The organism is Acidimicrobiales bacterium, from assembly GCA_035546775.1.
Classification (GTDB): domain Bacteria; phylum Actinomycetota; class Acidimicrobiia; order Acidimicrobiales; family JACCXE01; genus JACCXE01.
Genome location: DASZWD010000001.1, coordinates 1 through 56,542, shown reverse-complemented (window position 1 = coordinate 56,542; position 56,542 = coordinate 1). Strand labels below are relative to the sequence as shown.

Below are 56,542 nucleotides of genomic sequence, written 5' to 3'. Positions count from 1 at the left end.
GCTGCCCGAGTGCACGCCCCCCGACAGGCCGTAGGCGCTGTCGTTGGCGATCTTGATCGCCTCTTCCTCGGTGTCGTAGGCAATGGCGCACAGCACCGGGCCGAAGATCTCTTCCTGCGCGATCGTCATGTCGTTGGTGACGTCGGTGAACAGCGTCGGCTCGACGAAGAAGCCCTTGTCGAACTGCGCCGGCTTCTTGCCGCCGAGCGCCAGCGTGGCGCCTTCGTCGACGCCCTTCTGGATGTAGCCGAGCACGCGCTCCTGCTGCTTCTTGGAGATTTGCGGGCCCATGAGGTTGCTCATGTCCGACGGGTCGCCGTAGGGCATGCCGCTCATCGCCGCGATCAACAGCTCGACGGCCTCGTCGTAGCGGCTGCGGGGCAGCAGGATGCGCGTCTGGATGGCGCAGCCCTGACCCGCGTGCACGCACACCATGGCCGCGCCGGGAACGGTCGCCGCGATGTCGGCGTCGTCGAGCACGATCATCGCCGATTTGCCGCCGAGTTCGAGGAACACGCGTTTGAGCGTGGCCGCGCCCTTCTCCATGATGCGCTTGCCGACCGCCGTCGAGCCGGTGAAGGAGATCATGTCGACGAGCGGGCTGAGCGTGAGCTCTTCGCCGACGAGGTGATCGGCGCTTGTCACGACGTTGACGACGCCCGGCGGGATGTCGGTCTGCTCGGCGATAAGGCGGCCGATGCGGGTGGCGTTGAACGGGGTGTCGGGTGCGGGCTTGAGCACGCAGGTGTTGCCCGTCGCCAGGATCGGACCGAGCTTGTTCAGCGTGACCTCGATCGGGAAGTTCCACGGCACGATGGCGCCCACGACGCCCATCGCTTCCTTCCACACCTTGCGCTTCGAGGCGATGCCCATCATGTCGCCCGGCGGCAGGTCGCGCTCCCACTCGAACTTGTCGATCATCTCGGCGGGCCACAGCAGCGCGTCCTTGAGCGGCGCGTCGAGTTGCGGCGCGTACGTCAGCATGCGCGGCGCGCCCGCCTCGGCGATGACCTCCTCACGGAACAGCTCGCGCTCGGCTTCCATCGCGGCCTGCAACTGGAGCAGGCACTGCTTGCGGAACGCGTGGTTGGTGGACCAGTCCGTCTCGTCGAAGGCGCGGCGGGCGGCCTGGATCGCCTGCTGCATGTCGTCGGCCGAGGCGTCGGCCACCACACCGAGGACTTCCTCGGTCGCCGGGTTGATGTTTTCGAAGGTCTTGCCGGAACTGGCCTCGACGAGCTTGCCGTCGATCAGCATGCGGGAGTCAGACCCGAGATCTAACGCTGACGTCATTTTCGTAAGTTAAGCGGATGCCGCACACCAATGCCGCCCCCTACGCCGCGTTCGACGAACTGGCGATCGACCGCCCAGCCGACGGCGTCGTCCGGATCACGCTCGACGCCCCCGGCCTCAACGCCGTGAACGCCGCCGCCCATGGCCAGCTGGCCGACGTGTGGCCGGTGATCGACCGCGACGAGACGGCGCGCGTGGCCCTCATCCGGGGCGCGGGCAAGGGGTTCTCGGCCGGAGGCGACTTCACCATGCTCCAGGCGATCATCGACGACTACGACGTCCGCCTGCGCACGTTGCGCGAGGCGCGCGACCTGGTGCTCAACATCGTCGACTGCTCGAAGCCGATCGTGTCGGCCATCCACGGCCCGGCGGTGGGCGCCGGCCTCGTCGCCGCGGTGCTGGCCGACATCTCGATCGCGGCGCGCACCGCCAAGATCATCGACGGCCACACCCGTCTCGGCGTCGCCGCCGGCGACCACGCCGCGATCTGCTGGCCGTTGCTGTGCGGCATGGCGAAGGCGAAGTACTACCTGCTGACGTGTGACCCGCTGACGGGCGAAGAGGCCGAGCGCATCGGCCTGGTCTCACTGTGCGTCGACGACGATGGCGTGCAGGAGCGCGCCCTGGAAATCGCCACGCAGCTGGCGGCCGGCGCGCAGAACGCCATCCGCTTCACCAAGCACACGCTCAACCACTGGTATCGCGCCCAGGCCGCGGCCTTCGACGCGTCGGTCGCCTACGAGATGCTCGGCTTCGGCGGCCCCGACGCGCGCGAGGGACTCGCGAGCCATCTGGAGAAGCGTCCGCCGCGCTTCTAGAGCCCGGTCGGGAACGTCTCGGGCGCTTCGCCCTCATCCCAGCGGGCGCTGCGCTCCAGCGGTTCGACGGCGGTGGTGCGGTCGACGTGGATCACGGCGTCGAACTGCTGGCTCATCGACGCGTGGAACCAGTGGCTCGCCCGCTCCGTCTCGGGCCGGTAGATGACACCGATGGCACGCTCGAGCCGCCGCGCCCCGAGGACGTCGGCGACGCGTTCGGTGGGCACGAGAAACGCCGGTAGCCCGCAGGCGTGCAGCAGCGCCTCGTGACTGTCGGGCAACGCCGGCCGCACCCGCTTGCGCTCGGCGACGCCACCCCAGTCCGACGCCGCGGTGACCGTTCCGTGGTCAGTCGTGAACCCGACGTTGAAGCACTCGCCGGGCCACTGCGTGCGCGCCAGTTGGCCGACGTTCCACTCGCCCCACTGCCCCATCTCGGTGTGCCGAGCGTCGCCCACGTGCGAGTTGTGTTCCCACACGACGACGCGGGCGGCGCCGAGCTGGCCGTGCAGGTGGTCGACGAGGGCGGCAAGGGTGTCGGCCATGTGCCGGTCGCGCAGATTCCACGAACTGACCCGGCCGCGGTACATCTCGCGGTAGTACTCCTCGGCGTGGTGCACGAGGTGAGCGTTCTGTTCGGCGAAGAAGAACTCGTCCTCGGCCAGCCAGCCGTCACGCGACAGGATCGCGTGCGCCTGGCGACGCAGGTCGACGAGTTGGCTGATCACCTGCTGCTCGCACGGCACCGTGAGGTTGAGCGACACCGCGTGGCCGTACTCGGGGCCCTCACCCGAGACGTGATCGAAACAGCTGTAGCGCTCCCGCGCGCGCGCCGCGGCGGCGGGATCGACGCCGTCGAGGTAGCGCACGACCGCTTCCATCGAGGCGCGCAGGCTGTAGAGGTCGAGCCCGTAGAAGCGGGCGCGCGAACGCATGTCGCCGTGCGCCGCGTTGCGAGCGCGCAGCCACTCGACGAAGCGAACGACGTCGGCGTTGCGCCACATCCACGCCGGGAAGCGTTCGAAGTCGGCGAGCGACTCGGTAGCGCTGGTGTCGTCGGAGCGATGCGTCACGTACCGGTTCACGCGGTACGCGTCGGGCCAGTCGGCTTCGACGGCGACGGCGTTGAAGCCTTTCTCCTCGATCAGCCGCTGCGTGATGCGCGCCCGTTCCCGATAGAACTCGTGCGTCCCGTGCGACGCCTCCCCGAGCAGCACGACGCGGCGATCCCCGATGCGGCGCAGCAACTCGTCGTAGTCGTCGGACGCGCCGGTGATCGGAACGGCGGCGGCGCGTACGGCGTCGACGTCGGCGGCGAGGGCGGAGCGAGCCATCGCCTCACACCTGCTGGCCGAAACCCGCGCGGGCGTCTTCGAGCCAGCTGATGACTTCCTCGTCGGTCGTGGCGCCGAAGTCGTCGTACCAGAGACCCACCGCCGTGAACGGGTCGGGGGTGCGCAGCGCCACGACGTCGTCGGCCACGCCGCGCAGGCGCTCGGCGCCGTCGACGGAGGCGACGGGCACCGCCACGATCACGCGCGCGGCGTGCAGATGCCGCACGGTCTCGACCGCGGCCGCCATGGATGCGCCGGTCGCGAGCCCGTCGTCGACGATGATGACCACACGGGCGCGCACGTCGGGGAACGGCAAGCTGTCGCGATAGACGTGCTCGCGTCGTTGCAACTCGTCGCGCTCGCGTTCGATCGTCGGCGCCAGCGCCTCAGGGGCGAGGCCGAACTCGGCCAGCGTCTGCCAGTCGATCACCGTCACACCCGCGGGTCCGACGGCGCCCACGGCAAACTCCTCGTGCCCCGGAAACCCGACCTTGCGGACGATCAGGGCGTCGAGTGGCACGTGGAGGTCGCGGGCCACGACGCCGGCGACGGGCACGCCTCCCCGCGGCAGGCCGAGCACCAGCACGTCGCGGCGACCGCTGAATTCCTGCAGCGCCAACGCCAACTGGCGGCCGGCGTCCTCCCGGTCACGGAACCGAGCGTGGGGCTTCACGACGTCGCTACTTCCATCACTGCCACCAGCATCCGGTTCGCGAGCCAGCGGTGTAGGGCCGATCGGCTCTAGTCGGCGGAGCGGGACGCGCACACTTTTGAAGGTATGCCCGAAACCGCCATCGATCAGCACGTCGTCGTCCCGTCCGGCACGGCGCAACTCTCCGGGCATCTGGCCATTCCGGCCTCCGCCCGCGGCGTGGTCATCTTCGCCCACGGCAGCGGGAGCAGCCGCCTCAGCCCACGCAACCGGTACGTCGCCGAAATACTCAACGCCGCCAAGGTCGGCACCCTGCTGTTCGACCTGCTCACGCCGGACGAGGAAGTGCGGCGCAGCAACGTCTTCGACATCGAACTGCTGGCGTCGCGGTTGCTCGGCGCCACGACCTTCACCCGCCGAGCGTTGGCCGACACCCTGCCGCTCGGCTACTTCGGCGCGAGTACGGGCGCGGCGGCCGCGTTGTGGGCCGCAGCCGAACTCGGCCGTGCGATTACCGCGGTCGTGTCACGCGGTGGCCGCCCTGATCTGGCCGCGGGCCGACTCGCCGAGGTGACCGCGCCGACGTTGCTGATCGTGGGCGGCGAGGACCACGTCGTCCTCGAACTCAATCGCGACGCGCTCGCCCTGCTGCGGTGTCCGGCCAAGCTCGTCGAGATCGCCGGCGCGACCCACGTGTTTCGAGGAGCCCGGCACGCTGGAAGCCGCCGCCCGCAGCGCGCGCGACTGGTTCGTGGCGCACTTCTCGCCGGGTGAGGGCTGAAGGTCAGCGGGTGACAAGCCCGCCGTCGACGGCGATGGCCTGACCGGTCACGAAGCTCGACGAATCGGAGGCCAGCCACACGCACGCGTCAGCGATCTCTTCGGGACGGCCGAGGCGCCCGACGGGTTCCATGGCTTGCATTGCCGCCACCGCCGCGGGTTCGTCGTGGGTGAAGCGAGCCACCATCTCGGTGTCGATGACGCCCGGGCACACCGCATTCACGCGGATGCGACCGGCGTACTCGAGCGCCGCGGCCTTCGTCAGCCCCACGACACCGTGTTTCGACGCCACGTATGCGGGACTGGTGGCGAAGCCGACGAGTCCCGCCACCGACGACATGTTGACGATGGAACCCCCACCGGTCTCGAGCAGCGCTGGGATCTCGTGGCGCATGCAGTGAAAGACACCTGTCAGGTTGATGGCGAGCGTGGTGTGCCAGTTCTCCAGCGAGCACTCCGCGGTCGGCGCCGAGGCGCCTTCGATGCCCGCGTTGTTGACGGCGATGTCGAGCCGCGCGAAGCGCCGCAGCGTCGCGTCGACCATGGCGGCCACGGATTCGTCGTCGGCGACGTCGACCCGCACGAACAGCGAACGACCGCCCTTGGCTTGGATGTCGGCGGCGACCAACTCGCCGCGGACGGCGTCGAGATCGGCGACCACGACGTCGGCGCCTGCGACGGCGAGCGCCATGGCGGTGGCTTTGCCGATGCCGCTGCTGGCGCCCGTGACCAGGGCCACTTTGCCTTGGAGTTCACTCATGCTGGTTCTCGTTCTGTCATGGCCGCATGGCCGGTGAGATGAAGTGCGTCGCGGGCCCATCCCGGCTCGACGACGACGCGGACGCCGCGCTGCTGCAGGACTTCGGCGGCGTCGAGCAACGAATCGATCGTCGAGAGGTCGATGCCGCGGGCGTCGCGCAAGTCGAGCACGGCCTGCTCGACCTCGTTTCCGACCCCGAGCAGCGCCCGTTTCGCGAAGGCGAATTGGTCCCGGCCGACATAACCGGAAAAAGGCACAACAAGGTCCGTGAGCGTCCGAGCCATGGGTCGATGATCCGCGAGCGCACGTTTTCAGGACAGAGGCGAAGGTCCCGAATCAGAAATCGACGATTGGCCCCTGTCCGGGCGGCGCCCCCGGGAGCACCATGAGGGAGTCAAGGAGGTGCGTGTATGTCACGCCACTGCATCGTCGTCGGAACGGACGGCTCGGACGCGTCGGGGCGGGCGCTCGACTGGGCGATCGCCGAAGCCAAGGTCGTGGGCGCCGACCTCGAGGTCGTCCACGTGTGGTCAACCCCCGCGATCGCCCCCGAAGCGATTCCCGTGCCGGTCGATCGCGCCGAAATCGAAGCGCATGGAAAGTTCGTGCTCGAGGCGGCCCTCCACGATGCGCTCGACCGTGCGGGCGCCGCCCCGTCGCGCGTCGACAGCGTGCTCGTCGAAGGCGACGCCGCTCACGTGCTGTGTGAACGCGGACGTGAGGCCCGCCAGCTCGTCGTGGGCCGCCAGGGTCACGGATTCGTCGGTCGCGCCTTCCTCGGTTCGGTGGCGGATCAGTGCGTCCACCTCGGCGCCGGACCCGTCACCGTCGTCCCGTCGGAAGCGCCCGCCTACGGCGCACGCGTCGTGGTCGGAGTCGACGGCAGCGCCGACGCGCAGGCAGCCCTGACGTTCGCGATGGCGAGTGCCTCCGAGCGGCACCTTCCGCTCACGATCATGTTCGTGTACCCGGTGGGTTCCTCACTCCCAGGCGTCGCCGTGCCCGCCGAGATGGGCGACTACGGCCGCACGCTGATCGACGACATGATCGATCGCGCCCGAGCCGACCAGGCGCCACTACCGCCGGCCATTGAGCCGTTAGCCGTCGCCGGCAACGCAGCCGCGGCGCTGCTCGAAGCCGCGAATGGCGCTCACCAACTCATCGTCGGCGCCGGCCGCTCCGACGTCGTGCATTGGCTGTTGGGCTCGGTGAGCCGGCGTTGCGTACATCACGCACCCTGCGCCGTCACCGTCGTACGCGCCGAACTGCTGCGCTGAACTGTTAGGGCCGGGAGCGGTACCCGTAGCCCCAGCCGCCGAGAAGCAGCAGAAGCAACACTGCGATGATGAGAATGGTCAGCATGACCATGTCGTACCCCTCGTCGCGGTGGGACACACTCGCACGCGCCTGCGCCGCGCTCAGCGGTGTCATCGAAATCGCTCGGGGTGCCGCGGTCTTCGACCGCGAGTCGCTCGCTATCGGCGTGTTGCTGATCGGCTTTACCGCCATCACCTTCACGCGGCGGGAGCGCGTGGGCTGGATCGGTGTCGGCGCGCTGTTCGTGAACCAGGGCTTCTGGATGCTGACGGCGGTCGTCGACCTCACGCACGCCGCCCCGTCGGTGATCGGCGCGGCGGTCCCGGCGGTGTTGTCGGTCGCGGCCGTCCTCGGACTCGTCGCGGTGGTGCTGCGGGCGCGCCGGATACGCGAGGCCGCCGCGCTGCCGGTTGGGATTACCGGCGTCGTCATTGCCGCACTGCTCGTGGTGTGCGTACCCGCGCTCGGTCGCGACGCCGAACGCGCGCACCCCGGCGACCTGCGCATCAGTGCGCACAACGTCGAGTTCTCCACCGACCGCCTGACCGCGCCCAGCGGCGACATCGGCGTCGTCTTCCGCAACCAGGACCTGTTCTGGCACACGTTCACGATTCGCAAGCTGCACGTGAATTTGCGGGTCGCCACCAGCGGCCGCGGCCGGGTTGTCATCAAGAACGTCCCGGCCGGGACCTACCGATTCATCTGCGCCATCCCCGGCCACGAAGCGGCCGGCATGAAGGGCGAACTCGTCGTTACTTGACGATCACGGCGGTGACCATGCCGTACATCCCGTCGTCCTTTTCGACGTGCGGGAGAATGTGGCAGTGCCACACCCAGGTGCCGGCCTTGTCGAGGTGCACCAGCACGGTGTAGCGCTCGCCTGGGCCCACGCTGAGCGTGTCGACCTTGTACGGCGCCGGCACGGGGAATCCGTCCTTCGCGATCACGATCTGGTCGAACTGGTGCATGTGCATCGGGTGGTACTGCGAACCCTCGTTGAAGTAGTCGACGAGGATCCAATCACCCTTGTTGGCCACGACCGGCGCGGTGGCCGGGAAGCTCTTGCCGTTGAGGCTGTAGCCGATGACGCCCGAGTCGTTGAGCACCATCGGGAAGTGCTGCGCGATCTGCACGCCCTGGTATTCGGCCGGCAGCGGCATGTCGCCCTGGATGATCGTGCCGAACATGCCGTTGGGCATGCTGACCTGCGACATGAAGTGCGGGTGGTACATCGCCACTGCGGGCTCGTCCGCCGTCCAGACGTACTCGAAGCTGTCGCCGGGCTTGATGGGGTCCTGCGTAAAGGGCGATACCCCGTCGTACTTGTTGTCGACGTTGATGCCGTGCAAGTGCAGGTCGGTCGCCATCGGCGTCTTGTTGTGCAGGATCAGGTGCACTTTGTCGCCGACGTTGACGCGGATCTGGGGCCCTGGAACGGTCCCGTTGAAGGTCCAGGCGTCGACGATCTTGCCCGGTGACACTTCCCACTTCGTGATCGCGGCGGTGATGTCGAACCACTTCTCGTTGCCCTTGACCTTGGTCGGCGCGAGCGGCTGGTTGCCGAGGCCTTCGGTCTTGGCCGGGAACGCCGTCATGCTGTCGAGCATCGACTTGGTCATGGCGGCGTAGTCCATCGTGCCCGACGACGACGACATCGAGGACATCGATTCCGAGGACGACGAGCCGCCGCTGGTGATCGTCAGCTTCGCCTGCATACCGGCTTCACGGTGGCCCGGGATCGAGCAGAACATCGTGTAGGTGCCGGGCTTCAGTTTGGAAACGTCGAGCGTCTCGTTCTTGCCGGCGTCGAGGTTCGACGTGGCGAGGCCCTGGCCTTCGATGGTCAGGTTGTGGGTGACCGACCCGGCGTTCATGGCCATGATCGAGCCGCCCTCGGGAACGGTCGCGTCGTCGATCTTGAATTCCTTGAGGTTGACCATGGCCGGCGCGGACGTGTTCCCCGCCGCGACGCTGGTGCCCGTGCCCTTCGTCTGATCAATGGCCCGCCAGCCGAAGCCAACACCAACGGCCGCTACGACCAGCGACAGGGCGGCGACGAAAACGGTAACGACCAAGAGGTTGTCCCGGCGCGAACCCTCGGGCAGCGATGCAAGAGTCATGCATCAAGATTCGGATTTGTCCGTCTTTTGGCGTAGGGCCGAATGGCCCAGATGGACGGCCCTGATGGTCCCGATCTGTCAGAGAGATGGTTTGCCGCGGCGCTCCGACAAGCGCGCCGCGTATGCCGCGGCTTCGGCCCGCCGGCTCATCCCCAGCTTGCCCAGCATGTTGGACACGTAGTTCTTCACCGTCTTCTCGGCGAGGAACATGCGCTCGCCGATCTGGCGGTTCGTGAGGCCTTCGGCGATGAGCTCGAGGATCGTCTGTTCCTGCGTCGACAAGCTGGCGAGCTCGTCGTTGTCCTCGCGATGACGGATGCGGTCGAGGACGCGGGCGGTGACGGCCGGGTCGAGCAGCGACTCGCCGCGGGCCACGCGGCGCACGCCCTCGACCAGGTCGGTGCCCCGCACTTGCTTGAGCAAGTAGCCCGACGCACCGGCCATGATCGCCGCGTAGACCGCGTCGTCGTCGGAATACGACGTGAGCATGATGCAGGCGATCTCGGGATGCAGCGAGCGAATCTCGCGGCAAACTTCGACGCCGTCGCCGTCGGGCAGCCGCACGTCGAGGATGGCCACTTCCGGCGACGTGGTCGGAATGCGGCTCAACGCCTCGGCTGCGGTGGCGGCTTCGCCGACGATTTCCATGTCGGGCTCAGCGCCGAGCAGCTCGCGGACGCCACGGCGAACGACCTCATGATCGTCGAGCAAGAACACACGGGTAGCCACGGGACCATTGTGGCCCGATTCGCGTGTGCCGGGTAGCCACCGGGACTTGGGACCATCGGCACTGGTCGCTCGAGCGGCTGGAAGCCCATCCTGCGATCAGGATGGTGACGTCGAGTGGAAATTGATCGCAACGGACTGGAAGTACTGCCGCGGGAGGAGTGTCTTCGGCTGCTGGGCAAGGCCACCATCGGCCGCATCGGCCTGAGCATGGGCGCGTTGCCGACGGTGCTGCCGGTGAACTTCTTCCTCGACGACGCCTGGATCCTCGTGCGTACCAACGTCGGCGCCAAGCTCGACGCCGCGCTCGACAATGCGGTGGTTGCCTTCGAGGTCGACGACTTCGACCCGCTGTATCACTCCGGCTGGAGCGTCGTCGTCACCGGCACGACGCGCGAGGTGACCGATCCCGAGGAGCTCGAGCGCCTGGAACTGATGCCGGTGCCGCGCTGGCTGCCGTCGAGCGGTCGCCTGATCGCGATTTCGACCGACCTCGTCACCGGCCGGCGCCTGCGCCCCTAGAAGCGGCGGCGCAGCGGCACGATCCAGTCGACGACGAGCCCGTTGCCGTCGCGGGGCATCATCGTCATGCTTCCGCCGAGCCGCTGGGCCCGCGCCGCCATGTTCTTGAGACCGTGCCCGTCGGCCCGGGGCGCGCCCTGCATGCCTACGCCGTTGTCGCTGACGCGCAGCTCCACCTTGTCCGTCACGAAGACCTCCACGGTGATCGCCGTCGCCTGGCTGTGACGGCGGGCGTTGCTCAGCGCCTCACGCAGGGTGGCAAGCAGTTCTTCGGCGATCTCGTCGGGCACGGCAGTGTCGACCGGGCCGTCGAAGAGGATGTGCGGTTCGAAGCCGAGCACCTCGCTGACCTCATCCGTTGTCGCCAGGATGCGCGACCGCAGATGGTGCTCGTCGGCCCCCGACGCTTCCAGGGCGAAGATCGCGGAGCGGATGTGTTTGATCGTGATGTCGAGGTCGTCGACGGCCGACTCGATGCGACTGGCGGTCGTCGCGGGGTCGGTGTGGGCCATGCGCGCCGTGGCCTGCAGCGCCAGGCCGGTGGCGAACAGGCGCTGGATAACGGTGTCGTGCAGGTCGCGGGCGATGCGCTCGCGGTCTTCGACCACCGCCAGTTCCTGCACGCGGTTGTGCAGGCGGGCGTTCTCGATGGCGACCCCGGCCGCCGAGGCCAGCGCCACGGCCAGCTCCTCGTCGATCTCGCTGAACTCGGGCGCGTCGATCTTCTCGGTCAGGTAGAGGTTGCCGAACACCTCGCCGCGCACGCGGATGGGCACGCCGAGGAACGACTTCATGGGCGGGTGGTGCGGGGGGAAGCCGTAGCTGTCAGGGTGCTTCTTGAGGTCCGGGAGCCGGATCGGCTGGGCGTCGACGATCAGCAGGCCGAGGATGCCCTTGCCTTCGGGCAGGTCGCCGATGAGGGCGTGCGTGTGGGCGTCGATGCCGACGGTGATGAAGTCCTCGAGGCGGGTGCGGGAGGGATCGAGCACGCCGAGGGCGCCGTACTTCGCCTCGACGAGTTCCGTCGCCACCACGACGATGCGGTGCAGCATGGCGGAGAGGTCGAGGTCCGTGCCGATCGTGACGACCGCATCCACCAGCTTGTGCAGCGTGTCGTGAGATCCGGGCACCACCTAAGTATTTCCCAATAGGTTGCGCCTGTGGCGACGTTTGATACTTATGACGAATCGATTGCCCGCGGCATGGTCAAGGTGCACGAATCACCCGACCGCGGCGGTCTCGACGGATGGCTCGGCATCCGCCTCGACGATATGTGGGCCGGGGGCTTGCGAGCGACGCTGCCCGTGCGCGCCGAACTGCTCACGCCGATGGGCAACATGCACGGCGGCGTCCTGTCGGCCTTCTGCGACCACGTGCTCGGCGTGGTCTGCTACCCGGTGATGCCACGCGGGGCGTGGGCCGCGACCACCGAGTTCAAGCTCAACCTGCTGGCGCCCGTCACCCAGGGCGACGCCGTCGCCACCGCCGAGATCGTGGCGCTGACGAAGCGTTCGGCCGTCGTGCGCATCGACATCGAGAACGAAGGTCGCACGGTTTGCCTGGCGCAGGGAACGGTGACGATCATGCCGTCGCGAGCATGAGATCCCCCGCCGCATGAGATCGCTCGGCGCGAACAGTTGAGCGCACGGGTGTTGGTGCTCGAGGCGCCGCGCGACTTGCGGACGCGCCAGTTGCCGCTGCCGGCGATCGGCGACGACGACGGCTTACTGCGCGTCGAGGCGTGCGGGTTGTGCGGGACCGATCACGAGCAGTTCACCGGTGCCATCCCGGTGTTCGCGCCGTACGTGCCGGGCCACGAGATCGTCGGGATCGTCGAAGCGGCGGGTGACGCCGCGCTGGCGCGCTGGGGCGTGTCGATCGGCCAGCGCGTCGCCGTCGAAGTGTTCATGTCGTGCCGCGCCTGCGACGCGTGTGTGGCCGGCGACTACCGCCACTGCGTCGCGCATCCCTTCCCCGAGTTCTACGGCAATGTGCCGGTGGAGCGCGCGCCGGGACTGTGGGGCGGTTACGCCGAGTACGTCTACCTGCACCGCGACGCCGTGCTGCTGCCGGTGCCCGAAGGGCTCGACCCCGTCCTCGCCACCGCGTTCAACCCGCTCGGCGCCGGTATCCAGTGGGGCGTCAACGTGCCCGGCACCAAGGCGGGCGACGTCGTCGCCGTGCTCGGGCCCGGCATCCGTGGGTTGTCGGCGGCCGCCGCCGCCAAGGACGCCGGCGCGGCGTTCGTGATGGTCACCGGCGCCGGAGCGCGCGACGCGGCGCGTCTCGAAATGGCGCGCCGGTTCGGCGCCGACCTCGTCGTCGACGTGGCCCAGGAGGATCCGGTGCGCGCGTTGCGGGCCGCGGTCGGCGACGTCGCAGACGTCGTGGTGGACGTGACGGCGAAGGCACCCGCGGCATTCGCGCAGGCGATCCGCTTGGCGCGCCGGCGCGGCACGGTCGTGGTGGCCGGCACGCGCGGCGGTGGGGACGCCCCCGGCGTGAACCCCGACGAGATCGTCTACAAGGAGTTGAAAGTCGTCGGCGCGCTCGGCGTCGATGCCCGCGCCTACGCGCCGGCGTTCGCCACGCTGGCGTCTCGTCGGTGGCCCTTCGCCGAATTGCCGCGGGAAGTCGTCGGCCTCGACGACGCCGCGGGTTTGCTCGCCGTTATGGCCGGTGATGTCGCAGATGCGACGCCGCCGGTCCACGGCGTCGTCGTGCCGCAGTAGGAATTCGCGCAAGATCGGCGTCAGGCAAGCGTTACTTGTGGGCGCACATGCCGGTGCGCAGAAGTAAAAGGAGAACCATCACGTGAAGAAGCGTGTTGCTGTTGTCGGTGCTGCCGCGGCGTTGCTCGGCGGACTCGGCGCATTTGCCCTTGCCCCCAGCGCGCAGGCTGACCCCGTCATCTGCGTCAACATCGACCTGAACCTCAACGGCACCCCCGTCGCCCAGGCGATCTGCCTGCCGCCCGACGGCGCGCCCGGCGTTCCGGGCGTGCCCGGCGTCCCCGGCCTGCCGCCGCTCCCGATCTAGACCACTTCGTACTTCCCAGCATTTCCGAACTGGCACTGTCAGCGACCGCTTTGCGGTCACTGGCAGTGCCAGTTCGTTTTCCGCTACGAGAACGCCAAGCCGTCGAAGCGGCCGTTGGTGCGCCACTCGGCGATGTAGGCGAAGTACGCCATGGCGCCCTGCGGGTAGCCGACGAACAGCGACGCGCCGTTGGCCAGCGGCTGGCCTTCGTTGTTGTAGTAGCCGGGGGTGCACTCGGAGTTGGCGCCGAGCATGCGCCCCGGGCCGCTCAGTAAGAGGTCGAGCCACTCCTGCTCGGCTTCCTTCGTGACCTCGATCTGTTCGTAACCGTTGTCCACGGCGTGCTTGATCGTGAGCGCGATCGTCTTGCCCGACTCGGTGAGGTTGTGGGGCACGTTCGAAATCAGGTTGGCGCCCTGCGTCGGCTGCACGATGAACATGTTCGGGAAGCCGTGGACGTGCGTGCCGTGCTTGGTGCGCATGCCGTCGGCCCAGTACTCCGACAAGCGCACGCCGTCGCGACCGACGGGGTCGTAGTTGGCCCGCGAGGTGAACGACGTGCCCACCTCGAACCCCGTCGAATAGATGATGCAGTCGACTTCGTACTCGACGCCGGCCACGACCACGGCGTTCTTGGTGATGCGCTCCACGCCCTTGCCGTCGGTGTCGATCAGGTGCGTGTTCGGGTTGTTGTAGGACTGCAAGTACTCGTCGTGGAAGCACGGGCGCTTGCACAACTGGTTGTACCAAGCCTTCAGGTTCTGCGCCGTGTCGGGATCGGCGACGAGCGCGTCGACGCGGGCGCGGATCTCTTCCATCTTCTCGAAGTCGGCGTCTTCGAATGCCGCCATCATGCCCTCAGGCGTCATCTGATCAGCGGGGAGGGTGGCGATGCGGTCGCGGATGCGGCGCGACAGATCGGTCCAACCGTCCATCACGAGGTCTTCCTCGGCCCAGCCGCCGGTCTGGTTGGCGGTGAAGTTCTCGAGCCAGCGCTGCTGCCAGCCCGGCGTCGCGATTGTCTTGAACCACTCGGGGTCGGTCGGGCGGTTGTCGCGCACGTCGACGGAGCTCGGGGTGCGCTGGAACACGAACAGCTCCCCGCACGCCTTCGCCAGATGCGGGATGCACTGCACGGCGGTGGCGCCGGTGCCGATGATGGCGACGCGCTTGTCCGCCAGCCGCTCCATCAGCGCGCCCTTGGGGTCGCCGCCGGTGTAGGCGTAGTCCCACCGCGACGTGTGAAACGAGTGGCCCTCGAAATCCTCGATGCCGGGGATGCCCGGCAACTTGGGCACGTGCAGCGGTCCGGTGCCCATAGCCAGGTACTGGGCGGTGAACTCGTCGCCTCGGTTCGTGCTTATGACCCAGCGCGAGTCGGCCTCGCGCCAGCGGAGATCGCGCACCTCGGTGTGGAACAGCGCGTTGTCGTAGAGGCCGTACTGCTTGCCGATGCGCTGGCAGTGCTCGTAGATCTCCGGACCGCGGGCGTACTTCTCAGTCGGCATGTATCCGGTCTCTTCGAGCAGCGGCATGTAGACGAAGCTCGCCGTGTCGCACATGGCGCCCGGGTAGCGGTTCCAGTACCAGGTCCCCCCGAAGTCGCCGCCCTTCTCGATGATGCGCACATCCGTGATGCCCTGCTCGACGAGACGGGCACCGGTGACGAGACCGGCGAAACCGCCCCCGATGAAGGCCACCGTCACGTGGTCGCGCAGCGGCTCGCGCTCCTGCACCGGGATGTAGGGGTCGGTGAGGTAGCCCTCGAGGTGCGTGCCCGCCAAGTGGCGGTACTGCGCGTTGCCGTCGGCCCGCAGGCGCTTGTCGCGCTCGGCGCGGTACTTCTGCTTCAGCGCTTCCTTGGTTGCTGTGTCGATTGCCACTGTGTTCCCCCCAGAACTTGACCAGGCGGTCAAGTTTAGTTGAGGGGACGAAGGTCCCGAAGATCGGTGTCTTCCCGCACTAGGACGCGCCGGGCGATTCCGGCATCCTGTGGAAGTGGATGGAGTTGCCGCCGCCGGGGATTAACCCCCGGCGGTCGGCTCCAGCTCCCGCTCTTCTCGCAGGTGCTCTTCGTGTTCGTGCTCGAACGCCGCCGCGCCTTCGCTGCCTTCGACCGACACGTTGGGCAGGAGCCGGTCGAGCCAACCCGGCAACCACCAGTTCTTGTCGCCCAGCAGTTCCATCGTGGCGGGGACGAGCAGCATGCGCACGACGGTGGCGTCGAGGAGCACCGCAGTGGCGAGGCCCGTACCCATGAGCTTGAACGTGCGGTTGTCCTCGAGCAGGAAGCTGCCGAAGACGACCACCATGATCGCGGCAGCCGCGGTGATGACCTTGGCGGTGGCCGCCAGCCCGTCGGCCACCGACCCGTGACTGTCACCCGAATGCAGCCACTCCTCACGCACGCGCGACAGCAGGAAGACCTCGTAGTCCATCGACAGGCCGAACACGATGGCGAAGAGCATCATCGGCGCCCATGGTTCGATCGGCCCGGGTGACAGACCGGTGAGTTTGCCGAACCATCCCCACTCGAACAGCGCCACCACGACGCCGTAGGCGGCGCCGATCGACAGCATGTTCATGATGACGGCCTTGAGCGGCACCAGTACCGAGCGGAACACCGTCATCAGGAAGAGGAACGACACGCCCAGCACGGCGAGGAAGAAGAACGGCAGGCGCTGGCCCATCTGATCGGACTGGTCGACGCTGGCGGCGGTGAAACCGGTGACGTGGATCGGCGAACCGATGGCCGCCACCACCGGCGGCAACACGGTCTTGCGCAACCGGTGCACGAGATCGGCGGTGGGCCCGTCCTGCGGCCCCGTCTTGGGCGCGACCGTCCACAACACTGCGGTGGGAGCGATCGGGCTGTTGGGAATCGGATCGGTGACGAAGGCGACGTTGGGATCAGCCCCGACCGCTTGCTTGAGCCCGGCGAGGGCGCTGGCCTGCGTGCCGGGTTGCAGCTTCGCCACGAGCAAGAGCGGCCCGTTGTAGCCCTTGCCGAACCCGTCGACCAGCAAGTCGTAGGCCTTGCGCGTCGTGGTGCTCTTGGCGTAGTTGGACTCGTCGGAGAAGCCGAGGCGGAAGCCGAGCACGGGAATCGACAGCAGCAACAGAGCGGCAGCCGAGGCGAGGAACGCCGTCCACGGTCGGCGCTGGATGCCGTGGCTCCAGCGGTACGCCAGCGTCTCGCGACGAGGCTTGACCGGGCGGTGCCGCACCTCGCGCTTGAGCGCCGGCACCGCGAAGCCGAAGCCCAGCGTGAGCGCGGCCAGCACGCCGGCGACGGCGAGGACGGGCCAGGCGCCGAAGCCGTAGGCGACCAGGCCGACGGCGACGAGGCCCGCGGCGATCAGGCCGCGCCAGCGGGTGCGCTCGACGTTCAGGCCGGAGAAGCCCAGGAGTGCCGGCAGCAGCGTGAGCGACGACAGCACCGTGATGAGCACCGTGACCGACGCGCTCACCGCGAGGCCGCGCACGAAGTCGACGCCCATCAGCAGCATGCCGAGCAGGGAGATGACCACGGTGCCGCCGGCAAAGATCACCGAGCGCCCGGCGGTGTCGAGCGCGATCGCGACTGACTCGCGCACCGTGTGGTTGAGGTGCAGCTGTTCCCGGTGGCGGGTGACGATTAGCAGCGCGTAGTCGATGCCGACGCCGAGGCCGATCATCACGCCGAGGAACGGGGCGAACTCCGGTACCGACAGCAGGTGACTGAAGAAGATCACGAACGCGCCGCCGATCCCGATGCCGAAGAGCGCCACCGATACCGGCAAACCCATCGCCAGCACGGAACCGAACGCCAAAATGAGGATGACGATGGCGAACCCGAGGCCGATGGTCTCGGTGGTCGGCGACTGGAAGGCGGCGAAGATCTGGCCGCCGAGTTCGATCTGTACGCCGTCGATGTGCGGCTCGGCCGCGAGGACCTTGGTTTTGATCGCCGGGATCTTGCCGAAGTCGGTGCCGCTCGGGAAGTTGATGTTGGCGTAGGCGATCTTGCCGGCCTCCGGCCCCGCGGCGGAGATGAACCGCTGGCCGCCCGGTTCGTACGGGCTCTCGACTTTGGCGATGCCGCGAATAGCGGCGACCTTCTGGAACATGGTCGTCATCGCCGCCTGGACCGCTGGGCTGTTCACGCCCTGATCGGCCTTGAACACGATGGTGCCCGTCATGCCGGACTGGCCGCCGGGGAACTCGGACTTGAGGATGTCGAGACCCTTGCCAGAGTCGGCACCGGGAATGTTGAAGTCCTGCTTGTAGTCGGCCTTCACGACGCCGCTGGCGATGCCGTTGAGGACGATGAGGGCGAGGACCCACAGCACGACGACGAGGCGGCGCCGGTCGTGGCACCACGTGCCGAGGCGAGCGAACATGGCGCCAGGCTACTGACGGGGTGTTACACCGGAGAAGCCGATGCGGGCCAGTTCACAACGTTCAAACGTTCAGCTCACGCGACCATTCACGAGCGCGGCGAGCTTCTTCGGCGCCTGGCTGCAATAGCTGTCGGCGACGAGCTCGGCGACCTCGTCCCAGTCGGTGCGGTCGTCGAAGATCATGGCGAGCACGTTTGACCCCCAGCCCGCCTTGAAGAACGGGTGCCCCGACCGCACGAGCGCCTCGAATTCGGGCGGGTCGGAACGGAACTGCATCATCGGGACGGGGCCCTCGGGTCGTTCGACGGCGAACACGTGGGCGAATGTGCGCTGGCGGATCAACCACCGGCGCCCGTTCCATGCGTCCTGTTCGTGGGCGTCGGGCAGCGCCAGGCAGATGGCGCGCAGCTTCTCTTCGACGTCCACGGGAACCTGGCCCCACTCCATCGCCGTCTAGTTTCGTCGCGATGCGACGGCAGGTGTCGGGCTTTCTGGCCGTGGCGCTATGCGTGCCGCTGGGCTCCTGTGCTGACAAGCCGATGCCGAAGGGCAACGTCACGGTGTTCGCCGCCACGTCGTTGACGGGCGCGTTCCGCGACATCGGCGCCGCATTCGAGGCGGCCAATCCGGGCACGAAGGTGACGTTCAACTTCGCGGCGTCGTCGGCGCTGGCGCAGCAGATCAGCGACGGCGCCACGCCTGACGTGTTCGCGTCGGCGGACACCAAGTCGCTGCGTACCGGCTCCGTGTTCGCGCGCAACCGACTCGTGATCGTCACCAAGCCCGGGAACCCCGGGCGCGTGAAGTCGTTGGCCGACCTGGCGCACGCCGGTGTGATCTCGCTGTGCGGCGCTGAGGTGCCGTGCGGCCTGTACGCCGCGACGGCGTTGGCGAAGGCCGGCGTGACGCTCGACGAGTCCGGCGTGACGCGGGCCCCGAACGCCGCCGCGACGCTGACCGCGGTGAGCGAGGGCGACGCCGTCGCCGGCATCGTCTATGCCACCGATGCGAAGGCGGCGGGCGCGCGCGTCGCCACGGTCGCGATCCCGGACGGCGTGAACGTGCTTGCGTCGTATCCGATCGCGACCCTCCGCCACACCCGCGCGGCGCGCGCGTTCGTGGCGCTCGTGCGCGGCCGCTCCGGCCAGCGCATTCTCGAGCGATTCGGGTTCATCGCGCCGTGAACGACGCCCGCCGACCACCCGCCGTGATCGTGGTCGGCGGCGTTCTTGCCGCGGCGTTCTTCGCGCTGCCGCTGTTCGGGCTGCTGCAACGGGCGCGCTGGTCGACGCTGGCCCACGACCTCACGACGCACGCCGCGCTGGACGCGCTTCGGCTGTCGTTGCTGTGCGCCGTCGCTGCAACCGTGCTCGCGGTCGTGTTCGGCACGCCCCTCGCGTGGCTCCTCGCCCGCGGCGAGTTCGCCGGCCGGCGACTGTTGCGTGGCCTCGTACTGTTGCCGCTGGTGTTGCCGCCCGTCGTCGGCGGCGTCGCGTTGCTGGCGGCGTTCAGCCTGCGCAGCCCACTCGGCGGCTGGTTGCACGACGCGCTCGGACTGCAATTGACGTTCTCTCCCGCGGGCGTTGTCATGGCGCAGACGTTCGTGGCGATGCCGTTCTACGTCATCACGCTCGAGGCGGCGCTGGCCGGCGTCGACCGCCGCTACGAGGACGCGGCCGCGACCCTGGGTGCCTCGCCGTGGCGCATCTTCTGGCGCGTGACACTGCCGCTGGTCGCGGGGTCGGTCGTGGCCGGCGGCGTGCTGGCGTTCGCCCGGGCGCTCGGTGAGTTCGGCGCCACCATCACCTTCGCCGGCAACGTGGCCGGACGCACGCAGACGCTGCCGCTCGACGTGTACCTGCTGCTCGAAACCGACCCGGGTGCGGCGCTGGCGCTGAGCTTGTTGCTGGTCGCGGTGTCGATCACGGCGCTCGTCGCGCTGCGCGATCGCTGGTGGGTGCGGGCGTGAAGGTCGCGGTCGCCGAGCGCGACATCCACGTCGAGTTCGACGCGCCCGACGGCCAAGTCACGGTGCTGCTCGGACCCAACGGCGCCGGCAAGAGCACGGTGTTGCGCGCCGTGGCGGCGTCGTCGCCGTCGCGGGTGGGATTGATGTTCCAGGATCACTTGTTGTTCCCGCACATGTCGGTGCTCGACAACGTCGCCTTCGGCCCGCGGTCGCGTGACGTCGGGCGCGCGTGGCTGGAACGCATCGGGCTCTCGGCGCTCGCCGCCGCCAAGCCGCGCACGCTCAGCGGCGGGCAGGCGCAACTCGTCGCACTGGCGCGCACGCTGGCGGCGTCACCCGACTCGTTGCTGTTGGACGAGCCGCTGGCCGCCCTCGACGCCGCCACGCGTGTCGCCGTGCGCCGCGAGCTGCGTCGGTTCCTCGCCGAGTTCGCCGGGGCGACTGTGCTCGTCACGCACGATCCCGTCGACGCGTATCTGCTGGCGGATCGCGTCGTCGTGATCGAGCACGGGCGCATCACGCAGGAAGGAACCCTCGCCGACATCACGGCGCGGCCGGCGTCGCGCTACGTCGCCGAACTGGTCGGCACGAACCTCGTGCGCGGCACGGCGACAGGTGTATCGATCACGACGGTTGAGGGCGCGCAGCTGACGCTCGCAGAGCCCGTCGACGGCGACGTGCTGGCGACGATCGCACCCGAGGCAATCACGCTGCACGCGGCCCAACCGCACTCGAGTGCGCGCAACCGCTGGCGCACAACCGTCGAGCACGTCGAGACGATCGGCGCGCGCGTGCGCGTCCAGTTGGGCGACCCTCTGCCGCTGGTGGCCGAGATCACACCGGCCGCAGCCACGGACCTCGACATCACGGAAGGTTCGGCCGTGTGGGCGAGCGTCAAGGCGACCGAGATCGTCACCTATCCGTCGTAACGCGACGTGGCTATCCGAACACCAGTTCGGTATAATGAGAGCAACCTTCGCAGCCCGGTTCGAGTGGCTCGCCTGTGTCGTCAGACGTCTTTCGATTGTGAGGTTTTCATGTCGACGTCTGTTTCTGAGCAGGGCCGCGAGCTGATCGCGGCGTGGACCGAGATTGAGCGCGGGGTCGCCGAGTGGGTCCTGAAACTCGCCGACTTCGACGCCAGCGGATTGTGGAAGGAGGACGGTCACGCGACCTGCGCGTCGTGGCTGGTCGACCGCTGTCAGATTGCCCGGTCAACCGCCTTCGAAAAGTTGAAGGTGGCGCACGAACTCACCCGCCGTAATGTCGTGCGGACGGCATTCCTCGACGGGCTGCCCTATTCGAAGGTCCGGCTATTGGTTCGTCTGGTCGGCGTGGACGCTGAACGCGACGAGTTGTTCGTTCACCACGCAGAGCACGACTCGATTCGCGTGCTCGAACAGCGTGTTGACACGTGGAACGAGTACCACGATCAGGATCGCAAACCCTCCAGCCTCGATGACCACTACGGGATTCGTCGCCAACGCGGCTTCGGCGGCGGTCTCGGCAAGGTGGTGATCGAGGCTCCGGACGACATGCTCGACCGCATGTTCGCCGTTGTCGATGCCTACGGTGACTATCTCTGGCGCAACCAACCGGAGTCTGCAATGCAGACTCGTCCACAGGCTGTGGATAACTCTGACGGAGAGCTCCGGCGGGCGCCGGGGGCGCAGCGGCTCGACTGGTTGTTCGATCTCCTCGAGGAACGGGCGCTGGCGGACCCGCGCGCAATCGATCCGTACAAGGCGACGGTCGGGGTGACGATTCAGTACGAAGACCTGATCAACGCGTCCGGCCCCGGGCTCAGCTCGCAGGGGACGTGGCTCACCGGTGAGGCCGTGCGCCGCCTCGCTTGCGACGCCGGCATCCATCGCATCTGCTCCTTCCATCACCATCTGGTGCACGAAGGCGGATGGACGGCGGCGTGGAACGCGAGCACCGGCGTCACGCGGCTCGAAGGACCGAAGGGCCAGATCCTCGAGACGACGACCACGTTCCGAAGAGCCGCCTAACGGGCGCGCTGGTACGTGGCCGTGAGTTCGCCGCGGGCGAGTGGCGCCGCCGCGGCGATGGCGGCGCGGACGCTGTCGGGCGACGCTCCGTCGTTCACCGGGAGCCGGTGCCGCAGGGCGTAGACGAAGAACCGGTAGTGGTGCGCGGCCGCGCCCTTCGGCGGGCACGGCGGCGTCCACCCGCGGCCGCCCCCGGAGTGCGCTCCCTCGTGGACGGCGCCGGTCGCGGCGTGCGCACTCGGGTCGAAGCCCCACGCCGTCCAGTGCACGAACGTGCCCGAGGGGGCGTCGGGGTCGTCGACGACGATGGCGATCGACTTCGTCGCCGCCGGAACCTCGCCCCATGCAATTGGTGGTCGCGCGCCACTGCCGTCGCAGGAGTATTGAGGCGGGATGGCCGCCCCGTCGGCGAACGCCGCGCTCGACACGGTGACCGATATCGGCGCGCCGGGCACCGGCTCTTGTGCCTTGCGGGAGCGGCCACATGCGCCGAACAACACAAGGCCCACCAGCACGAGCACCGACACGCCTCGCATGGTTAGAGCGGCAGCCACTCCACGACGTCGGCGGCTTCGCCCGCGGGTGGGATGCGCACGAGGGCGTTGGCGTCCGTGAGGTTCGACAGCATGTGGCTCGCCTGGTGGCCGAGTTGTTCGATGCGCACGCGGCCGTCGGCGTCGTAGACGGCGCGCGCCCGGAGCCAGAAGGTCTTGCCCTCTTCGCGGCGCACGCCATCGGGCATCCGGGCGCGGCGCCAGCGGGCCCGGGGGTCGAGGCCGCTCATCACGTCGAGCGCGGCGCGGACGTAGACGTGCAGGTTGACGAACACTGCGCCGGGGTTGCCGGGCAGGCCGAGCAGGAGCGAGTCGCCGCGCTTGGCGACGAACAGCGGCATGCCCGGCTTCTGCGCCACCTTGTGCAGCAGTACGTCGGCGCCGAGTTCTCGTGCGACGGCAGGGATGAAGTCGTAGTCGCCGACCGACACTCCCCCGCTCGTCAGTACGAGGTCGGAGGTGGCAAAGGCGCGCGCGAGCGCGTCGCGCACCGCTGCCTCGCTGTCGGCGATGTGGGCGACGGCGACGGGAGCGACGCCCCACGACTGCAACAGCGCGGTCATCAGCGGGCCGTTGGAGTCGGTCACCTGGCCGAGACCCAGCGGCGCGCCGAGCGGCACGACCTCGTCACCGCTCACGAGCACGGTGACCCGCGGGGTGGCGTACACGCTCACCGTGTCGGCGCCGGCCAGCGCCAGCGCGCCGACGACCCCGGGCGTGACGACCACGCCCGCCTTGGCCACCCGCGAGCCGGCGGCGAGTTCCTCACCAGCGCGCCGGTAGTCGGCGCCGGTCTCGATGCGTTGGGTCACCGTGGTGCGCTCGTCACCGCCGGGTTCGGTCGCCTCTTGACGCACGATCGTGTCGGCGCCCTCGGGCACGACGCCGCCGGTGAAGATGCGCATCATCGTGCCGAGGTCGAGGAACGGCCGCTGGTCGTAGCCGCGAGCAGCGACGACGCCCTTGACCGGCAACGTCACTGGGACCTGCGCGATGTCGGCGTGCCGCGCCGCGTAGCCGTCGACCGCGCTCTGATCGAAAGGTGGGAGCGCGAACGCCGCGTGCACGTCGGCGGCGAGTACCCGACCGAGCGCGTCGGCCAGTGACAGGACTTCGGAGGGCAACGGGCCAACGGCGCCGGCAACGATCGCCAGCGCATCGTCGACCGGGATCACTGGTAGCCGCCGTCGTGGGGGAACTTCACGTGCACGACATCGACGAGGTGGCGCAACGCCTCGACGATCGCTTCCATCGTCTCGGTGGCCCCGCCGCGCGAACCCGGCGCGGTGATGACGATCGTCGTGCCGATGAGTCCGGCGACGCCGCGCGACAACATGGCGTAGGGCGTCTTCGTCATGCCGTAGGCGCGTGCCGCCTCCATGATCCCGGGGATCTCCATGGTGAGCATCGGCCGGATGGTGTCGGGCGTGCGATCGCGCGGCCCGACACCGGTGCCGCCGACGGTCACGATCACCTCGGGCCGTTGGAGCAACCATCGCTCGAGGGCGACGACGAGTTCGTCGGGTTCATCCGGCAAGACCTCGTGCGCGATCACCCGTATGCCGGCGGCGTTCAGTGCGTCGGCGACCGCGCCACCGGCGGTGTCGGCTTTGGCACCCGACGCGACGGTGTCGGACAACGTCAACACGACCGCCGTCGGACCTGGGTGCGTCTGCGCCATCAGAGCGCGCATCCCTGGACGTAGGCCCGCGTGCCGTCGGCGTAGAACTCCTCTTTCCAGATCGGCACCCGGCGCTTCACTTCGTCGATCCCGTAGCGCGAGCCCTCAAAGGCGGCGTCGCGATGGGCGGCGCGCACGACCACGAGCACCGCTGCCTCACCGATGCGCAGCTCGCCGATGCGGTGCTGGATGCGGCACGCGCCGGCGGCGAACTTCGTCAGCACCTCCTGCTCGATCTCGGCGATGGCGCGCTCGGCGACGGGAACGTGGGCGGTGTAGATCAGCCGCGTCACCGCCTTGCCGTCGTGGTGGTCGCGCACCGTGCCGGAGAACACGACGAGGCCGCCGCAGTCAGCGCGCTCGGTCTCGGCGAGCAGCGCGTCGAGTTGCAGCGGCGTCTCCTGGATCCGCATCAGCAGCCCCCCGACACCGGCGGCAGCACCGCCACCTCGTCGCCGTCGCGCACCAACGCATCCCGCGTCACGATCTCGTCGCCCACCGCGATCGCGCAGTGCGGGAGCAGTTCGTCCAGCGCGGCGTTGGACGCGGCCAGCGCGTCGACGAGTTCGCCAACGGTGAGGGGCAGCGCGACGTCGACCTTGAGCCACGACTCTCCCCCGACGCAGTCGCGCGCCGGGCCGAACAGCAGCACCTCAACCACCGCGGGTGTGCATCTCCAAATGCGGATCGCGCTTGAGCAGCGTGACGGGCACCGACGCGGCGCGATGGTCAGCCGACAAACGGTCGACCGCGCCCTGGTCGGCGCGCTCGGACCACACGCCGGCGATGAGGCGCGCCAAGTCGTCGGTCGACGCGCCGGCACGCAGCGGCGCCCGCAGGTCCGTGCCGCCGGTGGCGTAGAGGCAGCGGTACCAGACGCCGTCGGCCGTCACCCGCGAGCGATCACACGCCGCACAGAACGGCGTCGTCGTCGAGGCGATGATGCCGAAGACGCGCCCGTCGGGCAGTTGGTAGCGCACGGCCGGCGCCGACGCCCGTGAGCCGATGGCCAGCGGCGGGCCCAGTGCGTCGCCCACCCGCGCCAGGATCTCCGCCGCGCTGACCACCTTCTCGCTCTCCCATCGGGTGGCGCCGCCCACGTCCATGTATTCGACGAACCGCACCTCGGCCTCGATGACCGCCGCGAAGTCGAGCAGGTCGACGAGCTCGTCGTCGTTGACGCCACGCACCACGACGGTGTTGATCTTTGTGCCGCCGAAGCCGGCACCGCTCACCGCGCCGATGCCGGCGAGCACGGTGGCGTGGTTGTCGCGCGACGTGATGGCGAGGTGCCGTTCGGGCCGCAGGGTGTCGAGGCTCACCGTCACCCGGGCGAGACCCGCGGCCTTCAGCTCCGAGGCGTAGCGCGCCAGTTGCGTGCCGTTGGTGGTGAGGCTGACCTCGTCGATGCCCTCGACGTTGGCGATGCGGGCGACGACCGCCGGCAGGTCACGGCGCAGCAGCGGTTCACCACCGGTGATGCGCACCGATCGCACGCCAACCGCCGCGAACGCGGCCACGACCCGCTCGCACTCCTCGAAGGTGAGGATGTCCTCGCGCGGCAGCCACGTGTAGTCCTGCTCGGGCATGCAGTAGCTGCACCGCAGATCGCAGCGGTCGGTGACCGACAAGCGCAGGTCGCGCAGGGGCCGGCCGCGTGCGTCCGTGATCACACCTCTATTTGAACACGAGCGAACCGTCGGCGAAGTCGGCGTTCGGCAGGATGTCCTTCTCGGCCGTGTAGTCGTGGCGCAGGCGCCACGGGTCCTCGGGGCCCTGCTTCGGCATGAGATGGAGCGACCGCGTGAGGTATCCCGGGTTGAAGTTGTCGGGCTCGACCCACGGCAGCCGTTCCATGTCGGCGAGCTCTTCGGGGACTTCGGGCACGACCATCGTGGAGCCGTTCTCGTCCATGTAGTTGAGCAACCGGCACACCAACTCGCTGATGAGATCGGCGCGCAGCGTCCAGCTCGAGCGGAAGTAGCCGAACACGTACGCCAAGTTGGGCACGCCGGTGAACATGATCCCGCGGTAGGTCGTGGTGTCGGCGAAGTTCACGGGCTCGCCGTCGACGCGAAAGGCCACCTCACCCATCACCGCGAGATCGAAGCCCGTCGCGGTGATGATCACGTCGGCTTCCAGCACGTCGCCCGACTCCAGCTCGATGCCGGTCGGGGTGAAGCGCTTGATGGTGTCGGTGACGACATCGGCCTGGCCGTCGCGGATCGCCTTGAACAGGTCACCGTCGGGCACGAGCGCGATGCGCTGCTGCCATGGGCGGTACTTCGGGTTGAAGTGTTTGTCGACGTCGAAGCCTTCGGGCAGCACGCTCTTCACGCCTTCGATGAGCATGCCGCGCACCATCTCGGGCTGTTCGTAGGACATCTTGGCGATGAGGTCGTGCGCCTCGACGACGGACTGGCGCACGCGCTCGTGGATCTCCATGTCGTCGACGCCCTCGGCGCGCAGCTGATCGGCCAGTTCGTTGCGGTTGGCGCCGACGAAGAAGAACGTCGGCGAGCGCTGCAGCATCGTGACGTGGGCGCAGTCGTACGCGATGTTCGGGATGAGCGTCGCCGCCGTAGCGCCCGAGCCGATGACGACGACGCGCTTGCCCGACAGGTCGACGTCCTCAGGCCACTCCTGCGGGTGGATGACCTCGCCCTTATACGCGGAGAAGTCGGGCCACTCGGGCGTGTAGCCCTGACGGTGGCGGTAGTAGCCCTGGCACATGTAGACGAAGTTCGCCGTAACGGTGTACGCCTCGCCCTCGGTGGGCTGCATGGTGACGGTCCACACGCGGTCGTCGGTCGACCACGCGGCGTCGACCACGCGCGTGTTGTAGCGGATGTGCGGCGCGAGGTTGTGCTCCTCGATCGTCTCGCCCATGTAGTGGAGGATCTCGTCGGCCGACGCGATCGGCGCCTTGCGCCACGGCTTGAACTTGTAGCCGAAGGTGAACAGGTCCGAGTCGGAACGGACGCCGGGGTACTTGTGCGTCCACCACGTGCCGCCGAAGTGGTCGAGCGCGTCGACTATCAGAAACGACTTGTCCGGGCACTGCGCCTGCAAATGGCAGGCGCCGCCGATGCCCGAGATGCCCGCGCCGACGATCAGTACGTCGAAGTGTTGTTGATCCACCTGCTCAGTATCGCGTGAATTAATGCGCGGCGATTAATGCACCCAGCGCGACCGCGAGCAGCACCGCGTTGCGCGCCAGCGTCGGCCACCCCGCCGGCGTCGTCGCCAGTTGGCCGAAGCAGGCGCAGGGGACGTCGACGCCGCGGAGGTGCTGCACCGTGAGGGCGGCGAGGAACACGGCGAGCAACACCGATGCGGTCGCGGCGCCGATGTAACCGAACCCCGGGAGGACCAACAGCGCACCAACGGCGAGCTCGACGGCGCTCAACAGGAACGCAACCGCCGGCCGGTACGCCGGTGGTACACCGACGCCGCCGACGGTGCGGCGGGCGCCCTCGGGGTCGCGCAACTTCGCCACGGCGGCGACGACGAACACCGCGGCGAGCGCGACGCGCACGACGACCAACACGGTCACAGCGCGGCGCGACGAATTCGGCGGTGCATGGGCTGGTCGCACCGTACATTCGGCGCCGTGCGCGATACCCGCTCGCCGTGGTCTCCCCGGATCGGAGGCTTCCTCGCGGCCGAGGCGCTCAGCGCCATCGGGTCGTTCGCCACCATGATCGCCATCTGGGCGTACGCCGCGTACCGCTACCACGCGTCGCCCGGCCAGATCGCGCTCTACGGCGTGGCGTTCTCCGCGCCCGGCGTCGTGCTCGGACCGCTGGCCGGAGTCGTGGTCGACCGCGCCGGCCCGCGCGCCACGCTCATCGGTGCCAAGGTGCTCGGCATCGCGGCCTCGCTCGCGCTGCTGAGCGCCCACAGTTTCGCCGCGCTGACGTTGCTGAGCGCGCTCCACGGCGTGGGCGCGGCGTTCGCCCGCCCCGCAATCCAGTCGTTGCCGCCCCGCATGGTCGACGACGCGTACCTGGCGCGCACCAACGCGCTGCTCGGTCTCTCCGAACAGCTGTCGATCGTGCTCGGGCCGGTCTTCGCCGGCGTCGCCATCGGCTTGTTCGGCTTCAAGGGCGCCTTCGTGTTCGACGCCGCCACCTACGCCCTCGGCATCGTTGCGCTGCCCCTCGTCCACCTGACGTCCGTCGCGCGCGTCGCCACCCACGAGCACCCGTGGCGCGACGCGGCGGCCGGGTGGCGCGTCGTGGCCGACACGCCGCTGGTGCGCCGCGTCGTGACGGCGAACTTCACCCTGCACCTGCTCTACGGCACTTCGATGCTGGCCGAACCGCTCTACGTACGCGACGTGCTGCACCGGTCGCCGAGCGTGTTCGCGTCGCTCCAGACCGCCTTCGGCGTCTTCGTGATCGTCGCGGGCCTCATCGCAGCGCGCGCCGGCGAGCGCATGGCGCGCTTCGGTTGGATCACAGCGGGTGTGCTCGGCTCGGGCGTGGCCGCTGCCATCTACCTCGGCACGACCAGCGTGGTGATCGCGTTTGCCGGCGTCACGGTGTGGGGGTTCTTCACCGGCTTCGTCGGCGGGCCGGCCGTCACGCTGCTCCAGCGGTCGACGCCCGAGTCGGTGCACGGCCGCGTCATGGCCGCCGATCTGCTGGCCAGCAACCTGGCGCTGTTCCTCGGCCTTGGCGCCGGCGGCGTTTTGATCGGCGCCGTCGGGCTGCGGCCGTGGATCTTCACGCTGGGCACGCTCGTGGTCGTGGCCGGCACGGCGCTGACGCTCAGCGACCGAGCCGAGACGCGTACTGCTCGAGCAGCGCGTCCTGCTCAGCCGTCTGCGGACCCGCTGCCGGCCGCGCGGCGCGCACCGCACTGAGCGCGTCGCGCAGCGACAGCCCGAGGTCCATCAGCAGCGCGGTGGCCGTGGTGCCGGCGCGGCCGATACCGGCGCCGCAGTGGACGATGAGGCCCTCGCCCTGCGTCAGTCGCGCCTTCAGCGTGTCGAGAAACGCAGCGAAGTCCTCCACCGGCGGCGCGTGCATGTCCGGCCACGGCGCCCAAACGGCACGGCCGCCGCGATTGGCCACCAACCACTCGACGTAGTCGGGGTAGCGCTCCGACAACTCGTAGCCCTCGTTGAGGCACACGATGGCGGCCGCCTGCGTGCGGGCCAGCGCCCCTTCGGGGTCAGGGCCGACGAAGTGCTTGCCGCACAGCCACAGCCGGCCCCACGACGGGTCGGGCAAAGGCACCTCGTCGATGCCGCCGTTGCGCGACCGTTCGGAAAGCCAGGACATCTCGGTCACATAGTGGACCGCTGCGGTGTCTTCTGAGTAATGCAAGCTGTTCTGGTGGCGGAGCGAGGGGCGGGGCCGTTGGACGACCCAAGAGACGACGCGGGGCTGTTCGCCGCCATCTATCCATCGCTGCGGGCGTTCGCCGCGGTCACCGGGCCTGTCGACGTTGAGCCCGACGACCTCGTGCAGGAGGCCGTCGCCCGCACCCTGCGCACCCACCGCCTCGTCGACCTCGACGACGCCGGCGCCTACCTGCGCCGCGCCATCGTGAACCTCGCCGCCAACCGGCGCCGGTCGCTGGCGCGCTTCCGCGTCGCGTTCGCCCGCCTCGACCGCGTCGACGAAGGCCAGGCGCCGCAGTACGACAGCGACTGGCAAGACCTGCTGCGCCTTGACCCGCACGATCGCGCCCTGCTGTTCATCGTCGAGGTCGAGGGCGGCACCTACGCCGAAGCCGCCAGCACGCTCGGCATCACCGAGCAGGCGGCGCGCACGCGCGCGGCGCGTGCGCGCCGGCGCTTGCGCGCCGAAGTCGAAGGAGCACGCAATGAGTGACCCAACTCCGTCAGGCTGGACCGACCGGCTGCGGCGCCTGTCGGCGCGCGGCGATGCCCGCGGCGCCGATGACGTGTTCGCCGCCGCCAGCGCCGACGCGTCTTCCCCGGCGCCGGCGCCCACCGTCGTGCCGCTGTACCGCAACCCGCGGGCGCTGACGACCATCGCGGCGACGGTGATGGTGCTCGCCGGCATCGTCGCCGCCCTCAACGTGGGCGACGGCAACGGCCGCGACGCCGTGTCGCGGCGGGCGCTCGGCACCACGTCGTCAACGCTGACGCCAGGCGCGACAACGCCGACCACCCTCGACGGGAACACCAAGGTGTACCTGGCCTCGACGCGGCTCGTCCCGTTCAACCAGTGCGGCACCTTGGCCAGCTACGCCAAGGCGCAGGCGCTGAAGGATGTCGGGCCCAACGGCCTGCCGGGTGTGGGCACCGTCGGCATCACGGATCAGCGGATGATGGCGAACGCCGCCGGTACCGCCAGCGGCGACACCGCCGCGCCCAAGGCCGAGTCCAGCACTTCGGCGCCGGCGTACTCCGACACCAACGTGCAAGAGGCGGGCATCGACGAACCGGATTCGGTCAAGACCGACGGCCACACCGTGTACCAGATCGCCAACGGCAGAGTGTTCGCCACCTCGGCGGGCGACAACCCGCAGCTGCTCGGGTCACTCGCTGTCGACGGCGCCACCGAGATGCTGCGCATCGCCGACCGCCTCATCGTCGTGTCGCCCGGTGGGGTCTACTACCCCGCTTCAGGTGGAGCTGTCGCTCGCCCGATGGCCGGCGGCGACGTGGCGTCGCCTTATCCAGGCGGCGGCACTTCGAGCCAGTCGCGCTTCACCGTGGTCGACGTCTCCAACCCGAAAGCGATGAAGGTCACGGGTCACCTCGACGTGGACGGTTCCTACGTGTCGGCGCGCACGGTCAACGGCGTCGCCCGCCTCGTCGTGCGCTCGAGCCCCAACCTCACGTTCTCGTATCCGCAGGACGGCACCACCGAGGCCGAGGCGGCGGCCAAGGAGCACAATGCGTCAGTGATCCGCGGCGCGGCGGCTGACGTGTGGCTCCCGCACTACACGGCGACTGACGCCAGCGGCCGCGAGCAGACAGGCAAGACGTTCGCCTGCGGTGACAGCTACCACCCGCCGCAGTTCTCCGGCTTCGGCATGCTGAGCGTGCTGAGCTTCAACACCGAGAACCCGTCCTACACCCGGGCGGCGTCGGTCATGGGCGACGGCGACATCGTCTACGCATCGGACACGCGGGTCTACGTCGCGACCAACGCCTGGAGCAGCGTGACGCCGGCGAGCAACTCGTTCGCCCCTTCGTCGTCGACCCTCATCCACGCCTTCGACATCAGCGACCCGGTGCAGGCCGTCTACCGCGAGTCGGGACGCGTCAACGGCACCGTGCTCAACCAGTTCTCGATGTCGGAGTACAAGGGCGCACTGCGGGTCGCCACCACCGACGCCGGCAACGGATCGGAAAGCTTCGTCACCGTGCTCGGCGACTCGGGCAGCGCGCTGGTGCCCGTCGGCCAGGTCGGTGGTCTCGGCAAGGGCGAGCGCATCTACGCCGTGCGCTTCATCGGACCGGTCGGCTACGTCGTGACCTTCCGCCAGTTCGACCCGCTCTACGTCGTCGACCTCAGCGACCCGACCAAGCCGCGGGTGACCGGGTCGCTCGAAGTCTCGGGCTACTCGGCCTACTTGCATCCGATCAGCGACGGGCTGCTGCTCGCCGTCGGCGCCGAGGTCAAGCAGGGCGAACCCGACGGCGTGCAGATGTCGCTCTACGACGTGCACGACCCGACCAGCCCGAAGCTGCTGGCGCGCAGTGACTTCGGTACCGGTTTCTCGGGCGCGGCGGGCAACTTCGACCACCACGCCTTCCTCTACTGGCCCGCGACGAAGCTCGCCGTCGTCCCGTTGCAGACCTACGGCGGATACACGACGCCGGATGGCTCGACCCCGTCGTCGCAGGCGTTCAACGGCGCCATCGGGATGCACGTTGGTGACTCGTCGATCAGCGAAGTCGGCCGGGCGCAGGCCCCGGCCAACGGCCAGTACGGCCAGCCCAACATCGAGCGCAGTGTCGTCATCGGCGACCACCTGTACTTCACGACCGCACAGGGCCTGCTCGTGACGCGCCTGGACAACCTGCAGCAGACCGCCTTCGTCTCGTACCCGCAGCCATAGCAGTAGCAGTAGCACTACGTTGCCCCCACCCCACCCGCCCGTATCCACGGGTCGCCTCGCTACGCTCGGCTCCCATGCTCGGGGCGATCGTGCACGTGCCGGAGGCGCACAAGTTCGTCATCGACCTCGTCACCGTGCCGCTGTTCACCGGGGCCATCGGCTACATCACGAACTGGTCGGGCGTGCTCATGCTCTTCCAGCCGATCCGGTTCTACGGCACCCGCGTGCCGGGATTGAAGCTGCTGTGGCCGTGGCTACCCCGGCGCGTGCAGGTCATCCCGGCGATCTCGAAGGACGGGCGGTTCGGGTGGCAGGGCATCGTGCCGTCACGCGTCGAGAAGATGGCGTCGATCGCCACGGACAAAGCACTGCTCAAAGTGGGGTCAATCGGTGACTTCTACCGCGAGCTCGAACCGGACAAGATCGCCGAGCACCTGACCAACGTCGCCCGTCCGCAACTGCGCGGCATCGTCGAGGAGATCATGCGGCGCGAGCACCCGCGGTTATGGCGCGACCTGCCGCCGGCGGTCAAGGAGTCGGTGTTCGCCCGCATCGACGCGCAGCTGCCCGACATCATCCGCGGCATCACCGCCGAACTCGGCAACCACGTCGACCAGCTCATCGACGCCAAGCTCATGATCATCCGCTACTTCCACGATCACCCGGAGAAGATGAACGCCGTCTTCCTCGAGATCGGCAAGAAGGAGCTGCGGTTCATGAAGAACTCGGGCTTCTACTTCGGCGTGCCGCTCGGCCTCCTGCTGGTGTTCGTACTGCAGGCGTTCCCGCACTGGTGGGTGCTGCCGGTGGGCGGCGTGGTCATCGGCTACGTCGTCAACTTCATCGCGGTGTGGGCCGTTTTCGAACCCGTCGAGCCCCGCAAGATCGGGCCCTTCACCCTCCAGGGGTTGTTCATCAAACGCCAGCCCGAGGCGTCGCTGGTCTTCGCCGACATCATCGCCAACGACGTCATCAACCTGGAGAACGTCGGCAACGAGCTGCTCAACGGGCCACGTTCGGACCGCACGCACCGCATGCTGCGCGACGTGCTGTCGCCGGCGGCCGACAAGGCCATCGGTCCGGCGAAGGGCGCGGTGCGCGTCGCCGTCGGCACGCGCGAATATGACCGCATCAAGGAATCGTTGGCCACCGAGGTGACGAACTTCGGCTCGGCGTTCAGCGACGCCGACTTCAACCAGCAGCAGGCCAAGCGCATCTCGGAGTTCGTCGGCGGTCAGATGCAGCAGCTGTCACCGCACGACTTCGCCGAACTGTTGCGGTCGGCCATCCATTCCGACGAGTGGCTCCTGTTCCTCCACGGCGCCGTGCTCGGCTTCGGCGCCGGCCTCCTCCACCTGTTCATCTTCGGCGTATGAGCGACGCCACGCCACCGGAGAAGACGACGGCCGAGCAGATCGCCGAGATGCTGCCGGGCCTGGCGCGCATCGCCCGCACGGCGGCCGAAAGCACGGTGCGGTGGGCGCTCGACACCAACCGCGAGGCACTGCGTCGCTTCGTCGAGGATCCGCGGCCGGTCAAGCCACCGGCGCCGACTGCTTCGTCACGGTTGCGTGAGCTCCAGGACATGGGAGCGAAGCTGCTGCGCGACTCCGCCGACGTGTCGTACAAGGACGGCGTCCACCCGGCCTTCACCCACGTGCTCCAGGAGCTCGTGCCCGACGAGGCGCGCATCTTGCGCTTTCTCTACAAGAACGGACCGCAGCCGTCGGTGGACGTGCGCACCAACCGGCCGATGGGGCGCGGCTCGGAGAAGGTGGCGTCGGGGCTGTCGATGATCGGCCTCTACGCCGGCGTGCGCAACCAGGACGACACCGCGGTCGAGCTGGCGAACCTGGAGCGCCTGCGCCTGATCTGGTTCAGCAAGGAACAGGTGGCGGATCCGTCCGTTTACCAGTTGCTCGAAGCGCAGCCCGACGTCATCGACGCGATGAAACGCGCCGGCCGCTCACCTCGCACCGAGCACCGCTCGATCGAGCTCACCCCGTTCGGCCAACGCTTCTGCGAGACCTGCCTGCCCCTCGACTGACGCTTCTGGTGTCCCCAGGATAGAAAGACCCTGCGCTGGAGACACCAGAAGCGTGGGCTGCCGCTTAGGGACGCATGTACCAGCCGCCGGAGACGGTGATGGTTTCGCCAGTGACGAAGGCGGAGTCGTCGCTGCACAAGAAGGCGACGACCGACGCGACGTCCTCCGGCAGGCCGAGACGGCGCAGCGGCGTTTTCTCGATCTCGACTTCGAAGTTGGCGCGGTGCTTGGCGATGAACTTCGACTCGATGATGCCGGGAGCAACGGCGTTGGCCCGCACACCACGCGGCCCGCCTTCGAGCGCCAGAGTGCGCGTCAGCGAATGCAGCGCCGCCTTCGCCGCGGCGTAGGGGCCCTCACGCCCACCACCGAGGTAGCCCGCGACCGATGTCACGGTGACGATCGAGCCGCGACCGAGCTCGTACATCCCGGGCAACAACGCCCGCGTCAGGTACCACGGGCCTGAGAGGTCGACCGCCATCGTGTGGTCCCAGTCGGCCGGATCCATCTCGGCCACCTCGGTCAGCACGTTGATCGCCGCGTTATTGACGACGATGTCGACGATCCCGAAACGCGCGTGCACGTCGGCGAGCGCGGCGTCGATCGACGCGCGGTCGCCGACGTCGAGCACGACGCCGCACACCCGGTCAGCACCGAACTTGTCGGCCAACTCCTCGGCGACGGCGCGCATGCGCCGCTCGTGATTGTCGGTCACCGCCACGCGCGCTCCCTCTTCGAGCAGGCGACGAGCCGTCGCCTGTCCGATGCCGTCGCCCGCCGCGCCCGTCACCAGCGCGACGCGACCGGTGAAACGTTCGGCCGTCATTGCGCTGCCGGCTTCAGGTCGCCCTGCGCCACCCAGCACTTGCACGACGCCTTCCACAGCAGCTCGCGGTAGGTCTCCACGCCGTCGTGACGCTGCGGACTGAACGACACGTCGCCGTGTATGCCCATACGCATTGCCTTGATCGTCTCCAATCCTTGGACGAGCCGCGTCGGCGTCAGGTTGCGCCCCGCGTAGTTGAGGGCGGTCATGAAGGCGCGGAACTCGTCGCACGCCTGGTTGCCGGCGATGTACTCGGCCTCCTGCACCTGCCGGTCGACGTGCTGGCCGCTGTAAGCGGTGAAGTCGGCGCCGCACTTGACCGACTCGGGCGTCTCGGGAATACCGGCGGCGGCCTCGCCGAAGCGCTGGCCGGTGACGCCCCACGTGCCGTTGAAGTAGTCGGCGGGGTACGTCGACGTACCAGTGGTCGTCGTCGAGAACGCAACGTCTGACTCGAGGTACGCCGGCTTGTAACCCTGCTGCTTCGCCTGCGTGAAGAAGTTGGTCTTGGCGACGGGGCTGACGAACAGCAGCGCGGTGTCGACGTTGGCGGCGCGGAAGCGCTCGACGGCCACGGTGTCGTTCGCCCCGCCGGTCTCGGCGCCCTGCAAGCTCGTCGTCACCACCGAGGCGACGTTGTAGCCGAGCTGGCGCAGCCGGCCGACGACGTACTTCTGCATGTCGGGCGTGGTCGAAGGATCGTCGGGGTAGTAGACGCCGATGCGCTTGCCTTTGAACCGACCAGTGGAGTCTCCCCACGAGATGAGGTTGCGCAGGACGCGGCTCTGCGACATCTCCATCGTGAACAGCCACGGCCACCCGCGTTGGTAGGCCCCCTCGAACGGGCCGTCGGACGTCAGGATCGGGATCTTGTACTGCGTCGCCAGGCACTCGGCGCCGTCGGGGTAGTCGTGGATGCCGATGACGGCGAAGACGTGGTCGTCCTGGGCGAAGCCGGTGCACGTCGCCTGCTCGGCGTCGGCCGACAGGATGTTGAACGAGCGGTAGATAACTTCGAAGTCGCGGCCGGCAATCGGCAGCTGGTGGTCGCGGTGGAGCGCGGCGAGGATCGACTGGACGTGCGCCTTGAGGTCACCCTGGTTGTAGCCGGGTCCGAGCGCGGCGATGACGCTGATGTCGGGCAGCGCCACGCCGATCTTGATCGTCTTGGAGTCGACGCCGCGCTGCGCCGGCGGCTCGGCGTCGCGCTTGTTGGTCGTGGCCGTGACGCCGCGGGCCGCGCTCGACGGCGTGGATGTGCCGGCGGCGATCGTGGCGTCGGTGGCCGACGTACCGGCGGTAGTGTCGCTCGCGTCGAGCGTGCTGGCCGCCACGGTGGCCTCTGTGGTGCGGCGGGTGGCCGCGGCGTTCGAGGTGAGCGACGGTCGGTCGGGCAGCGCGATCACGGCGAACATCACGCCCACCAGGAAACCGACGGCGAGTGTCAGCATGGGACTCGAGCGGCGCAATACCGACTCAGGACCGGGCACGGGAACCTCCTCCGACCAGCGCACCCGACCGGCGCACGGCGCGGTCGTCGGTGCCGAGATAGATTGCCTTCACCGCGTCGTCCTCGGCCAGGATCGACGGCGGCCCTTCGGCCACGATGGAGCCGCTCGCCATCACCACGACGCGGTCGACGATGGCCGACACCATCGGGAGGTCGTGGTCGACGAGCACGATCGACGCGCCGAGGTACTCGCGCACGTCGGCGATCACGGGGACGAACGCCTCGACCTCGCGCTGGGCGATGCCGGCCATCGGCTCGTCGAGGAGCAGCACGTCGGCGCCGAGACCGACGATGCAGCCGAGCTCGACGAGGCGACGGGTGCCCGTCGACAGCTCGGCGACGCGCCGGTCGGCGAACGCGCCGAGGCCGAGCAGGTCGACGAGCGCGTCGGCGTCGAGCGTCTTGCGCCGTTCAGCCACACGCGACGGCGGCAGCCCGAGCAGCGACGGGACGACTTCGGAGCGCGCCGCTCGTTCGCCGGCGATGCGGAACGATTCGTGCACCGTCAGGCCGTCGAACAGCCGCGCCTGCTGGAACGTGCGACCCAAGCCCAGCTCGGCGCGCTGCTCGACCCGCAGCTGCGTGACGTCGACGCCGTGCAGCGACACGGCGCCGTGGCTTGGTGTGATCTGGCCCGACAACACGTCGAAGAAGGTGGTCTTGCCGGCGCCGTTCGGCCCGATGAGCCCGACCGTCTCGAACGGCGCGAGCGTCAGGCTGACGTCGTCGACCGCGGCGATGCCACCGAAGTGCACCGACACCGACGACGCCACCAGCGGCATCGGCTCGTCGTCGCCGTCGGCAGGCGCGGGCGGAGCGGCACGAGCGGGAAGCACGGCCCGCGGCACGTCGTCACTCGGCATCGCTTCGGAGACGGACTCGCCCGTCACCAACCGCAAGAATCGATCGCGCACGCCGAACACGAGGCCGCTGAGCCCGCCGGGGAACACGAGCAAGGCGAGCAGCAGCCCGGCGGCTGACGACGCCAGGCCGACGTTGTCGCCGAAGGCGTACGGGATGCCGCGGACCCACAGCGCGCCGAGCACCGCACCGGTGATCGTCGTCACGCCGCCGAACACGCACATGGCGACGAGATTGAGCGACTGCTCGGGACCGAAGGCGTTCACGTTGAAGGTGACGAGCAGCGCTCCGTAGAGCCAGCCGCCGAGGCCGGCGATGGCACCGGCGACGACGAAGGCGGTGAGCTTGGCGCGTCGCGGCGAGACCGACAGCGTCGCCGCGGCGCGCTCGTTGTCGCGCACGGCCATCATGGCGCGGCCCACGCCCGTCGCGCGCAGCCGGTGCACGATCGCGGCGACGACGCAGAACGCCGCCAGGCACAGCCAGTAGTACGGCAGCTCGCGCTGGAAGTCGACGCCGAGGAAGTGCGGGCGGGGGATGCGTCGTGACGACAAGCCGGTGACGTCGGCGGCGACGAGCCAGGACTGGTTGAACAGCCACGTGCTCGCCGCCAGCGCGAAGGCGAGGGTGGCGACCGCGAGGAAGAGGCCGCGCACACGCAACGCCGCCAGGCCGATCACCGCAGCGACGAGTGCACCGGCGGCGACGGCGTACAGGACACCCATCCATGCCGGATAGCCGAGTTGGTACATGCGCCCGCCGACGAGGGCCCCCAGCGCGACGAAGGCGAACTGGCCGAGCGACACCTGGCCGGCGAAGCCCGTCAGCACCGTGACGCTCAGGCCGATGAGTGCGAAGAGGATGACCGAACTCGCCAGCAGGCGCTGCGAGTTCTGCATCGGCAGCGGCGCCAGCGCCGCGAGGGCGACGAGGCCGACGAGCGTGGCCCGACGGGCGGTCACGACCGAGCGCCTGGCGGCGACGGCGCGCGCCAGCGGGCGAATGCTGCCGGCGAGGGTCCACGAGCTTTCGTCGCCGCCGCGGGCCATCTGGCCGAGGCCGCTCCGCAGCAACAAGCAGCCGACGACGATGACGAAGAGCGTCATCTCGAGGAGGCCGCCCGTCGGGTAGTTCCACTGCACCAGCAGCTCGACGACGCCGATGACGAGCCCCCCGGCGAGCACCTGCGGCAGGTTTGTGAGCTTGCCGATGAGCGCGGCCGCCAGCGCCCGCACCATCAGCGACGGGCCGAGCGCCACTTGCGACAGCAGCGGCCTGGTCGGCCCGACGAGGATCGCCGACGCGCCGGCGAGCACCCCGGCGAAGGTCCACACGAGGAGCGACACCGTCGCCACGGGGACGCCGGCGAGCAGCGCCGCTTCCCGGTTCTCCGCGCTGGCGCGGCTGGCGATGCCGACTGATGTGCGCGCCAGGAACACGGTGATCCCGGCGACGATCAAGGGCGTCACGAACAGGATCAAGAGGTGGCCGGCGTTGAGCCGCAGACTGCCGATCGTCACCAGCACATGGAACGGCGTCGGGTAGTCGCCGCCCGCGAGCCGGCCGGTACGCGGGATCAACAGGTTGGCGACGAGGAGGATCTGAGCGACGCCGAGGGTGGCCACGAGCACGACAAGTCGCGGTGACCGCCGCAGCCGCCGGATCACCGTCACCTCGGTCACCGCACCCAGGCCACCCGAGAGCGCAATCGCGAGCGGCATCGCCGCCCACCAGCTCCAGCCGTGGTTGAGCACGAGGACGGGCACGATCAGCGCCGGCAGCGCTCCCATCTCGCCGTAGGCGAAGTTGATGACGCGGCTGGCGCGGTACGTCAGCGTGAGGCCGACGCCGAGGAGGCCGTATGTCATGCCGCTGATGAGCCCGAGCACGACGATGTTGAGCGGCACCTCGAAGTGGATCACGACGCCCTCGACCCGAAGAACACGGAGCGGGCGATGTCGTCCCGGCTCGCGAGTTGTTCCGTTGCGCCTTCGAAGCGGATCTCGCCCTTCTCCATGAAGTAGGCGCGCTCGGCGATCGACATGGCAACGTTGAGCGACTGCTCGACGATCATCATCGTCGTGCCCGCGGCGGCGAGGTCGTCGACGACGCGCAACAAGTCGCCGAGGACGACGGGCGCGAGGCCGAGCGACAGCTCGTCGATGAGCAGGACGCGCGGCGCGGCGACGAGGGCGCGCGCCAGCGCCATCATCTGCTGCTCGCCGCCGGAGAGCAATCCCGCCGGACGCTCGAGCAGCGGCACCAACGCCGGGAACGGGGCGAGCGCCGACTGCAGGCGCGCTTCGACCAGCGCCCGGTCACGGCGGAAGCCGTACGCGCCGAGGCGCAGGTTCTCCCGCACGGTCAGTGTTGGGAAGGTCGCCCGACCGCCGACGACGAGGGTGAGCCCGCGCTCGACGCGGCGCGCCGGCGACCAGGCGGTGATGTCTTCACCGTCGAAGAAGACGCGACCGGATGCCGGCGTCTCGAGACCGGCCACGATCTTGAGCAGCGTCGACTTCCCCGCGCCGTTGGTGCCGAGCAACGCGACGCGCTCGCCCTCGCCGACGCGCACGCTCGCGCCGAAGAGGACCGGGAGTGATCCGTAGCTGAACGTGACGTCGTCGAGGGCGAGGAGCGGGGTCACGGCACCGTCACCGGAATGAGGGCGTACAGCGTGCACAGCAGCGCGTCGAGTTGGGCGACGCCCGTCAGCCGCAGCGGGTACGGCGCCACGCACGGCGCCGACGCGCCGGTCGACGGGGGCGGTGGTGCCGGGTCTGCCGGCTCGGCCGGCTGCTCGGTGGCCGGTTGCGGCTCGTCTTCGGGCCCAGCGGCGACATCGACGAGCGGCGGCGGTGTGAGGTCGATCGTGGGCGCCAGCGCGATGCCAGCAGCCGGTGCGTCCTGCGCGGCCGCCGCAACCGACGTCGCCCGGCGCGGCGTGGCGGCGAGCGGGGCGGCCAGCGGCGCGGCGCTCTGCGGCGTCCCGAAGAGGAGCACGGCCGCGCCAAGGGCGACCGCGAGCGACGCGGTCCAGCGCTGGCCAGCCGTCAGCGAAGCCAACGCCGCCCGTAGACGACCCATCAATCCCCCTCTCACACGACCGATTTCTGGGTTTCCAGATACCTGACGTCACTGTCGGGTTTACCATACGTCACCTATGGGTGACTGGTACGACGCCGACAACCACTACTACGAGCCGACGGATTGCTTCACGCGGCACTTCCCGAAGGACCGCGTCGACGAAGCGATCCGGACGGTGCAGCAGGCCGACGGCACCGAGCAGGTGTTCGTCGGCGACCGCCCGTTCACGTTCCTGACGGATCCGTTCCGCGAGCGCGTCGTGAAGCCGGGCGCGCTGCGCGAGATGCTGCGCAACCTCAGCTCGGGTCGGGGCGAAGACAACCCTGCCATCGAGCCGGTCCAGCCGGAGTACGTCGACCGGGACGCCCGCATCAAGGTGATGGACGCGCAGGGGCTCGAGGCGGCGCTCCTGTTGCCCACCTTCGGCGTCTGCGTCGAGCACTTCATGGACGACAACCCCGAACGCACGTATGCCAACCTGCGCGCCTTCAATACGTGGCTCGACGAAGACTGGGGGTTCGGGAGCCGCGGCCGCATCTACGCGCCCCCGCTGATGTCGCTGCTCGACGTCGACCGCGCCGTCGAAGAGTTGGAGTGGGCGCTCGATCGCGGCGCGCGCGTCGTGCACTTGCGTCCGGGCCCGCAGGGCGGAAAGTCACCGGCGGACCTGAGCTTCGACCCGTTCTGGGCGCGGGTGAACGAGGCGGGCATCACCGTCGCGTTCCACATTGCCGAGAGCGGCTACAACGAGAAGTTCTCAACGGAGTGGGGCGAAGACCCGAACCCGTCGTCGCACATGCAGTCGGCGTTCCAGTGGACGTGCTCGTACGGCGACCGTCCGATCATGGACACCGTCGCGTCGATGACGTTCCTCAACCTGTTCGGCCGCTTCCCGCGCGTGCGCATCGCATCGCTCGAGAACGGGTCGTTGTGGGTGCCGTACCTGCTGAAGGCGATGGACAAGATGAAGGGCATGGGACGCAACGGGCCCTGGCCCGGCGGCTACGTCCCCGGCAAACCAAGCGAAGTCCTGAAGCGCCACCTGTTCGTGTCGCCGTACCACGAGGAGAACATCCCGGCGCTGGTGGAGGAGATCGGCGCCAGCCAGGTGCTGTTCGGTTCGGACTTCCCGCATCCCGAAGGCGTCGCCGCGCCCGAGGACTTCCTCCCGTGCTTGCGCGGTCTCGACGACGCGTCCGTCGACGCCATCATGCGCAACAACACCCGTGCGCTCCTGGCTGAGCCCGCGGCGTGATCCCGTCGATCGCCGCGGTCCTCGAGCGCGGCCTTGCCGAACACCCTGACAAGGAGGCGCTGGTCGGCCGCGGCGGCCGCTTCACGTGGGCGACGCTCGACGACGCGGTCACGGCGGCGGCCGCCGGCTTGCGCGCTGCGGGTGTCGGTGCCGGTGATCGTTTCGCGGTGTCGCTGCCCAACGATGTCGACATCGTGATCGCTTTCCTGGCGACGCAGCGCATCCGCGCCATCTGGGTCGGCATCAACCGCGCGCTGGCGCCGCCGGAGAAGGCGTGGTTGCTGGAGGACTGCGACGCGGCGTGCTTCGTCGACACGCCTGAACGGTGGCGAGAGCTGGTCGCCGGCGGCGAGGGCCACGACGGCGCGCCGGGCGCGGTCGACCCGCACGCCCCGGCGGCGATCGCCTACACGGGCGGCACCACCGGCTACCCGAAAGGCGTCGTGCACTCGCAGCACAACTTGCTGTTGCCGGGCCACGTCTCGGCGACGACCGGCTCGGCGAATCCGGATCACGTTCTCGGCGTCGCGTTGCCCCTCACCATCTTGAACCTGCTCGTGCTGGGCCCGCTCGTCGCGTACCAGGTGGGCCAGACGCTGGTGGCGATCGACCGCGTCGACCCCGTCGGGCTTGCCGAGTGGATCCGCGACGAGAAGGTGTCGACGTTCTCGGCGGTCCCCGCAATGATCCACGACCTGCTCCACCATCCCGACGTGCGCGACGACGACCTCGTCTCGCTCGTGCGCCCCGGTGTCGGCGGCGCCGCCATTCCCGAAGAGTTCCGCGTCCTGTACCGCAAGCGTTTCGGCACCGAGATCTACTCCGGCTACGGGTTGACCGAAGCGCCTACCGCCGTCACCGTCGAGAGCCCGCTCGAGCCGCGCGTTCCCGGCTCGTGTGGCAAGGCGCTCCCCCAGGTCGAGATCGTCATCCTCGACGACGACGGCAACGAGGTGCCCGCCGGCGAGACCGGCGAGGTGTGCGTTCGCCCCGCCGCGACCGGTCCGTTCGCCGGCCTGTACACGCCGATGCTCGGCTACTGGAACCGTCCCGATGCCACCGCCGAGGCGCTGCGCGGCGGCGTGCTGCACACGCAGGACATCGGGCGCATCGGCGTCGACGGGAACCTGTTCATCGAGGACCGTAAGGCCGATCTCATTATCCGAGGCGGCGCCAACGTCTACCCCGCCGAAGTCGAGCGGGTGTTGCACGGCGATCCCGCAGTCGCGGCGTGCGCGGTAGTCGGAGCGCCCGACGAACGCCTCGGCGAGCGGGTGGTCGCCTTCGTGCAACGCAACGGCGACGCCGACCTCGACCTCGACGCGCTGCGGGCCCGCTGCGCCGTCGAACTAGCGCGCTACAAGGTGCCCGAGGAGTTCTTCGTCGTCGCCGACTTCGAGCGCACGCCGATGGGCAAGATCAAGAAGACGTCGCTGCGGGCGCAGCTGGGCTGAGGAAGCCGCGATGCACGATGGTCGTCAGGGTGTCGAGCATGCGGTCGCGACCGATGCGCACGCCGCGCGCCGCGAGCCCGTAACTGGAGCGCTCGAGCAAGGCCAGCAACGCAGCGGCGCGCATGGGATCGCCCGTCAGCGCGATGAAACGCGCCGCGAACGCGCCCATCACGTCCTCCCCCAGCGCGCGAAGGTCGGGATGGTCGACCTGGCTTTCCATCCACGCCCGCACCACCCCCTGGTAGCGGTCGTAGGCGTCGAGGAAGCGCACGAGGAACGACCGCACGGCGTCGCGCCCGGCGGCGCCGGGACCGACGGCGTCGAGATGCGACACGAGTTCGACCATGACGGCGGCGCACTCGTGCGCCAGCGTGAGCAAGAGATCCTGCTTGTTGGCGAAGTACCGGTAGAAGGTTCCGTGCGCCGCGCCGGCGCGCACCACCACCGCGTCGATCGACGCGTCGTGCCAGCCGTCCTCGGCCAGCACCTCGAGCCCGGCGTCCATCAGACGAGCCATGGTCACGCGGCCGCGCGCCCGCAACGGCCGGGACGCGGCGGGAATGCCGGCAGGAATGTGGATGGGACGCTCGCTCATCGGACGGGTGCAGCGTAATGACGACCCGCGTGCGCAACCGCGCCGGCCGCGCCGCCATCGGACGCCTCTTCCAGGCAGCCACCGACGTCTTCGGCTCGGTCGGCTACAACGCCGCGACCGTCGACGACATCGTCGCCCGCTCCGGGATGGCGCGCACCACGTTCTACGAATACTTCGGCGGCAAAGACGACCTCTTCCGTGCGGTGCTCACCGAAGTCGGCGACGACATCCACGCCCACGCCCTCAGCCTGCAACCGATTCGCGACGATGCCGCGTCGCAGGCGAGTCTGCGCGTCTGGGTCGACGGGTTCGTCACGTTGTACGCGCGGCACGCGGCGTTGCTGTGCGCCTGGACCGAAGCCGAAGCGGGCGCGGGCGAGTTCGGCGCGTTTGGGCCGAAGTTGTTCGGGTCCACCACCAAGGCCATCGCCGCGGCGATCCGCGCCGGCGACCCGACCGACGTCGATCCCGGTGCGTCGGCCGTCGCCTTCCTCTCCGTGATCGAGCGGTTGAACTACTACGCCGCCGCCGGACTCTTGGGGGTCGACGCCGACGCGATCACCGACACGCTCACGGCGGTGATCCACGACTCGTTGTTCGGCGCTAGTCGCCGAAGATGAAGGGCGGGATCGACGCGTCGGCGTTGTAACACGCATACGCGCCGCTGTTGCCACGGTTGAGCGCGATCAGGTAGCTGAGGCCGAACGGCGCGGCGATGGCAGCCGTCATCAGCGCGTTGCGCGCGTCCGCAGCGTTGCTCGCCGCCGCGGCCGCCAGGCACGCCTGTCCCGGCGCCTGCATCGCCTGCACGAAGAAGATGCTGAGCGAGACGATGAGGTCGTAGCTCGGCTTGTCCCACGGGCGGATGTTCAGCGTGGGCACGCCCGTCCACATCGCGGTGCCGACGTCATACGCGGCCTCCGCCAGGTCGGCCAGGTCACCGCGCACGACCGTATTGCCGTGCCGGTCGAAACGGCCGGCTTTGATGCGCTTGAGCTGCGCGGCGTAGTGATGCTGCGCGTCGGCCAGTTTGGCGCGACTCAACCGCAGCGCCGGAACCGCACCGGTGAGGTACGGAACGGGCTTGAACGGCTGCGGGCTCGGTGGCAGCGGCTGGCGATGCCGCGCCGTCTTCGGATTCGACCACACGGGATACGACGCGTCGAACACGCCGGTTGGCTTCGACACGAAGCTGTTCCACGGTGGACTGAACGGCGACGGGCCCTTTGGATTCGCCGGCGGCGGCAGCGCGCGGTTGTCGGGCACGAGGATCGCGTTCGTGTAACCGACGTTGTAGGCGTACGAACCGATCAGACCGTTGAGCGTCGGTACACCGTTGGACAGGTAGAAGAGCAAGTCGCCGCCGCGCAACGCCTGCTCGGCCGCCTCGATGACCTCGAGGTTGCTGCCGTCGCGTGCCGTGTCGATCGACGTCTGCAGCGACGCCGTCATGGCGTCGAAGTCGGCGGTGGTCGGGCCCGGTTCGGGGGTCTTGCATTTCGCCGTGGTCGACATGTGCAGGAACTCGTCGAGCTTCTTGCCGAACCAGATGCCACCGTAGTAACCCACCATGTGGATCAGCGCGAGGTCCTTCTCGACACGACTGCCACCGGTCCCGAGTGACTCGCCGCGCATCGCCTTTTCCTGCAGCGGGATGGCCACGTAGCGGAACCAGAAGTCGGCGCGGTCGTAGGCGTTCAGCGGGCGGTTGAGATGGCTGGCGTAGTCGTCCCAGTACCGCCGCGCGATCGTGTCGAGCCACGCCTGGTCGAACTGGCAGACGCGCTGCAGGTTGGGCGGGAACGGCACGGGGTGCTTCGACACGTCGACGCCCACGATGCGTCGACCGGCAGACGAACCGCCTTGGGCGAACGCGTCGAGCCGCAGACGTTTGACCGGCGCTATCGCGGCCGCGGCCGCGAGGCCACCCACGAACGACCGCCTGCTGATGGCCATCTCTTCCCCCACACGCCACCGCCGGCAAAACCCGACGTCGGTGTCATGTTATGCGATCAGCGGGCCGCCACCACCGAAACCGGAATGCCGTTGAGGATGGAGTTGCCCGAGACGGGATCGACGCCGAGTTCGTCGGTGAGGACGTTGGTGTTGACACCGGCGTGTTCCCGGGCGACGCGCAGTTGTACGCCGGGGTCGCCGTGGCCCCAGCCGTGCGGGATCGACACGACGCCGGGACGGATGCCGTCGGTGATCTCGACGGGCACGGTGACCTCGCCGACGCGGCTGGTGACGACGGCGGGGTCGCCGTCGGCGAGGCCGAGGCGCGCCGCGTCGTCCGGGTGCAGCTGCATGGTGCAGCGGTGCTTGGTCGACTTCAGCAGCACCGGCACGTTGTGCATCCAGCTGTTGTTCGACTTGAGGTGCCGGCGCCCGACGAGCAGGAACGGCCGCTCGGGATCGACGGCGGCGGTCATGGCGGCGGCGAGGCGCGGCAGGTCGTCCATCACCTCGACGGGTGCCAGTTCGATCTGGCCCGTCGGCGTGCGCAGCGCTTCGGGCATGCGCGGCTCGAGGGCGCCGAAGTCGATGCCGTGCGGGTTGGCGATCAGGTCGTCGAGGGTGACGTCGTAGGGGCCGGTGCGCAGCATGAAATCGACGATGCGCGCCGGACCGGTGCGGCCGGTCGCCGCGATGGCGGCGCGCACGTCGTCGCCGGCGTGTTCGGCCATGGCGTTATACGCGGCGTCGTCGGCGAGCGCCGGGTCGGCCTGCGCCGCCGGTACACCGCTCACGATCAGCGCCAGCTTCGCCAGCACTTCCCACTCGTCGGGCTGGCCGTCGTCGAGGGGCAGCACCGGCTCGGACCAGTTGGCCACGTTGCGAATGGCGAGTTGCAGCAACGACAGGTCGTAGTGCGGCTTTTGCAGCGCGCTCGGCACCGGCAGGATCACATCAGCGTGGCGCGTCGTCTCGTTGACATAGATGTCGACGGCGACCATGAACTCCAGCTGCGACATAGCCCGGTCGAGGCGGCCGCCGTTGGGCGTCGACAGCACGGGGTTGCCGGCGATGGTGACCATGCCGCGGATCTGGCCGTCGCCCGGGGTCTCGATCTCCTCGGCCATCACCGCGACCGGCAGCTCACCGAGCGTGCCCTTCATGCCGCTGACGCGCGATTCGCCGCGGTAGACGCGCATGCCGCGCCCTTTACCCGGCTCGCCGCGGGTGTTCGCCTGGCCGGCGGCGGCCTTGGTGAACATGGCGCCGCCCGGCTTGTCGAGGTTGCCCGACAAGATGTTGACGACGTCGACGAGCCAGGAGGTCGTGGTACCGAACGCCTGGGTCGTCGTGCCGATGCGGCCGTACACGCACGCGCTCGGTGCGGCGGCGAGGCGGTGGGCGATGCCGCGCGTCACCTCAGCGGCGACGCCGGTTACCTCGGCGACGGCTTCGGGCGTAAACGGCGCCAGTCCGGCGACGACGTCGTCGTAGCCGGCCACGTGGTCGGCGACGGCGCCCAGGTCGACGAGCCCGTCGGCGATCAAGACGTTGGCGACCGCCGCGAGGAAGTGGGCGTCGGTGCCGGGGCGGATGGCGACCCACTGCGTCGCCGTCTCGGCGGTGCGGCTGCGGCGCGGGTCGACCACGACCAGCTCGCCGCCGCGGGCGATGAGCGCTTCGAGCCGTCCGGGCCAGTCGGGCGCCGTCGCCAGCGAGCCGTTGGACGCGTACGGGTTGGCGCCGAGCATGAGGCAGAAGTCGGTGCGGTCGATGTCGGGGACGGGGACAGTAAAGCCGCCGAACATCAGCCCCGCCGAGATCTCCTTGGGGCGCTGGTCGACCGTCGACGCCGAGAAGATGTTCGGCGACCCGAGGCCCTTCAGCACCCCGCGCAGGAACAGGCCGGCGCCGATGTTGTGGGCGTTCGGGTTGCCGACGTAGGCCGCGAGTGCGTTGCGCCCGTGGCGCTCGATCACCCCGCCGATACCGGTTTCGATCGCGGCCCACGCCTCGTCCCAGGTCGCCTCCACGAACGCGCCGTCGCGCTTGACCAGCGGCGTCCGCAGGCGGTCCGGATCCTCGTGCAGGTCCTTGAGCGTCGACCCCTTCGGGCAGATGAAGCCGTGGCTGAACACGTCGTCCCTATCGCCGCGGATGCGGGTCACGGTGTCGCCGTCGAGGGTGATCTCGAGGCCGCACCCCGCCTCGCACAACGGGCAGGTCCGGTACGCGGTGCGCGTCGTCATGCCCGAACCGTACGCGCTAGGACTGCGGCGTGAACCGAAAGGCCGTGTTCGAGTATTGCAACAGCCTCGCCCGCGTCACCGAGGAGTACCCGTTCGGCGACGGCGTGGCCGTGTTCAAGGTCGTCGGCAAGATGTTCGCCCTCGTGCCCGTCGACGGCGCCGTCACGATGACGCTCAAATGCGACCCCGAACTCGCCGTGTGGCTACGCCAGAAGTACGCGGCAGTCGAACCCGGCTACCACACGAACAAGCAGCACTGGAACACGGTCGCCGTTGACGGTTCGATCGCCGACGACGAACTCCGCGAGATGATCGAGCACTCCTACGACCAAGTGGTCGCGGGCCTCCCGAAGAGCAAGCGGCCTCCGGGTTAGATCAAGTGCTGGCGGCATGCCGATGGTCTCCCACGCGTCGCACTTCGGCACGGGCTACGTGCCCGTCGACCGCGCCTGAGCGCGACTAGTCGTACTCGTCGAACTGTAGGTTCGCCCCGACGTTGTGGAGGAATGCGATCCATTCCGCGGATAAGACCATGCCCAACAAGCGGTGTTGCCCTGGCACGAGCGCCCAATTCGGAGGTGGCTCTTCAACGCCTGGAACTGGAGCGTCTGCGTAGTCGTCAGGGCCTTCGTCGAAGTACCGCACCACTTGGAGCTGAGCGACCATGTCGTGGTTCGTCGCCAGCAGGTCCTTGAGAACACGTTCGCTCGGATGCAACTTGCCGAACAGTTGCTTGAGATGTTGATCGATGCGCTCGGTGTCGGGGAGGTCTGACTTCAACTCCCACATGTGAAACCGCGGCAATGGAGGTGGTCCCGCAACCTTCGAGCCACGGGCGGTGACTTGCCCATCAGCAATATCGAGCCGTTCGTCGATCTCCTCGGCAGTGACCTTTGAACTCCAAATCACAAACTCAGCTGTCTGGCGTACTCGCACTCTGGCTACCTTCCGCACTAAGGCTGCTCGATCAGCGAAGGTCAAAACCTGTGGATGAGTCTCTCGCGGAGACGGCGTGTCCGCGGGACACTCATCCACAGGGGTCCGTGCGAGCTCTCACTTATACGTTCCCGTCGATCCGTCGGCGCAATCACCAGCTTGGCGTCTTCGGCCTTCGGTCTTGGAACCTTGCGGCTGTTCGGATCACTAAGGAGGGGCGCCAGCCGTCATCTTCGGAGGCTTGCGGTCGCAATGCAGCCATAACCCTCCGGAAGTCCCCACGAGCCCGCCCGGGCGCGGCTAGGTGGAGCGGCGGACGTCGCGGAAGGGGGCGTCCCTCGACTCGTCGGGTTCGCGGGGAAGGCCGAGGATGCGCTCGCCCAGGATGTTGTGCTGGATCTCGTCCGTACCGCCGGCGATCGAGACGGCCGGGACCGAGATCAACACCTCGGCGACGATCGGGTCGGACCTGGTCATCGCACTCGCACCGGCCAGCAACGTGTGGGTCCGCGCCGCCTGGCGGGCGATGTTGGACGACGACAGCTTGCCGAGCGACCCCTCCGCACCCGGCGGCTTGCCCCCCGCACGCGCGGCAGCCGCACGCATCGCCGTCCACTGCGCGGCGCGCCCGAGCGACACCGTGCGGGCGATCTCCTGGCGGGCGATCGGATCGTCGGTGTGGGCGGCGGCGACGAGGTCGGGACGCCCGGCGCGCTGGGGATACCACGTGTAGGGCTGCGAGTTGCGCAGCGTCTCGGCCGTCGCCTCTTCCCACGCCCGACCCGGTGGCGCGCTCCCGACGGGCCCGCCCCGGTGGATCGGTGCCAGCCGACGCTCGTGCGCCAGCGTCGTGAGCGCAACCGCCCATCCGTCGTTCACTTCACCGATGACGTCGGCGGCGTCAACGACGGCGTCGGTGAAGTACACCTCGTTGAACGACGCGTGGCCGTTCATCTGCCGCAGCGGCCGCACCTCGACGCCGTCCTGATGCATCGGGATGGCGAAGCACGTGATGCCGCGGTGCTTCGGCGCGTCCCAGTCGGTGCGGGCGAGCAACAACCCGTAGTCGGCGTGATGTGCGGACGTGTTCCACACCTTCTGGCCGTTGACGCGGAACACGTCGCCGTCGCGATCAGCGCGTGTCGACAGCCCCGCGAGGTCGCTACCCGCGCCCGGTTCGGAGAACAACTGCGTCCAGGTCATCTCGCCGGTGGCGGTCGGCCGCACGAGACGCGCCTGCACGTCGTCGTTGGCGTGGGTGAGCATCGTCGGGATGGCCAGGTTCATGCCCACGCCGTCGGGGAAGCCGGGCGCGCCGATCGCCGCGAGCTCGCGCCCCACCTCCGGGTCGTCCCAGCGATAGCCGTTGTCGACGAGCCGGGTCCGCCACTCGAGCAGCGAGAGGTTGGGATCCCAGAGGTCGGCGAGGCTCACGGCTTGAACGTATAACCGATCGGGAGGTGCTTGACGCCCGACACGAAGTGCGACTCGGACCACTGCGGCGTCCCGTTCGCTTCGATCGACGCCAATTGCTCGGACAGCAGCGTGAGCATCGTGCGAATCTCGCGGCGGGCGAAGTGGGCGCCGAGGCAGAAGTGCACGCCCGCGCCGAAGGACAGCTGGCGGTCCGAGTCGGTGCGGTCGATGTCGAAGGTCATCGAGTCGGCGAACACGCGCTCGTCGCGGTTGGCCGACGGGTACGACAGCAGGACCCGCCCGCCTTCGGGGATGTTCACGCCGTGCAGTTCGACGTCGTGGGTCGTGTAGCGCAGGAAGTGGCGCACGGGCGTCGTCCAGCGGATGATCTCTTCGGTGGCGCGCACGACGCGGTCGGGATCACCGGCGAGGCCGAACAGCTGCGCCGGATCGTGCAGCAGCGCCTCCATGCCGCCCGACAGGCCGTAGGACGTCGTGTCGTGGCCGGCGGTCGCCACGATGATGTAGTACCAGAGCCGCTCGATGTCGCCGATGGGCGCGCCGTCGATCTGCGCGTTGGCGATCACCGACGCGAGGTCGTCGCGGGGGTGCGCCTTGCGGTCTTCGGTCACTTCGTTGAAGTAGGCGATGAACTTCATGACGGCGCCCAGCAGCGCGGCCCCGGGATCGTCGCCGCCGAACTCGGGGTCGGCGGCACCGAACACGCCCTGGGTGAGCTCGCGCATCAGCGGCTCGTCCTCTTCGGGCACGCCGTAGATGTCCATGATCACGTGCAGCGTGTAGGGCTGCGCGATGTCGGCGGCGAAGTCGCAGCGGTCACCGAGGTCGCGCATCTTGTCGACGTACTGCTGCGCGATCTCCGCGATGCGCTCCTGTCGGTTGCCCACGACCGCCGGCTTGAACCAATCGGCGGTGACAGCTCGGTGGGTGCGGTGCTTGGTGCCGTCGAGCTGCACGAGCGACGCCGGCAGCGGCATGCCGCTCGCCTCCGCCTGCTCCTGCTGCATCTGCGGGCCGAGCACCGAGAAAGGCGTGTTGAGCCACGAGTTGTGGTCGCGCTCGATCGACGCGATGTCTTCGTGACGCGTCAGCACGGTGAAGGGCGCGAAGCCTTCGAAGTCGGCCTCGATGACCGGGGTCTCGGCGCGCAGCTTCGCCACCCGGGCGTGCCACTCGTCCATGTCGGCCCACAGGCGCGGGACGACGAACAGCGCCGCGGGGTGATCGACGGGCGGTTCGGGCGGAACTTCGATCATGGTCATTTCTCAAGTCCTTTGATCAAGAGGTCGAGGGCGTCGTGCATGGCGCGACCGAGCTTTCCCTGCTTCGTTGGGCGCCCGTCCCGGTCGACGCGGGTGGCGAGCCAGTGCATGGTGATGCCGCCGAGCAATCCGGCGATGGTGGCGGCAACGAATACAGGAGCGTGGGACGTCGCGAACTCGCCCGAGCGCTGGCCGTCGTCGACGATGCCGGTGACGAGCATCAGCAACTCGGGGAACGGCGGCGGCGCAGTGTCGGCGTCGACCGTGACCACGTGGGCAAAGTCGAGCGCCATGGCCCGGACGGCCGGACCGCAGTTCGTCCACGCGTCGGCCAGCTCCTCCTGCATGGCGAAGAGTTGCTCAGTGGCCGTGGGCTCCTTCAGCCGCGCGATCCGCGCCGTCACGCGTTCGGCGAGCCGTCGGTTGAACTCGGCGACGAGACCGGCCTTCGATCCGTAGTACCGGAAGAACGTGGCGCGGCTGACGTCGGCCAGCTCGCAGATCTCTTCGACGGTCACGTCGTCGTAGCCGCGCTGGGCGAACAGCGACAGGGCGGCGTCGAACAGGTCGTCGGCCGTACGCTGCTTCTTGCGTTCCCGCAAGCTCGAAGACGTGAGACTCACGTCTCAAATACTAGTGAGGTTTCAGAATGCTGAACACCGGAGACACCGTCGACGACTTCGAGCTACCCGACGAGACGGGAACACCCCGCACGCTGTCGGGCCTCCTCGAAAGCGGCCCGGTAGTGCTGTTCTTCTATCCCGCGGCGATGACGAGTGGCTGCACCGCCGAGGCGTGCCACTTCCGCGACGTCGCCAAGGACTTCGCCGAAGTGGGCGCCCACCCGGTCGGCATCAGCGCCGACAAGGTCGACAAGCAGAAACAGTTCGCCGACAAGCACGGCTTCGGCTATCCGCTGCTCGCCGACTCCGACAAGAAGGTCGCGACGATGTTCGGCGTCAGCCGTGGGCTCGGGCCGATCAAGCTGCGCTTCGACAAGCGCGTCACCTTCGTCATCGACACCGACCGCACCATCCTCGCCGTCATCAAGTCCGAGACGTCGATGGAAAAGCACGCCGACGAGGCCCTCGCGGCGCTGAAACCCCGCGCGTCGTAGCCCCCCTCGGGTTTTGGTCCGTCTGAGACAGAAAGACCCTGGCTGAGACGGACCAAAAGGTAGAGGGTCGACGTCGACGGATTACGCCACTTGACTTATTACGCCACTTGACTTACTTTGTCGGCGTGGCGGTGCGGGGAGAGGCGGCGCGCGCGGCGCTGGTCGAAGCGGCGGAGCGTTTGTTCGCGCAGCGCGGGATCGAGGGCGTATCGCTGCGTGACGTGTCGGCGGCGGCCGGCCAGCGCAACCACAACGCCGCGCAGTACCACTTTGGCGACCGCCTCGGGTTGGTGGCCGCGGTGTACGAGAACCGGATGCGCGTCGTCAACCAGCGCCGCCAGGCCCATCTAACAGGAGTCGCCGATGGCGACGTGCGCGGCCTCGTCGCCGCCATCGTCGTCCCGCTGGTGGAAGTGGTGGCGGAGGTCGACGGCTGGTACGCGCGCTTCCAGGCGCGCGCCCGCTGGGACACCGAGGCATGGGACGCGTTGCAGCGCGTCGCGACCGGCGCCCCGTTTGCGACCGCGATGCGCAAGCTCAACCGCGCCCTCGACGACTTGTCGCGCCCCATCCGCCACAGCCGCCTCGACCAATTGATGACGCTCGTGCTCGGCACGATCGCCGGCTGGGAAGGCGCGGGTGATCGCGGCCAGGCGCGCCTGTCGCCCGAAGTACTCGCCGACGAACTGATCTCCACCGGGGTCGCCGTGCTGACGGCGCCCGTCCTCGAAAGGACACGTCCATGACCATCACCGCCGACCTCAACGGCCTCCTCACCGACTATCACCCCGGGCCGCGCGTCTACAGCCGCACGCCCGACGGGTGGGCCGACACGCCCTACTCCCGCTTCACGGTCGAGCCGCTGACACCGACCATCGGTGCGGTCATCAACGGTGTGTCGCTCGCCGATGATGTCGACGACGAGCTGTTCGCGCAGCTGAACCGCGCGCTGCTCGAGTGGAAGGTCATCTTCTTCCGCAACCAGGACATCACCGGCGAGCAGCACGCCGACTTCGCCGCCCACTGGGGTCCGCTCGAGTCGCATCCGTTCATCAAGCTCACGACCGACCAGTCGCACGGCAAGGCCGAAGTCGTCCGCTTCGAAAAGGGCCCCGACCTCGGGGGCTACGAGAACGTGTGGCACTCCGACGTGACGTGGCGCGAGATCCCGTCGCTCGGTTCGGTGTTGCGCGCCATCGAAGTGCCGCCGGTCGGCGGCGACACGATGTGGGCGGACATGTGCGCCGCCTACGACGGCCTCAACGACGCGACCAAGCAGCGCATCGAGGGTCTCGTCGCCGAACACGACTGGCTCTACAGCTTCGGCCTCACCATGAAGCCCGCCGAGCGCGACGCGCTGCGCCAGGACTTCCCGCCGGCGCGTCACCCCGTCGTGCGCACCCATCCGGAGACCGGACGCAAGATGCTGTACGTGAACCGCGGCTTCACGCAGTTCATCGTCGGCATGGATCCCGACGAGAGCCGGGCGCTGCTCGAGCAACTGTGGATCCAGGCCGGCTTCGGCGAGTACCAGTGCCGCTGGAAGTGGCAGCCCGGCGACGTCGCCTTCTGGGACAACCGCTCGACGCAGCACTACGCCATTTCCGACTACTTTCCCAACCGCCGCGTGATGGAACGCATCACGATCATCGGCGACCAGCCCTTCTAAGTAACGTCGGCGCGTCATGGCTCGCGTCGCCGTCGTCGTCAGCACGTACAACCGGGCCGGGTACCTGCGCGAGTTGGTGAAGTGCCTGGAGGCGCAGACGTTTCGCGACTTCGAAGCCGTAATTGTCGACAACGCGTCGACCGACGACACGCCGACCACTGGACTGGCGACGCTCCGCCTCGACGCGAACCGCGGGCCCGGCGGCGGGCGCAACGCCGGCGTCGCCGTCACGGACGCGGAGATCATCGTGTTCACCGACGACGACTGCCTGCCGACGCCGACGTGGCTCGAACACCTCGTGCCGGTATTCGACGATCCCGACGTTGTCGTGGTGCAGGGCCGCGTCGATCCCGATCCGGCGACGCGGAACCAGATGGGTCCCTTCGACCACACCATCTCAGTGCACGGGCCGTCGCCGTTCTTCGAGACGGCGAACGTCGCCTATCGCCGGACGGCCTTCGACGCCGTCGGCGGGTTCCACGAGCGCACGGGGCGCGCCTTCGGCGAGGACGCGCTGCTCGGCGCCGCGGTGCTGGCGCGCGGCGGGCGCCGCGCCTACGTCGACGTCGCCGTCGTGTACCACCGCTGCGTCAGCCGCACGTTCGAGCAGCACCTCGCCGACGAGCGCCAGCTACGGCTCTTCGCCGGCCTACCGGGTCTCAAGTCGGGCTTCCTCAACCGCACGACCGCACTCTTCGACCTCGGCGTCGTCGGTGTCATCGGTGCGCTCGCGCTGCGGCGCGCCTGGCCGCTCGTCCTCGCGCTCCCCTGGCTCAACCGGCGCCTCCGCGCCACGCGCGGCTACACCGGCAACGACGTCAGCCGCATCCCCCGCATCCTGGCCAAGTACGCCGTCTCCGACGCGGTCGCCTTCGCGTCACTGGCGGAAGGGGCCATCAAGCACCGCCGCTTCCTCCTCTGAACCAGCCTGTGTTCTGTGGCACCCAAAACGGGTGCGACAGAACACAAGTTTGTGGGTTAGGCGCCGAGGTAGGCCTTCTTGACGTCTTTGTCGTCCATGAGGTCATCGGCGATGCCTTCTTTGACGACGCGGCCGCCGCTGAGCGCGTAGGCACGGTCGGCGACGCGCAGCGCGGCGCGCGCCATCTGCTCGACGAGCAGGATCGTGGTGCCGGCCTCGGCCAGGCGGTGGATGGTGGCGAACATCTCGCTCACGAGACGGGGGGCAAGGCCGAGCGACGGCTCGTCCATCACGAGCAGCTTCGGCTCGGCCATGAGGGCGCGCCCGATGGCGAGTTGCTGCTGTTCACCGCCGGACAGGAACCCTGCGTACTGCGCCCGCCGGTCGTGGAGGACGGGGAACATGTCGTAGATCTTCTCGGCGGCGACGAGGCGGTCGCCGTTGCGCTGGCGCTTCTTCAATCGGTAGGCGCCAAGCAACAGGTTCTCCTCGACCGTCGCCGACGGGAACACGTGGCGGCCTTCGGGCACGTGCACGAGGCCGAGTCGGGCCACGCGGTGCGCGCTCATGCCGACGAGCTCGCGCCCGTCGAAGCGGACACTGCCGCTCACGTGCATGCTCGGCAGCAGCATCGACGTGACGGCGCGTAGCGTCGTGGTCTTGCCCGCGCCGTTGCTGCCGATGATGGTGACAACTTCGCCCTCCTCGACGCGCAGCGACACACCTTGCACCGCGTCGGCGGCGCCGTAGCGCACCGACAGATCGTGGACTTCCAACAGGCTCATGCGGCATCAGTCCCGAGGTAGGCGGAGATCACGGACTTGTTGCGCTGGATCGACCGCGGGGTGCCTTCGGCGATCTTCTGACCGAAGTCGAGCACGCTCACGCGATCGCACACCTTCATCAGCAGCTCCATGTGGTGCTCGACGAGCAGGATGGTGATGCCCGTCGCCTTGAGCCGCTTGATCAGGGCCAGCAGCTCCTGGAGGTCGTGGGGGTGCAGACCGGCCGCGGGCTCGTCGAGCAGCAACAGATCGGGATCCGATGCCAACGCCCGCGCGATCTCGAGGCGGCGCTGCTCGGCGAAAGGCAGCGACCCGGCGAGTTGATCGCCGCGCCCGTGCAGACCGACGAGGTCGAGCAGCATCGACGCGCGCGCCGTTGCCATGCGTTCGGCGCGCCGGGCCGCCGGCGTGGAGAGGGCCGACTGCCACAGGCGCACGTGCAGCGCGCGGTGACAGCCGACGAGCACGTTGTCGCGCACCGTCATGCGCTTCCACAGGTGCAAGTTCTGGAACGTGCGGGCGACACCCAAGGCGGCGCGGCCGGGGGGGGGGGGCGGCCCCCC

At 68.9% G+C, this 56,542-nt stretch carries 59 protein-coding genes (1 of these 59 cut by a window edge); 25 read left to right on the top strand and 34 right to left on the bottom strand.

Going from position 1 to position 56,542, the window contains the following annotated elements; all coding sequences use genetic code 11:
• Positions 1–1,293, bottom strand: partial view of an aldehyde dehydrogenase family protein gene (locus VHC63_00295; GenBank protein ID HVV35013.1) — the 5' portion only. Its footprint begins 183 nt before the window's first position; only the first 1,293 of its 1,476 coding nucleotides appear in the window; the start codon lies at positions 1,291–1,293; its stop codon lies off the left edge, out of view.
• 17 nt (positions 1,294–1,310) lie between these two features.
• Between VHC63_00295 and VHC63_00290 the strand changes: the two genes are divergently transcribed.
• Positions 1,311–2,111 carry an enoyl-CoA hydratase/isomerase family protein gene (locus VHC63_00290; protein ID HVV35012.1) on the top strand — a complete coding sequence of 267 codons (801 nt, stop codon included), beginning with the start codon at positions 1,311–1,313 and terminating at the stop codon, positions 2,109–2,111.
• On the opposite strand, the gene VHC63_00285 is transcribed toward VHC63_00290, so the two are convergent.
• Together VHC63_00285 and VHC63_00280 are read right to left on the bottom strand one after the other, a co-directional pair.
• Positions 2,108–3,445 (bottom strand): erythromycin esterase family protein, encoded by a 1,338-nt coding sequence (locus VHC63_00285; GenBank protein HVV35011.1) that lies wholly within the window; start codon positions 3,443–3,445, stop codon positions 2,108–2,110. The two genes, VHC63_00290 and VHC63_00285, sit on opposite strands and share 4 nt — an antisense overlap.
• A gap of 4 nt (positions 3,446–3,449) precedes the next feature.
• Positions 3,450–4,118 (bottom strand): phosphoribosyltransferase, encoded by a 669-nt coding sequence (locus VHC63_00280; protein ID HVV35010.1) that lies wholly within the window; start codon positions 4,116–4,118, stop codon positions 3,450–3,452.
• Positions 4,119–4,223: 105 nt separating this feature from the next.
• Between VHC63_00280 and VHC63_00275 the strand changes: the two genes are divergently transcribed.
• Entirely contained in the window at positions 4,224–4,871 is a 648-nt protein-coding gene (locus tag VHC63_00275; protein ID HVV35009.1) for a hypothetical protein, read from the top strand.
• Between the two features lie 10 nt (positions 4,872–4,881).
• Here the strand turns inward: VHC63_00275 and VHC63_00270 are convergent, their stop codons facing one another.
• Complete coding sequence (locus tag VHC63_00270; protein HVV35008.1) at positions 4,882–5,637, bottom strand: glucose 1-dehydrogenase; 756 nt, start codon at positions 5,635–5,637, stop codon at positions 4,882–4,884.
• Positions 5,634–5,921 carry a hypothetical protein gene (locus VHC63_00265; GenBank protein ID HVV35007.1) on the bottom strand — a complete coding sequence of 96 codons (288 nt, stop codon included), beginning with the start codon at positions 5,919–5,921 and terminating at the stop codon, positions 5,634–5,636. The genes VHC63_00270 and VHC63_00265 overlap by 4 nt, the downstream gene beginning before the upstream one ends.
• Before the next feature lie 126 nt (positions 5,922–6,047).
• Here VHC63_00265 and VHC63_00260 point away from each other — a divergent pair, with 126 nt between their 5' ends.
• Both VHC63_00260 and VHC63_00255 read left to right on the top strand, forming a co-directional pair.
• The gene (locus VHC63_00260) at positions 6,048–6,914 is read left to right on the top strand and encodes a universal stress protein (GenBank protein HVV35006.1); all 867 of its coding nucleotides are present in this window, start codon (positions 6,048–6,050) and stop codon (positions 6,912–6,914) included.
• A gap of 83 nt (positions 6,915–6,997) precedes the next feature.
• Positions 6,998–7,714: a cupredoxin domain-containing protein gene (locus VHC63_00255; GenBank protein ID HVV35005.1), complete on the top strand. Its 717-nt coding sequence runs from the start codon at positions 6,998–7,000 to the stop codon at positions 7,712–7,714.
• Here the strand turns inward: VHC63_00255 and VHC63_00250 are convergent.
• A complete protein-coding gene (locus VHC63_00250) occupies positions 7,707–9,074 on the bottom strand; it encodes a multicopper oxidase domain-containing protein (protein ID HVV35004.1) in 1,368 nt (455 codons plus the stop codon). The genes VHC63_00255 and VHC63_00250 overlap by 8 nt on opposite strands.
• Positions 9,075–9,152: 78 nt before the next feature.
• Positions 9,153–9,803 (bottom strand): response regulator transcription factor, encoded by a 651-nt coding sequence (locus VHC63_00245; protein HVV35003.1) that lies wholly within the window; start codon positions 9,801–9,803, stop codon positions 9,153–9,155.
• A gap of 114 nt (positions 9,804–9,917) precedes the next feature.
• Here VHC63_00245 and VHC63_00240 point away from each other — a divergent pair, with 114 nt between their 5' ends.
• Positions 9,918–10,322 carry a pyridoxamine 5'-phosphate oxidase family protein gene (locus tag VHC63_00240; GenBank protein ID HVV35002.1) on the top strand — a complete coding sequence of 135 codons (405 nt, stop codon included), beginning with the start codon at positions 9,918–9,920 and terminating at the stop codon, positions 10,320–10,322.
• Here the strand turns inward: VHC63_00240 and VHC63_00235 are convergent.
• Positions 10,319–11,452, bottom strand: a complete 1,134-nt coding sequence (locus VHC63_00235) for a GAF domain-containing sensor histidine kinase (protein ID HVV35001.1) — start codon at positions 11,450–11,452, stop codon at positions 10,319–10,321. The two genes, VHC63_00240 and VHC63_00235, sit on opposite strands and share 4 nt — an antisense overlap.
• 30 nt (positions 11,453–11,482) lie before the next feature.
• On the opposite strand from VHC63_00235, the gene VHC63_00230 reads away from it, so the two are divergent.
• From VHC63_00230 to VHC63_00220, 3 genes are all read left to right on the top strand, one after another.
• Positions 11,483–11,923 carry a PaaI family thioesterase gene (locus VHC63_00230; GenBank protein HVV35000.1) on the top strand — a complete coding sequence of 147 codons (441 nt, stop codon included), beginning with the start codon at positions 11,483–11,485 and terminating at the stop codon, positions 11,921–11,923.
• A 36-nt stretch (positions 11,924–11,959) separates the two neighbouring features.
• Positions 11,960–13,054 (top strand): zinc-binding dehydrogenase, encoded by a 1,095-nt coding sequence (locus VHC63_00225; GenBank protein HVV34999.1) that lies wholly within the window; start codon positions 11,960–11,962, stop codon positions 13,052–13,054.
• An 82-nt stretch (positions 13,055–13,136) separates the two neighbouring features.
• Positions 13,137–13,361, top strand: a complete 225-nt coding sequence (locus VHC63_00220) for a hypothetical protein (GenBank protein ID HVV34998.1) — start codon at positions 13,137–13,139, stop codon at positions 13,359–13,361.
• 83 nt (positions 13,362–13,444) lie between these two features.
• Here the strand turns inward: VHC63_00220 and VHC63_00215 are convergent, their stop codons facing one another.
• From VHC63_00215 to VHC63_00205, 3 genes are all read right to left on the bottom strand, one after another.
• Positions 13,445–15,244, bottom strand: a complete 1,800-nt coding sequence (locus VHC63_00215; protein HVV34997.1) for an NAD(P)/FAD-dependent oxidoreductase — start codon at positions 15,242–15,244, stop codon at positions 13,445–13,447.
• A gap of 141 nt (positions 15,245–15,385) precedes the next feature.
• Positions 15,386–17,743: an MMPL family transporter gene (locus VHC63_00210; GenBank protein HVV34996.1), complete on the bottom strand. Its 2,358-nt coding sequence runs from the start codon at positions 17,741–17,743 to the stop codon at positions 15,386–15,388.
• Positions 17,744–17,812: 69 nt separating this feature from the next.
• Positions 17,813–18,190: an MmcQ/YjbR family DNA-binding protein gene (locus VHC63_00205; protein HVV34995.1), complete on the bottom strand. Its 378-nt coding sequence runs from the start codon at positions 18,188–18,190 to the stop codon at positions 17,813–17,815.
• A 20-nt stretch (positions 18,191–18,210) separates the two neighbouring features.
• On the opposite strand from VHC63_00205, the gene modA reads away from it, so the two are divergent.
• The 4 genes from modA to VHC63_00185 all read left to right on the top strand — a co-directional run bounded on the left by modA (position 18,211) and on the right by VHC63_00185 (position 21,724).
• Positions 18,211–18,927, top strand: coding sequence for a molybdate ABC transporter substrate-binding protein (gene modA / locus VHC63_00200; GenBank protein HVV34994.1), 717 nt, complete (start codon positions 18,211–18,213; stop codon positions 18,925–18,927).
• Positions 18,924–19,712: an ABC transporter permease gene (locus VHC63_00195; GenBank protein HVV34993.1), complete on the top strand. Its 789-nt coding sequence runs from the start codon at positions 18,924–18,926 to the stop codon at positions 19,710–19,712. Before modA ends, VHC63_00195 begins: the two co-directional genes overlap by 4 nt.
• Positions 19,709–20,641, top strand: coding sequence for an ATP-binding cassette domain-containing protein (locus VHC63_00190; protein HVV34992.1), 933 nt, complete (start codon positions 19,709–19,711; stop codon positions 20,639–20,641). Before VHC63_00195 ends, VHC63_00190 begins: the two co-directional genes overlap by 4 nt.
• Positions 20,642–20,749: 108 nt before the next feature.
• Positions 20,750–21,724: a hypothetical protein gene (locus VHC63_00185; protein ID HVV34991.1), complete on the top strand. Its 975-nt coding sequence runs from the start codon at positions 20,750–20,752 to the stop codon at positions 21,722–21,724.
• On the opposite strand, the gene VHC63_00180 is transcribed toward VHC63_00185, so the two are convergent.
• The 8 genes from VHC63_00180 to VHC63_00145 are packed head-to-tail and all read right to left on the bottom strand — an operon-like array spanning position 21,721 to position 27,515.
• Positions 21,721–22,251, bottom strand: coding sequence for a YbhB/YbcL family Raf kinase inhibitor-like protein (locus tag VHC63_00180; protein ID HVV34990.1), 531 nt, complete (start codon positions 22,249–22,251; stop codon positions 21,721–21,723). The genes VHC63_00185 and VHC63_00180 overlap by 4 nt on opposite strands.
• Positions 22,252–22,262: 11 nt before the next feature.
• On the bottom strand, positions 22,263–23,453 hold the full coding sequence (glp, locus tag VHC63_00175) for a gephyrin-like molybdotransferase Glp (GenBank protein HVV34989.1): 1,191 nt from the start codon (positions 23,451–23,453) through the stop codon (positions 22,263–22,265).
• Positions 23,450–23,971, bottom strand: a complete 522-nt coding sequence (locus VHC63_00170) for a molybdopterin-binding protein (protein ID HVV34988.1) — start codon at positions 23,969–23,971, stop codon at positions 23,450–23,452. The genes glp and VHC63_00170 overlap by 4 nt, the downstream gene beginning before the upstream one ends.
• Positions 23,959–24,372 (bottom strand): molybdenum cofactor biosynthesis protein MoaE, encoded by a 414-nt coding sequence (locus VHC63_00165; GenBank protein ID HVV34987.1) that lies wholly within the window; start codon positions 24,370–24,372, stop codon positions 23,959–23,961. The genes VHC63_00170 and VHC63_00165 overlap by 13 nt, the downstream gene beginning before the upstream one ends.
• A complete protein-coding gene (locus VHC63_00160) occupies positions 24,372–24,620 on the bottom strand; it encodes a MoaD/ThiS family protein (protein HVV34986.1) in 249 nt (82 codons plus the stop codon). Before VHC63_00160 ends, VHC63_00165 begins: the two co-directional genes overlap by 1 nt.
• A complete protein-coding gene (moaA, locus tag VHC63_00155; protein HVV34985.1) occupies positions 24,613–25,632 on the bottom strand; it encodes a GTP 3',8-cyclase MoaA in 1,020 nt (339 codons plus the stop codon). Before moaA ends, VHC63_00160 begins: the two co-directional genes overlap by 8 nt.
• A gap of 4 nt (positions 25,633–25,636) precedes the next feature.
• On the bottom strand, positions 25,637–27,100 hold the full coding sequence (locus tag VHC63_00150) for an NAD(P)/FAD-dependent oxidoreductase (protein ID HVV34984.1): 1,464 nt from the start codon (positions 27,098–27,100) through the stop codon (positions 25,637–25,639).
• 19 nt (positions 27,101–27,119) lie between these two features.
• Entirely contained in the window at positions 27,120–27,515 is a 396-nt protein-coding gene (locus tag VHC63_00145; protein ID HVV34983.1) for a MauE/DoxX family redox-associated membrane protein, read from the bottom strand.
• A 57-nt stretch (positions 27,516–27,572) separates the two neighbouring features.
• On the opposite strand from VHC63_00145, the gene VHC63_00140 reads away from it, so the two are divergent.
• Complete coding sequence (locus VHC63_00140) at positions 27,573–28,829, top strand: MFS transporter (protein ID HVV34982.1); 1,257 nt, start codon at positions 27,573–27,575, stop codon at positions 28,827–28,829.
• On the opposite strand, the gene VHC63_00135 is transcribed toward VHC63_00140, so the two are convergent.
• Complete coding sequence (locus VHC63_00135; GenBank protein HVV34981.1) at positions 28,735–29,250, bottom strand: dual specificity protein phosphatase family protein; 516 nt, start codon at positions 29,248–29,250, stop codon at positions 28,735–28,737. The two genes, VHC63_00140 and VHC63_00135, sit on opposite strands and share 95 nt — an antisense overlap.
• Positions 29,251–29,328: 78 nt before the next feature.
• Between VHC63_00135 and VHC63_00130 the strand changes: the two genes are divergently transcribed.
• The 4 genes from VHC63_00130 to VHC63_00115 all read left to right on the top strand — a co-directional run bounded on the left by VHC63_00130 (position 29,329) and on the right by VHC63_00115 (position 34,058).
• Complete coding sequence (locus tag VHC63_00130) at positions 29,329–29,805, top strand: sigma factor-like helix-turn-helix DNA-binding protein (protein HVV34980.1); 477 nt, start codon at positions 29,329–29,331, stop codon at positions 29,803–29,805.
• Positions 29,798–32,011, top strand: coding sequence for a beta-propeller domain-containing protein (locus VHC63_00125; protein ID HVV34979.1), 2,214 nt, complete (start codon positions 29,798–29,800; stop codon positions 32,009–32,011). Before VHC63_00130 ends, VHC63_00125 begins: the two co-directional genes overlap by 8 nt.
• Positions 32,012–32,085: 74 nt before the next feature.
• Positions 32,086–33,387, top strand: a complete 1,302-nt coding sequence (locus tag VHC63_00120; GenBank protein ID HVV34978.1) for a hypothetical protein — start codon at positions 32,086–32,088, stop codon at positions 33,385–33,387.
• Positions 33,384–34,058 (top strand): Abi-alpha family protein, encoded by a 675-nt coding sequence (locus VHC63_00115; protein HVV34977.1) that lies wholly within the window; start codon positions 33,384–33,386, stop codon positions 34,056–34,058. Before VHC63_00120 ends, VHC63_00115 begins: the two co-directional genes overlap by 4 nt.
• 64 nt (positions 34,059–34,122) lie before the next feature.
• On the opposite strand, the gene VHC63_00110 is transcribed toward VHC63_00115, so the two are convergent.
• The 5 genes from VHC63_00110 to VHC63_00090 are packed head-to-tail and all read right to left on the bottom strand — an operon-like array spanning position 34,123 to position 40,321.
• The gene (locus VHC63_00110) at positions 34,123–34,884 is read right to left on the bottom strand and encodes an SDR family NAD(P)-dependent oxidoreductase (GenBank protein HVV34976.1); all 762 of its coding nucleotides are present in this window, start codon (positions 34,882–34,884) and stop codon (positions 34,123–34,125) included.
• Positions 34,881–36,374, bottom strand: coding sequence for an ABC transporter substrate-binding protein (locus tag VHC63_00105; protein HVV34975.1), 1,494 nt, complete (start codon positions 36,372–36,374; stop codon positions 34,881–34,883). Before VHC63_00105 ends, VHC63_00110 begins: the two co-directional genes overlap by 4 nt.
• Positions 36,361–39,177: an ATP-binding cassette domain-containing protein gene (locus tag VHC63_00100; protein ID HVV34974.1), complete on the bottom strand. Its 2,817-nt coding sequence runs from the start codon at positions 39,175–39,177 to the stop codon at positions 36,361–36,363. The genes VHC63_00105 and VHC63_00100 overlap by 14 nt, the downstream gene beginning before the upstream one ends.
• The gene (locus tag VHC63_00095; protein HVV34973.1) at positions 39,174–39,902 is read right to left on the bottom strand and encodes an ABC transporter ATP-binding protein; all 729 of its coding nucleotides are present in this window, start codon (positions 39,900–39,902) and stop codon (positions 39,174–39,176) included. The genes VHC63_00100 and VHC63_00095 overlap by 4 nt, the downstream gene beginning before the upstream one ends.
• On the bottom strand, positions 39,899–40,321 hold the full coding sequence (locus tag VHC63_00090) for a hypothetical protein (GenBank protein ID HVV34972.1): 423 nt from the start codon (positions 40,319–40,321) through the stop codon (positions 39,899–39,901). Before VHC63_00090 ends, VHC63_00095 begins: the two co-directional genes overlap by 4 nt.
• A gap of 97 nt (positions 40,322–40,418) precedes the next feature.
• Here VHC63_00090 and VHC63_00085 point away from each other — a divergent pair, with 97 nt between their 5' ends.
• Positions 40,419–41,597, top strand: coding sequence for an amidohydrolase family protein (locus VHC63_00085; protein HVV34971.1), 1,179 nt, complete (start codon positions 40,419–40,421; stop codon positions 41,595–41,597).
• Entirely contained in the window at positions 41,594–43,051 is a 1,458-nt protein-coding gene (locus tag VHC63_00080) for an AMP-binding protein (protein HVV34970.1), read from the top strand. The genes VHC63_00085 and VHC63_00080 overlap by 4 nt, the downstream gene beginning before the upstream one ends.
• Here VHC63_00080 and VHC63_00075 read toward each other — a convergent pair.
• Positions 43,017–43,646, bottom strand: coding sequence for a TetR/AcrR family transcriptional regulator (locus tag VHC63_00075; GenBank protein ID HVV34969.1), 630 nt, complete (start codon positions 43,644–43,646; stop codon positions 43,017–43,019). The two genes, VHC63_00080 and VHC63_00075, sit on opposite strands and share 35 nt — an antisense overlap.
• Before the next feature lie 17 nt (positions 43,647–43,663).
• On the opposite strand from VHC63_00075, the gene VHC63_00070 reads away from it, so the two are divergent.
• A complete protein-coding gene (locus VHC63_00070) occupies positions 43,664–44,266 on the top strand; it encodes a TetR/AcrR family transcriptional regulator (protein HVV34968.1) in 603 nt (200 codons plus the stop codon).
• Here VHC63_00070 and VHC63_00065 read toward each other — a convergent pair.
• Both VHC63_00065 and VHC63_00060 read right to left on the bottom strand, forming a co-directional pair.
• The gene (locus tag VHC63_00065; protein HVV34967.1) at positions 44,250–45,602 is read right to left on the bottom strand and encodes a hypothetical protein; all 1,353 of its coding nucleotides are present in this window, start codon (positions 45,600–45,602) and stop codon (positions 44,250–44,252) included. The two genes, VHC63_00070 and VHC63_00065, sit on opposite strands and share 17 nt — an antisense overlap.
• A 56-nt stretch (positions 45,603–45,658) precedes the next feature.
• On the bottom strand, positions 45,659–47,851 hold the full coding sequence (locus VHC63_00060) for a molybdopterin oxidoreductase family protein (protein ID HVV34966.1): 2,193 nt from the start codon (positions 47,849–47,851) through the stop codon (positions 45,659–45,661).
• Between the two features lie 29 nt (positions 47,852–47,880).
• Here VHC63_00060 and VHC63_00055 point away from each other — a divergent pair, with 29 nt between their 5' ends.
• On the top strand, positions 47,881–48,225 hold the full coding sequence (locus VHC63_00055) for an MmcQ/YjbR family DNA-binding protein (GenBank protein ID HVV34965.1): 345 nt from the start codon (positions 47,881–47,883) through the stop codon (positions 48,223–48,225).
• A gap of 85 nt (positions 48,226–48,310) precedes the next feature.
• Here the strand turns inward: VHC63_00055 and VHC63_00050 are convergent, their stop codons facing one another.
• The 4 genes from VHC63_00050 to VHC63_00035 all read right to left on the bottom strand — a co-directional run bounded on the left by VHC63_00050 (position 48,311) and on the right by VHC63_00035 (position 52,109).
• Positions 48,311–48,787 (bottom strand): DUF4279 domain-containing protein, encoded by a 477-nt coding sequence (locus tag VHC63_00050; GenBank protein ID HVV34964.1) that lies wholly within the window; start codon positions 48,785–48,787, stop codon positions 48,311–48,313.
• 300 nt (positions 48,788–49,087) lie between these two features.
• Entirely contained in the window at positions 49,088–50,221 is a 1,134-nt protein-coding gene (locus VHC63_00045) for an acyl-CoA dehydrogenase family protein (GenBank protein ID HVV34963.1), read from the bottom strand.
• Complete coding sequence (locus tag VHC63_00040; GenBank protein ID HVV34962.1) at positions 50,218–51,486, bottom strand: cytochrome P450; 1,269 nt, start codon at positions 51,484–51,486, stop codon at positions 50,218–50,220. The genes VHC63_00045 and VHC63_00040 overlap by 4 nt, the downstream gene beginning before the upstream one ends.
• Positions 51,483–52,109: a TetR/AcrR family transcriptional regulator gene (locus VHC63_00035; GenBank protein HVV34961.1), complete on the bottom strand. Its 627-nt coding sequence runs from the start codon at positions 52,107–52,109 to the stop codon at positions 51,483–51,485. The genes VHC63_00040 and VHC63_00035 overlap by 4 nt, the downstream gene beginning before the upstream one ends.
• 26 nt (positions 52,110–52,135) lie before the next feature.
• Here VHC63_00035 and VHC63_00030 point away from each other — a divergent pair, with 26 nt between their 5' ends.
• The 4 genes from VHC63_00030 (at position 52,136) to VHC63_00015 (ending at position 55,194) form a co-directional block, all read left to right on the top strand.
• Positions 52,136–52,603, top strand: coding sequence for a peroxiredoxin (locus VHC63_00030; GenBank protein ID HVV34960.1), 468 nt, complete (start codon positions 52,136–52,138; stop codon positions 52,601–52,603).
• A gap of 125 nt (positions 52,604–52,728) precedes the next feature.
• Positions 52,729–53,349: a TetR family transcriptional regulator gene (locus tag VHC63_00025; protein HVV34959.1), complete on the top strand. Its 621-nt coding sequence runs from the start codon at positions 52,729–52,731 to the stop codon at positions 53,347–53,349.
• Positions 53,346–54,272 carry a TauD/TfdA family dioxygenase gene (locus VHC63_00020; GenBank protein HVV34958.1) on the top strand — a complete coding sequence of 309 codons (927 nt, stop codon included), beginning with the start codon at positions 53,346–53,348 and terminating at the stop codon, positions 54,270–54,272. Before VHC63_00025 ends, VHC63_00020 begins: the two co-directional genes overlap by 4 nt.
• Positions 54,273–54,288: 16 nt before the next feature.
• Positions 54,289–55,194, top strand: coding sequence for a glycosyltransferase family A protein (locus VHC63_00015; GenBank protein HVV34957.1), 906 nt, complete (start codon positions 54,289–54,291; stop codon positions 55,192–55,194).
• A gap of 56 nt (positions 55,195–55,250) precedes the next feature.
• Here the strand turns inward: VHC63_00015 and VHC63_00010 are convergent, their stop codons facing one another.
• Positions 55,251–55,979 (bottom strand): ABC transporter ATP-binding protein, encoded by a 729-nt coding sequence (locus VHC63_00010; GenBank protein HVV34956.1) that lies wholly within the window; start codon positions 55,977–55,979, stop codon positions 55,251–55,253.
• A partial coding sequence (locus tag VHC63_00005) for an ATP-binding cassette domain-containing protein (protein ID HVV34955.1) occupies positions 55,976–56,542 on the bottom strand: 567 nt, incomplete at its 5' end. The genes VHC63_00005 and VHC63_00010, both read right to left, overlap by 4 nt.

Excerpts from the sequence above, each read along its gene's own strand:
- VHC63_00290 (HVV35012.1), top strand. The coding sequence starts at position 1,311 with ATGCCGCACACCAATGCCGCCCCCTACGCCGCGTTCGACGAACTGGCG.
- VHC63_00285 (HVV35011.1), bottom strand. The coding sequence starts at position 3,445 with ATGGCTCGCTCCGCCCTCGCCGCCGACGTCGACGCCGTACGCGCCGCC.
- VHC63_00275 (HVV35009.1), top strand. The coding sequence starts at position 4,224 with ATGCCCGAAACCGCCATCGATCAGCACGTCGTCGTCCCGTCCGGCACG.
- VHC63_00270 (HVV35008.1), bottom strand. The coding sequence starts at position 5,637 with ATGAGTGAACTCCAAGGCAAAGTGGCCCTGGTCACGGGCGCCAGCAGC.
- VHC63_00265 (HVV35007.1), bottom strand. The coding sequence starts at position 5,921 with ATGGCTCGGACGCTCACGGACCTTGTTGTGCCTTTTTCCGGTTATGTC.
- VHC63_00260 (HVV35006.1), top strand. The coding sequence starts at position 6,048 with ATGTCACGCCACTGCATCGTCGTCGGAACGGACGGCTCGGACGCGTCG.
- VHC63_00255 (HVV35005.1), top strand. The coding sequence starts at position 6,998 with ATGACCATGTCGTACCCCTCGTCGCGGTGGGACACACTCGCACGCGCC.
- VHC63_00250 (HVV35004.1), bottom strand. The coding sequence starts at position 9,074 with ATGACTCTTGCATCGCTGCCCGAGGGTTCGCGCCGGGACAACCTCTTG.
- VHC63_00210 (HVV34996.1), bottom strand. The coding sequence starts at position 17,743 with ATGTTCGCTCGCCTCGGCACGTGGTGCCACGACCGGCGCCGCCTCGTC.
- VHC63_00205 (HVV34995.1), bottom strand. The coding sequence starts at position 18,190 with ATGGAGTGGGGCCAGGTTCCCGTGGACGTCGAAGAGAAGCTGCGCGCC.
- modA (HVV34994.1), top strand. The coding sequence starts at position 18,211 with ATGCGACGGCAGGTGTCGGGCTTTCTGGCCGTGGCGCTATGCGTGCCG.
- VHC63_00185 (HVV34991.1), top strand. The coding sequence starts at position 20,750 with ATGTCGACGTCTGTTTCTGAGCAGGGCCGCGAGCTGATCGCGGCGTGG.
- VHC63_00170 (HVV34988.1), bottom strand. The coding sequence starts at position 23,971 with ATGCGCGCTCTGATGGCGCAGACGCACCCAGGTCCGACGGCGGTCGTG.
- VHC63_00165 (HVV34987.1), bottom strand. The coding sequence starts at position 24,372 with ATGCGGATCCAGGAGACGCCGCTGCAACTCGACGCGCTGCTCGCCGAG.
- VHC63_00135 (HVV34981.1), bottom strand. The coding sequence starts at position 29,250 with ATGTCCTGGCTTTCCGAACGGTCGCGCAACGGCGGCATCGACGAGGTG.
- VHC63_00125 (HVV34979.1), top strand. The coding sequence starts at position 29,798 with ATGAGTGACCCAACTCCGTCAGGCTGGACCGACCGGCTGCGGCGCCTG.
- VHC63_00120 (HVV34978.1), top strand. The coding sequence starts at position 32,086 with ATGCTCGGGGCGATCGTGCACGTGCCGGAGGCGCACAAGTTCGTCATC.
- VHC63_00115 (HVV34977.1), top strand. The coding sequence starts at position 33,384 with ATGAGCGACGCCACGCCACCGGAGAAGACGACGGCCGAGCAGATCGCC.
- VHC63_00110 (HVV34976.1), bottom strand. The coding sequence starts at position 34,884 with ATGACGGCCGAACGTTTCACCGGTCGCGTCGCGCTGGTGACGGGCGCG.
- VHC63_00085 (HVV34971.1), top strand. The coding sequence starts at position 40,419 with ATGGGTGACTGGTACGACGCCGACAACCACTACTACGAGCCGACGGAT.
- VHC63_00075 (HVV34969.1), bottom strand. The coding sequence starts at position 43,646 with ATGAGCGAGCGTCCCATCCACATTCCTGCCGGCATTCCCGCCGCGTCC.
- VHC63_00070 (HVV34968.1), top strand. The coding sequence starts at position 43,664 with ATGACGACCCGCGTGCGCAACCGCGCCGGCCGCGCCGCCATCGGACGC.
- VHC63_00065 (HVV34967.1), bottom strand. The coding sequence starts at position 45,602 with ATGGCCATCAGCAGGCGGTCGTTCGTGGGTGGCCTCGCGGCCGCGGCC.
- VHC63_00060 (HVV34966.1), bottom strand. The coding sequence starts at position 47,851 with ATGACGACGCGCACCGCGTACCGGACCTGCCCGTTGTGCGAGGCGGGG.
- VHC63_00040 (HVV34962.1), bottom strand. The coding sequence starts at position 51,486 with ATGACCATGATCGAAGTTCCGCCCGAACCGCCCGTCGATCACCCCGCG.
- VHC63_00030 (HVV34960.1), top strand. The coding sequence starts at position 52,136 with ATGCTGAACACCGGAGACACCGTCGACGACTTCGAGCTACCCGACGAG.
- VHC63_00020 (HVV34958.1), top strand. The coding sequence starts at position 53,346 with ATGACCATCACCGCCGACCTCAACGGCCTCCTCACCGACTATCACCCC.
- VHC63_00015 (HVV34957.1), top strand. The coding sequence starts at position 54,289 with ATGGCTCGCGTCGCCGTCGTCGTCAGCACGTACAACCGGGCCGGGTAC.
- VHC63_00010 (HVV34956.1), bottom strand. The coding sequence starts at position 55,979 with ATGAGCCTGTTGGAAGTCCACGATCTGTCGGTGCGCTACGGCGCCGCC.